This is a genomic window from Micrococcus sp. R8502A1 (assembly GCF_006704135.1).
Classification (GTDB): Bacteria; Actinomycetota; Actinomycetes; order Actinomycetales; family Micrococcaceae; genus Micrococcus; species Micrococcus luteus.
This window is the reverse complement of the sequence record NZ_VIGS01000003.1, coordinates 1-57,671: the sequence shown is the minus strand read 5'-3', so window position 1 is coordinate 57,671 and position 57,671 is coordinate 1. Positions and strand designations below refer to the sequence as shown.

Genomic DNA, 57,671 nt, shown 5'->3' with positions numbered 1-57,671 from the left:
ACCCAGTGGGGGTTGGGGATGAAGCGCATGTCCGCCACGAAGTTCGCGTCCGCCGGGACGCCGTACTTGAACCCGAAGCTCATGATGGTCAGGCGCAGCGTGACGGGGCCGGACTCCGAGAACAGCTCGGTGATCTCCGTGGCCAGGCCGTGCACGTTCAGCTCGGTGGTGTCCACCACGACGTCGGCACGCGCCTTGAGCGGCTCGACGACGTCCCGCTCCGCGCGGATGCCGTCCAGCAGCCGGGCGTTGCCCTGCATCGGGTGGGGGCGGCGGCCGGCCTCGAAGCGTTGCAGGAGGACGTGGTCCTCCGCATCGAGGAACACGGTGCGATACTCCACTCCGCTGTTGGCCAGGTGCTGCAGGGCGGCGTACAGCTCCTCGAAGTAGGAGCGCGAGCGCACGTCCACCACGATCGCCAGGCGCGGGAACGCCTCCGGCGAGCGGGCGATGAGCTCGGCCAGCGTGCCGAACAGGGCCGGCGGCATGTTCTCCACCACGGCCCAGCCGTGGTCCTCGAGCGCGTGCGCGGCGGTGGTCCGTCCGGCGCCGGACATGCCGGCGATCACGAGCACCTCCGACGTCGGCGGCTTCTCCGGCTGGAGGGTCTCCTCGGTCATGGCTCCACTGTAGCCGCGGGCGTGTCGGCCGTGAGCGCCGTGTGGACGGCCTCGGCCAGCCGCGGCCCGATGCCGGCGACCTCGGTCAGCCGGTCCACGCCGGCGGCCCGGATCTCGGCGACGGAGCCGAAATGGTTCAGCAGCGCGGTGCGCTTGGCCGGGCCCAGACCCGGGATCCCGTCCAGGGCGGAGACGGTCATCGCCTTGGACCGCCGGCTGCGGTGGCCGGCGATCGCGAACCGGTGCGACTCGTCGCGGATGCGCTGGAGCAGGTACAGGCCCTCCGAGGTGCGCGGCAGGACCACCGGGAACTCGTCGCCCGGCAGCCACACCTCCTCGAGCCGCTTGGCCAGCCCGACCACGGGCAGGTCGTCCAGGCCGAGCTCCTCGAGGACCGCCGCGGCCGCGGCCACCTGGGGCGGGCCGCCGTCGACCACCACGAGCGAGGGCGGGTACGCGAAGCGGCGCCCCGACTCCTGATCGTCCCCCTCGACCTGACCGGAGAGCGGGGCGCCCTCCGCGCGCTCCTTGGCCAGGCGGGCGAAGCGGCGCCGCAGGACGTCGCGCAGGGACGCCGTGTCGTCCCGGGCGGCCTCCCCCGTGACGTTGAAGCGGCGGTAGTCCTTCTTCTTCGGCAGCCCGTCCTCCATGACGACCATCGAGCCGACCACGTTGGTGCCCTGGGAGTGGGAGATGTCGTAGCACTCGATGCGCAGCAGAGGCTCGGTGATCTCCAGGGCCTCCTGCAGCTCCCGCAGGGCGGCGGAGCGGGTGGTGAGGTCCCCGGACCGCCGCGACTTGTGCAGCTTGAGGGCCATCGCCGCGTTCTCCCGGACGGTCTCCATGAGGTCCGCCTTCGAGCCCCGCCGGGGCACGCGCACGGCGACCCGTGACCCGCGCAGGCCCGAGAGCCACTCGGTGAGCTGTGCGGCGTCGTCGGGCTCGACCGGGACGAGGATCTCGTGCGGGATGCGCTCCGGCCCCTCGAGGTCGCCGTAGACCTGCTGGAGCAGGTGCGCGACCATCTCCGGCTCGGCGACGTCCTCCACGCGCTCCATGACCCAGCCGCGCTGGCCGCGGATGCGTCCCTGCCGGACGTGGAACACCTGCACCGCGACCTCCAGCTCGTCCGCGTGCAGGGCGAAGATGTCCGCCTCCGTGTTCTCCGGCAGCACCACGGCGTTGCGCTCGAACACGCGGCGCAGCGCGGCGATGTCGTCCCGCAGCCGGGCCGCGTCCTCGTAGCGCAGCTCCTCGACGGCGCGGGCCATGGCCTTCTCCAGCTCGCGGATGAACCGGTTCGCGTCCCCGGCCATGAAGTCGCAGAAGTCCTGGGCCAGCGCGCGATGGTCCGCCGGGCTGATCCGGCCCACGCAGGGCGCCGAGCACTTGCCGATGTAGCCGAGCAGGCACGGCCGGTCCTGGGCGCGGGCCCGCTTGAACACGCCCGCCGAGCACGTGCGGACCGGGAAGACGCGCAGCATCAGGTCCACGGTCTCGCGGATCGCCTTGGCCGGGTGGAACGGGCCGAAGTACTTCACGCCGGGCTTCCGGTCGCCGCGCATCACCTGGACGCGCGGGAACTGCTCGTTCATGGTCACGGCCAGGTACGGGTACGACTTGTCGTCCCGGTACATGATGTTGAACCGGGGGCGGTACTCCTTGATCCACGTGTACTCGAGCTGGAGCGCCTCCAGCTCGGAGCCGACGACGGTCCACTCGACCGCGGCCGCCGTGAACACCATGGTCCGGGTCTTGGTGGCCAGCCGAGCCGGGTCCTGGAAATAGGAGCTCAGGCGGGCGCGCAGGTTCTTCGCCTTGCCGACGTAGACGACGCGTCCGTCCGCGTCGCGGAAGCGGTAGACGCCGGGGGACGTGGAGATCTCGCCCGGAGCCGGGCGGTAGAAGGCCGGATCAGCCACGGGCACCCGGGGCGGCGTTGTACGCGTCCACGCGCTCCTGCCCCGAGAGCGCGCCGATGGCGTCCATGATCGCCGCCGTCGCGTCGCGGCGCTGCGGCAGGGTGTGTCGACGCCCGGGGTGGCCGAAGTCCAGGGGCGCGCCCACGCGCACGGAGAACCGGTGGGGACGGAAGCCGTTCGTGTCCGGCGGCTGGAGGTGCTGCGTGCCGACGAGGCCCACGGGCACCACGGGTGCGCCGGTGGCCAGGGCCAGCCAGGCCGCACCGGTGCGGCCGCGGTAGAGGCGGCCGTCGCGGCTGCGGGTGCCCTCCGGGTAGATGCCGACGCCCTGGCCGGACTCGAGCAGGCCCACGAGGGACTCGAGCGCGGCCACGGAGGCGGCCTGCTCGCCCCGGCGGACGGGGACGGAGCCCACGGACTCGAAGAACCGCCGCCGGACGCGGCCCCGCAGGCCCGTGCCCGTGAAGTACTCCTCCTTGGCGAAGAAGTGGACCGGGCGGGGGGCGAGGGCCTGGAGGATCACCGAGTCGACGAAGGACAGGTGGTTGGAGGCCATGACGAAGGGGCCCCGCGCAGGGACGTGCTCCATGCCGACGACCTCGGGGCGGCAGGTGAGCCGCAGGAGCGCGGCGGCGCTCCTGCGCACGGGCTCCGACGTCGCCATGGCTCTCCTTCGTCCGCGTCCTGCGTGGGCGGGGTCCATGCTACGCGAGCAGCTCCGCGAGGAACCGGCCCGTGTGGCTCTCCGCGACGTGTGCGACCTCCTCCGGCGTGCCCGTGGCCACGATCGTGCCGCCCCCGGAGCCGCCCTCGGGGCCGAGGTCGATCACGTGGTCCGCGCTCTTGATCACGTCGAGGTTGTGCTCGATGGTGAGCACCGTGTTGCCCTTGTCCACGAGGGACTGGAGCACGTGCAGGAGCTTGCGGATGTCGTCGAAGTGCAGCCCCGTGGTCGGCTCGTCCAGCACGTAGATGGTGCGGCCGTTGGAGCGCTTCTGGAGCTCGGCCGCCAGCTTCACGCGCTGGGCCTCGCCGCCCGAGAGCGTGGTGGCGGGCTGGCCCAGGCGGACGTAGCCCAGACCGACGTCGACGAGCGTGTCCAGGTACCGCGAGATGCGGGTGTACGCGCTGAAGAAGTCCGCGGCCTCCTCGATCGGCATGTCGAGGACCTCGGCGATGTTCTTGCCCTTGTAGGTGACCTCGAGCGTCTCCCGGTTGTACCGGGCCCCGTGGCACACCTCGCACGGCACGTAGACGTCCGGCAGGAAGTTCATCTCGATCTTGAGCGTGCCGTCGCCCGCGCACGCCTCGCAGCGCCCGCCCTTGATGTTGAAGGAGAACCGGCCCTGCTGGTAGCCCCGGACCTTCGCCTCGGGGGTCTCCGCGAAGAGCTTGCGGATCGCGTCGAACACGCCCGTGTAGGTGGCGGGGTTGGAGCGTGGCGTGCGCCCGATGGGGCTCTGGTCCACGTGGACCACCTTGTCCAGGTGCTCGAGTCCCTCCACGGACCGGTGCCGGCCGGGCACGAGCTTGGCGCCGTTGAGCCGGTTGGCCAGGACCTTGTAGAGGATCTCGTTGATCAGCGTGGACTTGCCGGAGCCGGACACGCCCGTCACGGCCGTGAGGACCCCGAGCGGGACCTCCACCGAGACGTCCTTCAGGTTGTTCTCCTGGGCGCCGCGGACCGTCAGCACGCGCCCCTTCTCCGGGACGCGACGCCGCTCCGGCACCGCGATGGAGCGGCGGCCGGAGAGGTAGTCGCCGGTGACGGACCGCGTGTTCGCCTTGAGGTCCGCCAGGGAGCCCGAGTGCACGACCTCGCCGCCGTGCTCGCCCGCGCGAGGGCCGATGTCCACGATCCAGTCCGCCTCGGCGATCGTGTCCTCGTCGTGCTCGACGACGATGAGGGTGTTGCCGAGGTCCCGCAGGCGCAGGAGGGTCTCGATGAGGCGGCGGTTGTCCCGCTGGTGCAGGCCGATGGACGGCTCGTCGAGGACGTAGAGGACGCCGACCAGCCCGGAGCCGATCTGCGTGGCCAGGCGGATGCGCTGGGCCTCGCCGCCGGAGAGGGTGCCGGCCGGCCGCTCGAGGTTGAGGTACTCGAGGCCGACGTCCAGCAGGAACGCCAGCCGGGCCAGGATCTCCTTGAGCACCTGGTCCGCGATCTGCCGCTCCCGGTCCGTCAGCCGCAGCCCCGAGAAGAACTCCATGGCCTCGCGCATGGGCAGGCGGGTGGCGTCCGCGATGGACAGGCCGCCCACGAGCACGTTCAGGACCGTGGGGTTGAGGCGGGCCCCGTGGCACGCCGGGCACGGGATCTCCCGCATGAACGACTCGTAGCGCTCGCGGGCGCCGTCCGACTCGGTCTCCCCGTGCTTGCGCATCACGTAGGGGATGACGCCCTCGAAGCCCGTGGTGTAGCGGCGCTCGCGGCCGAACCGGTTGCGGAACGTCACCTCCACCTTGAAGTCCTTGCCGTGCAGGACGGCGTCGCGCTCCGCCTCCGTCAGGTCCTTCCACGGGGTGTCCAGGGAGAAGCCCATCTCCTTGCCCAGCCCGCCGAGCACGCGCAGCCAGTAGTCCGAGGTGGACTTGCCGAGCGACCACGGCACGACGGCGCCCTCGCGCAGGGACAGCTCGTCGTTGGCGACGACGAGGTCCGGGTCCACCTGCAGGCGGGAGCCGATGCCGGTGCACTCGGGGCACGCGCCGAACGGGTTGTTGAAGGAGAACGAGCGCGGCTCGATCTCGTCCACGGTCTGCTCGTGCCCGTTGGGGCAGGAGAGCTTCTCGGAGAACGAGCGGTACCGGGGGTTGCCCTCGGCGTCCCGCCCGCCGAACTCCGCGGTGTTCTTCTTGGCCTTCTCGGCGACCGGCTCCACGTCCACGAACTCGGCGACGACGAGGCCGTCCGCCAGCTTCAGGGCGGTCTCCACCGAGTCGGTGAGGCGCTGGCGGATGCCCTCCTTCATGGCGAGGCGGTCCACGACGACGGCGATGGTGTGCTTGACCTGCTTCTTCAGCACGGGCGGGTCCGAGAGCTGGACGGTCTCCCCGTCCACGACGGCGCGGGCGAAGCCCTGCGTGGACAGGTCCTGGAACAGGTCCACGAACTCGCCCTTGCGGCCGCGGACCACGGGCGCGAGCACCTGGAAGCGGGTGCGCTCGGGCAGCTCCTCGAGCTGGTCCACGATCTGCTGCGGGGTCTGCCGGCTCACCGGCTCCCCGCACTGCGGGCAGTGCGGCACCCCGACGCGCGCCCAGAGCAGGCGCATGTAGTCGTAGATCTCGGTGATGGTCCCCACCGTGGAGCGCGGGTTGCGGTTGGTGGACTTCTGGTCGATGGACACGGCCGGGGACAGGCCCTCGATGAAGTCCACGTCCGGCTTGTCCACCCGGCCCAGGAACATGCGGGCGTAGGAGGAGAGCGACTCGACGTAGCGTCGCTGGCCCTCGGCGAAGATCGTGTCGAAGGCCAGGGAGGACTTGCCCGAGCCGGACAGACCCGTGAACACGACCATGGCGTCCCGCGGGAAGCTGACGTCCACGTCCTTCAGGTTGTGCTCGCGGGCGCCCTGGACGACGATGCGGTCCCGCTCGCCCGAGCGCGCGCCGCCGGGGCCGGAGGCGAGGCCGCCGAAGTGGGTCTCGACGGCGGAGGAGACGGTGGTGGAGACGGTGGTGGAGGAGTTCTTGGGCACGCGGCCAGCATAGGGGCGGCACGGACACGACATCGGGGTCTCGCCTGTGGGCGAACCCACCGCGGGCCGGGCCCGCCCTGGCGCCTCGCCGCCCCGTCCGTACAATGTTGCGCATGCCCGAGACCGCCCGGAACCGCCTCCTGCACGATCTGCCCGCCGTCACGGTGCGCACCTGCTCCGTGTCGGAGATGGACAACAACGTGTACCTGCTCACCTCCAAGACCACGGGGGCGCAGGTGCTGATCGACGCCGCCGACGACGCCGAGGCCATCCGCGACCTCATCGCCTCGGCCGCGGACGACACCCCGTGCGAGCCGCGCCTCGAGATGATCGTCACCACGCACCGGCACTGGGACCACGTGCGCGCACTGCCGGCGCTGGCGTCCCTGACCGGGGCCCGCACGGCGGCCGGCGAGGACGACGCCGACGCGATCGCCGAGGCCACGGGGGTCGCCCCCGACGTGCGCCTGCGCCACGGGGACACCGTGGGGGCCGACGGGCTCCGGCTCGAGGTGGTGGCCCTGCGCGGCCACACGCCCGGGTCCATCGCGCTGGTGTGCCGCCCCGAGGCGGACGAGCCGGCCGTGCTCTTCACCGGCGACTCCCTCTTCCCGGGCGGGGTGGGCAACACCGAGGGCGACGACGGCCGGTTCCGTCAGCTGTTCACGGACGTCACCGAGCGGATCTTCGACGCGTTCGACGACGACGTGGTGGTCCACCCCGGCCACGGCGCCTCCACGACCCTGGGCGCCGAGCGCCCCCACCTGCCGGAGTGGGCCGAGCGCGGCTGGTGACGGCCCGCCCGGGCACTCCCGGGCCCGGCGTCAGGCCGGCTTCTGCCCGACCATGAACAGGCGCCGGGCCGGGAAGATCGTCACCGGGCCGCCGTCGTCGGCCGTGACGCCGGGCACCGGCGGGTACGCCTCGCGCATGGCGGCGCGGTACCGGTCCACGAACGCCTCGAGCAGCCCGGCGCCCTCGGCGGCGCCCTCCTCGGCGTCCCAGCGGGCCAGGGCCTGCAGGCTCGGTCGCAGGGCCGCGCCGGAGGTCCACCGGAACACCGGGTCCTCGCCCGTCAGCACCTGCTGGTACTCCGTCTCCCAGACCACCGGGGACCACCCCGCCTCGAGGAACAGCCGCGTGTACTCCTCGGGCGGCGCCACGGTGCGGGTCGTCGCCACCCCGTGCAGCGGCTCGGAGAAGGCCGGGTCCTCCGCCAGCGCCACGATCGCCGCGTGGGAGGGCTGCTCGTAGGGCCGCGGGATCTGCGCCGCGAACCACGCCCCCGGCGTGAGGTCCCCGAGCCAGCGCCGGATCAGGCGACGGTGCGTCGGGATCCACTGGAGCATCGCGTTGGACACCACGACGTCCGTCGCCCTCGACGGGCGCCACTGCGAGGCGTCGACCGCCTCGAAGCGCAGGTTGGCGGGGGCACCCGTGCGGGCCGCCTGCTCCCGGGCCCGCTCGAGCATCGCGGGCGAGTCGTCCAGACCGATCACCTCGGCGTCCGGCCAGCGCTCGGCCAGCGTCCGGGTCAGGGTCCCCGGGCCGCAGCCCAGGTCCACCACGACGCGCGGGGCCTCGGCGCGCACGCGCCCCACCAGGTCGTAGAAGGGGCGGGCGCGGTGTTCGGCGAAGCCCTCGTACTGCGCGGGATCCCAGGTGAACCCCCCGCCCTGTCGGCCGGTCACGTCCCCCACGACGGCGTCGGTGTCCGGGTGCGGGCTCTCGGGCGCGATCTGACTCATGGCGGCACCGTATCGCGCGGAGCGGCCGATACCCTGGGGGCGATGACTTCTGCCGCCACGAACCCGCCCTCGCTGACCGACCGCATCGACGCGCTCCCGCCGGCCCCGGACGCCGACGACGTCTTCGGGGCCTTCGCGGCCTGGACCGAGGACCGCGGGATCTCGCTCTACCCCGCCCAGGAGGAGGCCGCCCTCGAGCTCGTCCAGGGCCGGCACGTGATCCTGGCGACGCCCACCGGCTCCGGCAAGTCCCTGGTGGCGCTGGCCGCGCACGCCGACGCGCTCGCCCACGACGCCGTCTCCTACTACACGGCGCCGATCAAGGCGCTCGTCTCGGAGAAGTTCTTCGCGCTGGTGGACGTGTTCGGCGCGGAGAACGTCGGCATGGTCACGGGCGACTCCACCGTCAACGGTGACGCGCCCATCATCTGCTGCACCGCCGAGATCCTCGCCAACCGCGCGCTGCGCGAGGGCTCGGGCATGGAGATCGGCACCGTGGTGATGGACGAGTTCCACTACTACGCGGACCCCTCCCGCGGCTGGGCCTGGCAGGTGCCCCTCCTCGAGCTGCCGCAGGCCCGGTTCCTGCTGATGTCGGCCACCCTCGGCGACACGACCCGCCTCGAGGCGGACCTGACCGAGCGCACCGGGCGCGAGGTCGCCGTCGTCGCCCACGCGGAGCGCCCCATCCCGCTGACGTTCGAGTGGTCCGAGGTGCCGCTGCAGGAGAAGGTCGAGGAGTTCGTGAGCACCCACCAGGCACCGGTGTACATCGTGCACTTCTCGCAGCTGGACGCCGTGGAGACGGCCCAGGGTCTGTCCTCGATCTCGGTGACGTCCAGGGAGGAGAAGGAGGCGATCGCCGCGCGGATCGCCGGCTTCCGCTTCTCCGCGGGCTTCGGGCACACCCTGAACCGCCTCGTCCGGGCGGGCATCGGCGTGCACCACGCGGGCATGCTGCCCAAGTACCGCCGCCTCGTGGAGAAGCTGGCCCAGGACGGGCTGCTCAAGGTCATCTGCGGCACGGACACGCTGGGCGTCGGGATCAACGTGCCGATCCGCACCGTGCTGCTCACCGCGCTCTCCAAGTTCGACGGCGAGAAGACCCGCCTGCTCCAGGCCCGCGAGTTCCACCAGATCGCCGGCCGGGCGGGCCGGGCCGGCTTCGACACCTCCGGCACCGTGGTGGTCCAGGCCCCCGAGCACGTGATCGAGAACAAGGCGGCCGAGCGCAAGGCCGCGGCGAAGTTCGCGAACGTCAAGGACGAGGCCGAGCGGGCCAAGCGCATGAAGCAGTCCGTGAAGTCCGGCAAGCGCAAGACCCCGCCGGCCGGCTTCGTCTCGTGGGGGCCGGCGACGTTCGAGCGCCTCGTCTCCGCCGAGCCGGAGCCGCTGGTCTCCCGCATGCGGATCACGCACTCCATGCTGCTGAACATCCTCGACCGGCCCGGCGACCCGGTCATCGCGGTCCGGCGCCTGCTGCGCGGCACCCACGAGACCCCGGCCCGCCAGGCGGTGCTCATGCGCCGCGCGCTCGGGATCTTCCAGGAGCTGTTGGCCACGGGCGTCGTCGAGCGTCTGCCCGAGCCGGACGCCGAGGGCCGCACCGTGGACCTCACGGTGGACCTGCAGCCGGACTTCGCGCTCAACCAGCCGCTCTCCCCCTTCGCCCTCGCCGCGCTCGACCTGCTGGACCCGGCCGATCCCGACCACGCGCTCGACGTCGTCTCCGTGATCGAGGCGACCCTCGACCCGCCGCGCCAGGTGCTCTCCGCCCAGGTCAAGCACGCCAAGGGCGAGGCCGTGGCCGCCATGAAGGCCGAGGGCATGGACTACAACGACCGCATGCGGGCCCTCGACGAGATCACCCACCCGCGGCCGCTGGCCGAGCTCCTCGAGCAGCAGTTCGAGCTCTACCGGCAGGACGCCCCGTGGCTCGCGGAGTTCGAGCTGACCCCCAAGTCCGTGGTGCGCGACATGTTCGAGCGGGCCATGGGCTTCGGCGACTACGTGCGGTTCTACGGGATCGCCCGGTCCGAGGGCGTGCTGCTGCGCTACCTCACGGACGCGGTCAAGGCACTGCGCCACACCGTCCCCGAGGCGGCCCGCACCGAGGAGCTCCAGGTGCTGCTGGACTGGCTCGACGAGATGGTGAAGCAGACCGACTCGTCCCTCCTGGAGGAGTGGGAGGACCTGGTGGCCGGGGACATCGACGAGCTGCGCCGGGACATGGAGGCGCTCGAGCCGCCGGCCCCGCCTCGCCTGACGGACAACGAGCCCGTGTTCCGGGTGATGGTCCGCAACGCGATGTTCCAGCGGGTGCGCCTGTTCGGCGACGAGCGGGACGAGGCGCTCGCGCGCCTGTCCGGCGAGCTGTCCGCCGACGACTGGGCCGACGCCCTCGACGCCTACTTCGACGACCACGAGGACATCGACGACGGCCCCGCCGCGCGCGGCCCCGAGCTGTTCCGCGTGGCCGCGGCCCCCGACGTCGCCGCCCCGCTGGAGCTGGCCGGCCCGCGCTGGTGGGCGGTGCGGCAGGTCCTGAAGGACCCGGACGGGGACCTGGACCACGGGATCAACGCCGTGGTCGACCTGGACGCCTCCGACGAGGCGGGCCATCCCGTGATCCGGGTGGTCTCCGTGGGCGCGCCCGAGTCCGGGTGGGGCCTGTGAGCGCCGGGGACGCTCGGGCGGCAGGACGGCCCGTGGCGGGCGACCCGCGCGGCTTCGCTCCCCTCGAGCCGGCCCGCCACCGCGTGGGCGAGCGCACCGAGCTCTACGACGGCACCGTCACGGTGGACCACTGGTTCTCGGTGCCGATCGACCACGCGCTGGGCCTCGCCGAGGCCGAGGCGCAGGACGCGGCGGGCACCGGCGTCGGGCCGCACGGGCGCGGCACGCTGACCGTCTTCGCCCGCGAGATCCGGGCGAAGGACGACCCCGAGGGCGAGCGCCCCTGGGCCCTGTACCTCCAGGGTGGCCCCGGCAGTGCCGGGCCCCGCCCGGCGCGCCTGAGCGGCTGGCTCGGCGCGCTGGCCGAGAGCCACCGCGTGCTGCTGCTGGACCAGCGCGGCACGGGGCGTTCGACCCCGGCCACTGTGGCGACCCTGACCGCCCCGGGCGCCTTCGCCACGGACGAGGCGCGCGCCGAGCACCTGGTGCACCTGCGGGCGCCCTCGATCGTGCGGGACGCCGAGATGCTGCGCCTCGCCCTCGGCGCCGGGCCGTGGACCACACTGGGCCAGAGCTTCGGCGGGTTCTGCACGCTGAGCTATCTCTCCTTCCACCCGGAGGGCCTGCAGCGCAGCCTGGTGACCGGCGGCCTCGCCCCGCTCACCGGCCACGCCGACCGGGTCTACCGGGCCACCTACGCCCGGATGCGCGCCCGCACCGAGGAGTTCTTCGACCGGCACCCGGCCGACCGCGACGCGTGGTCGGAGGCCGTGGGGCTGATCCGCGCCGCCGAGGCCGCGGGCGCCCCGATCCCCCTGCCCGGCGGCGGGCCGCTCACCGTGGGACGGGCCCAGGGTCTGGGCATGCTGCTGGGCGGCAACACCCGCGTGGACCGCCTGCACTGGGTCCTCGCCGAGGCCGTGGACCGCACCGGACCCGCGCCGCGCCTGTCCGAGACGTTCCTGGCCGCCGTCGCCGACCAGGACGACCGCCTCGTCAACCCGCTCTACACCGTGCTGCACGAGGCGATCTACGCGCAGCCGGCGGACCTGGCCGGCGGCCGGGCGGACACCGGCTGGTCGGCGTCCCGGATGCTCGCCGAGCACCCGGACTTCGACCCGGAGGCGACCACGGTCCCGCTGCCCACGGGCGAACACGTCATGCCCTGGTCCGTCGAGGTCGACCCCCGGCTGCGGCCCCTGGCCGGCACGGCGCGGCTGCTCGCCGAGCGCACGCAGTGGGGCCCGCTCTACGACGTGGCTGCCCTGGCGCAGAACACCGTCCCCGTGGCCGCCGCGGTCTACGCCGACGACGTGTACGTGGACCGGGACCTCTCGCTCGAGACCGCGCGGCGCGTCCGCGGCCTGCAGGTGTGGGAGACCGACGCCTTCCACCACGACGGCATCGCCGACGACGGGCCGGCGATCCTCGACCGGCTCCTGGCGATGACCGCGGCGGACGGCGCCGGGACGACGACGGCCCCCGACCCGGTCGACTGACCGGCCCGGGGGCCCGGGCGCCGGCGGAGCACTCCCCCGGTGCCGTGATCGGCTCAGACGGTGGGCCCGTCCTGTCGCACGATCTGCTCGGAGACCCCGCGCGCGTCGTCGTCACGGGGATCGGCGAGCCGGGTCTCGTGGGCCGTGCGGATGATGGCCGACCACGCGTCCTTGTGCTCGAGCAGCTGGTCGCGCCAGCGCTGGTCCAGGGCCTCGGCCCGGGCCGTCCAGCGGTCCATCAGGGCGGCGGCGCGCTCGCGCTCGGCCGGGTCGGCGTCCTCGGCCAGCTTCGAGTACCGATACGAGTACTTCTCGGCGTTCTGCAGCGCCCGCAGGGCCTGGCCCTTCGGCGAGGCCAGGGAGATCGCCACGGTGATCGCCAGGATCACGACGACGACCACGAGGGACAGCGTCGTGGGGATCTCGACGACGGGCACGTTCTCGCCGCCGTTGATGAACGGCAGGTTGTTCTCGTGCAGGGCGTGCAGGATCAGCTTCACGCCGATGAACGCCAGCAGCGCGGAGAGCCCGTAGGCCAGGTAGACGAGGCGGTCGAGCAGGCCGTCGATCAGGAAGTACAGCTGGCGCAGGCCCATGAGCGAGAACGCCGTGGCGGTGAAGACGATGTACGCCTCCTGGGTCACGCCGAAGATCGCGGGGATGGAGTCGAAGGCGAAGAGGATGTCCGTGGCGCCGATCGCGATCATCACGAGGAGCATCGGCGTCATGAGGCGCTTGCCGTCCACCGTCGTGAAGAGGCGGTCGCCGTCGAACTGCTCGGAGGCGGGCAGGAACCGCTTGACGAGGCGGACCATCACGTTGTCCGCCTCGTCCTGGGCGCCCTCGGCGTCGCCGGACATCTCGCCCTTGAGCTGGCCGCCGGCGATGATCAGCAGGAACAGGCCGAAGAGGTAGAACACGTCCGACCACGCGGCGATGACGGCGGCGCCCAGCAGGATGAACAAGGTGCGCGAGATCAGCGCGAACGTGATGCCGAACAGCAGCACCTTCTGCTGGTAGTCGCGGGGCACGCGGAAGCTGGCCATGATGACCAGGAAGACGAACAGGTTGTCGACGCTGAGCGCCTTCTCCAGCAGGTAGCCGGTGTAGTACTCGACCGCGTGCTGGGTGTCGCCGAAGGCGAAGAACACGAGGCCGAAGATGAGCGCGAGGCCGACGTAGACGCCGGACCAGATCGCGGCCTCCCGGATCGTCGGCGTGTGCGCCTTGCGGACATGGGCGAAGTAGTCGAATGCGAGGAGGCCGACGATCAGCGCGATCGTCAGGCCCCAGGTCAGGCCGTTGATTTCCACGGGTCACCTCTCGGCGTCAAGGGTCGGGACGGTGCCGCAAGTCTCTCCGCCCGCCGCGACCGCGGCCCGGGCCCCTGTGTCCGGCCGACGGCGCGCTCTCGGCGGCCGCGGCGTGCTGACGTCCACAGTGTTCGGGATACTCCCCTACGTCGCCGGTCAGTCTACCCGGTCGCACGACGACGCCCCGACCCGCGGCGGGCGGAGCGGGGCGTCGTCGGGCCCGCTGGCGCAGGCCCATGAGGGCGAAGATATTGGCGGTCAGGACGATGAACCAGTTCTGGGTGAGGCCGAAGATCGCCGGGATGGAGTCCACCGCGAACATCACGTCCGTCAGGCCGATCGTGATGAACACGACCACCATGGGGGTGAACATGCGCCGGCCGTCCACGGTGGTGCGCAGTCGGTTGCCGTCGTAGTCCGGCGCCACGTTGAGGCGGCGGGTCAGGCGGGCCACGACGCCCGGCTCGGACTCCTCGTCCCCGCCGTCGTCCTTGAGCTGCTGCCAGGCGGTCCAGAGCAGGAAGGCGCCGAAGATGTAGAACTCCCACGTCAGGTGCTCGATGGCGACGGCGCCGACCGCGATGAACACCGCGCGGGCGATCAGCGCGATGATGATGCCCACCATCAGCACCTCCTGCTGGTAGCGGCGGGGCACCTGGAACTTGGCCATGATGATGAGGAACACGAACAGGTTGTCCACGCTGAGGCTGTACTCGGTGACCCAGCCGGCGAGGAACTCGGTGCCGTGCTGCGCATCGCCCAGGGCGAAGAGCAGCCCCGCGAAGAGCAGCCCCGCGAAGAGCAGCCCCGCGAAGACCAGCGCCAGCGCCACGTAGAACCCGATCCACAGGCCGGCCTCCTTCATGGAGGGCTCGTGGGGGCCGCGCCAGTCTAGACGGGTGCGGTCCCGCGCGCGGATGCGGGTGGGCCCGGTCTCAGGCTGCGCCGGGGGCGGTCAAGCCGAGGGCGAGCCAGACGACGACGGCGCCGGCGGCGGCCAGGCCCCAGCTGGCGAGGGAGCCGATGAGGAACTCCTCCGCGCGCGAGCCGGCTCCGCGGTCCGCCGAGATCTCCGGGAAGCGCACGATGCCCTTGGCCGCCATCAGGGCCGCGATCACCGGATAGGCCTGCGCGAGCCCCAGGACGACCATGAGCAGTCGCTCCATGGGCCCGATGTAGCGACCGCCGCGCAGGCCGTCGGCCGCGGGGTCCGTGGGCGCGGCGGACGGCACGGTCGTGGGCTCCGCCGCGGGGTCCTCCGCCTCCTCGTCGCCCCCGTCGGCGGACCGGCCCGCCAGGGCGAGGACCGCGCGGGTGACCCGGTTGCCGGTCTCGGTCAGCGCCACCGCCACCGCCGGCAGCGTGAGGGCCGGTGGCGCGGAGCGCAGGCCCGCGGGCGCCAGGGTCGACTCGAGCACGGCCACCAGGCCGACCGTGGCCACCACCGCGACCACCCCGAGCGGCCGGTCCGGGTGCAGCCACGTCCAGCCCATCAGCAGGCCGAGGGACACCAGGCCGCCGCCCACCGCGACGGCCACGCCGGTCGGCGCCAGCACGGCCACCAGCACCGCGGCGAGGACGGCGGCCACGGCCGCGCCGGCCCGGGCGAGCCACCGCCGCCGGGGGGCGGGCCAGGCGCCGGGCAGGACGGCGTCGAGCAGGTCGTGCAGCCCCAGGGCGAGCAGTGCGAGGGCGGTCACGGCGCGACCTCCGTCGCCGCGGCGGCGAGCTCGGCGTCCAGCTCGAGCAGCCGGCCGATCCCGGACCGCGCGACGGTCTGCGACACCGCGGACTGCGTGATCCGCTCCGCCCGTGCGGCCTCCGCCTGGGTCGCCCCGCCCAGCAGGGCTGCGGCGATCCGGCGTTCGCGGGCCTTGAGCCGGCCGAGGACGTGGTCGCGCAGCAGGGCGAGCCCGTCCACGGCGGCGGTGAGGGACGGGTCCGCGGCACGGAAGGCGGTCGCGGCGCCGGCGGCCCGCTCGTGCGCGTGCTCGACGGCCTCGCGGGCCCGATACCAGGCCGTGCCGTCCTCGATGCCGTCTCCGCCGGCGTCCAGGGCCCGCCGCTGCCCCAGGCCGATCCCGAAGCGCAGGTCGAGGCCCGGGGGCAGGGCGAGCGTGACGCGGACGGTCAGCCGGAGCGCGTCCGGCCAGGTGCGGTGCAGCGCCTGGAACTCGTCGCCGACGCTGGCCCAGGCGGGGCGCAGCGGCGGGACGTCCTGTTCCGCGGCCGCGAAGGCGGCCAGGATCTGCTCCTGCGCGCGCTCCCGGTCCGGGAGGGCGCGGGAGCCGACGATGTCCGCGATCACGGCCGCGACCGGGGGTGCTGCGCTCATGGCGTCACACTATCACTGATATGACGACATTCATCAGTGTTTTCATAACACCCTGGGTCGGCATCATGCCGGGTGGTCACTGCTCCCGCTTCATCTGCCGCAGCTCCTTCTTGAGCTCGCCGACCTCGTCGCGCAGGCGGGCGGCGAGCTCGAACTGCAGGTCCGCCGCCGCCTGGTGCATCTGCTTCGACATCTGCTCGATCAGATCGGCCAGGTCCTTGGCGGGCAGCGACGCCGGGTCCACCGCCGGAGCCTCGGTGCCCTCCCCTGTGGTCGCGTCCCGGTCCAGCGAGCTGAGGCCTCGGTGGCCCATGCCGAAGTCGAACCCGGACTTCACGCCGCCCATGCCCTTGAGGAAGTCGGCGGTGTCCGCGTCCTCCCGGGCCAGCTGGTCCGTGATGTCCGCGATGCGCTTGCGCAGCGGCTGGGGGTCGATCCCGTGCTCCTCGTTGTACGCGATCTGCACGGCCCGGCGCCGCTCGGTCTCGTCGATCGCCCGCCGCATGGAGTCCGTGACGTTGTCGGCGTACATGTGGACCTCGCCGGAGACGTTGCGGGCGGCGCGGCCGATGGTCTGGATGAGGGAGGTGGTGGAGCGCAGGAACCCCTCCTTGTCCGCGTCCAGGATCGCCACGAGCGAGACCTCGGGCAGGTCCAGGCCCTCGCGCAGCAGGTTGATGCCCACCAGCACGTCGAAGGTGCCCTTGCGCAGCTCCCGCAGCAGCTCCACGCGGCGCAGCGTGTCCACATCCGAGTGGAGGTACTCGACCTTCACCCCCGCCTCGAGCAGGTAGTCCGTGAGGTCCTCGGCCATGCGCTTAGTCAGCGTGGTCACCAGGACGCGCTCGTCCTTGGCCGTGCGCACGCGGATCTGCTCGAGCAGGTCGTCGATCTGCCCCTCGGTCGGCTTGACCACCACCTGCGGGTCCACCAGCCCGGTGGGCCGGATGATCTGCTCGACGTAGCCGTCCGCCTGGCCGAGCTCGTAGGCGCCCGGCGTCGCGGAGAGGTACACGGTCTGCCCGATCCGCTCGAGGAACTCGTCCCACTTCAGCGGGCGGTTGTCCATGGCCGAGGGCAGGCGGAAGCCGTGCTCCACGAGGGTGCGCTTGCGGGACATGTCCCCCTCGTACATCGCGCCGATCTGCGGGATGGTCACGTGGGACTCGTCCACCACGAGCAGGAAGTCGTCCGGGAAGTAGTCCAGCAGGCAGTGCGGGGCGGAGCCGGCGGGACGGCCGTCGATGTGGCGCGAGTAGTTCTCGATGCCGTTGCAGTAGCCCATCTGCTGCATCATCTCGAGGTCGTACGTGGTGCGCATGCGCAGCCGCTGCGCCTCGAGCAGCTTGTCCTGGGACTCCAGCTCCTGCAGCCGCTCCCGCAGCTCGTCCTCGATGGTGGTGATCGCCCGGCCCATGCGCTCGTCGCCGGCCACGTAGTGCGAGGCCGGGAAGATGTACATCTCCTCCTCCTCGCGCACCACCTGGCCGGTGAGCGGGTGCAGGGTCTGGATGGACTCGATCTCGTCCCCGAAGAACTCGATGCGCACCGCGAGCTCCTCGTACATGGGGATGATCTCCACGGTGTCCCCCCGCACCCGGAAGGTGCCGCGGTGGAAGTCGACGTCGTTGCGCACGTACTGCATCTGCACGAACCGCCGCAGGAGCACGTCCCGGTCCATCTCCGCACCGCGGCGCAGGGTGACCATCTGCTCGATGTACTCCTCGGGCGTGCCGAGGCCGTAGATGCAGGAGACGGTGGCCACCACGATCACGTCCCGCCGGGTCAGCAGCGCGTTCGTGGCCGAGTGGCGCAGCCGCTCGACCTCCTCGTTGATGGAGGAGTCCTTCTCGATGAAGGTGTCCGTCTGCGGGACGTACGCCTCGGGCTGGTAGTAGTCGTAGTAGGAGACGAAGTACTCGACCGCGTTGTTGGGCAGCAGCTCCCGGAACTCGTTGGCCAGCTGCGCCGCGAGCGTCTTGTTCTGCACCATCACCAGCGTGGGCCGCTGGAGGCGCTCGACGAGCCACGCCGTCGTCGCCGACTTGCCCGTGCCGGTGGCGCCCATCAGGACGACGTCCTTCTCCCCCGCCTCCACGCGCTCGGCGAGCTCGGCGATGGCCTTCGGCTGGTCACCGGAGGGCTGGTAGGGGGAGATGACCTCGAACGGGGCGACGACGCGGTTGATCTTCTGGGCCAGGCTCATGGCAGAACCCTACGTCGCGCCCCGGACACCCCGGCGGTCAGTCCGCCGAGGGCTCAGCCGCGCCGGGGGCGAGGAACCGGTCCCACACCTGGTTCGCCACGGACGCGAGCCGCTCGAGGTCGGCGTCGTTGACGATGACCACGTCCGCGACGGCGCGCCGCTGCTCGTCCGTGGCCTGGGCCGCGATCCGCGCCTCGGCGTCCGCGCGGCTCATGCCGCGGTCCTCCACCATCCGGCGCAGGCGCTCCTCGAGCGGGGCCTCCACCACGATCACGAGGTCGAACGCGTCCGCCTGCCCGGTCTCCACCAGCAGCGGCACGTCCTGGACCACGACGGCGTCCGGCCCGGCCTCGGCGACGATGCGCCGGGCCGCAGCCCGGATCCGGGGGTGCACGATGCGGTTCAGGCGCTGTCGGGCGCCCTCGTCCCCGAAGACGATGCGGGCCATCTCGACGCGGTCGAGCTCACCGTCCGCGGTGATGACGCGGTCCCCGAACTCGTCCTGGACGGCGGCCAGCCCGTCGGTGCCCTTCTCGAGGACCAGCCGGGCGAGGGCGTCCGAGTCCACCAGGAGCGCGCCACGCTCCTGCAGGACACGGGCCACCGCGGACTTGCCGGCGGCGATCCCGCCGGTCAGGCCCACATGGACGCGCGGCCGTTCGGCCACCGGGTCGGTCTCGGTCATACGCGCTCTCCTCGGGCGGCCTCGAGCTGAGGCTGGATCTTGGCCTCCCAGTATGCCCGGACGGCCTCCTGCAGGTCCTCGAGCGAGCCGTCGTTCTCGATCACGGTGTCCGCGATCTCGGCCCGCTCCTCGTCCGCCGCCTCCTCGTCGATGAAGGCCCAGGCCCGCTCGCGGGTCATGTCGTGGGACTCCATGAGCCGGGCGACGCGCACCTCGGCGGGAGCGGAGACGGCCAGCACCTGGTCGAAGTCCTGTCCGGAGCCGGTCTCGGCCAGCAGGGCCAGGTCGACCACCAGCACGGAGTCCTCGCCGATCTCGCGGGCCCGGCGGTTCGCCTCGTCGCGCACCGCCGGGGAGACGATCTCGTACATGCGCGTCCGGGCGGTCGAGCTCTCGGTGGTGAGCCGGTTGAGGGTGCGCGCGTCCAGGGTGCCGTCCGCGCGGACGATGTCCTCGCCGAAGACCGAGCGGAGCTCCTCGAGCACGGGGTTGCCGGGCACGAGGATCTCCCCCATCAGGTCGTCGAACTCCACGACGACGGCGCCCAGCCGCTCGAGCTCCGCGCCGACCTCGGTGCGGCCCGCGGCGATGCCGCCGGTCAGGCCGACGGTGACGAGGGCCTTGGCCGCGTCGATGCGCTGCTGGTGCCACGTCTTCGGGGTGTGCGTGTCGTTCTCCGGCTCGGTGCCGACCTCGAACTCGGGGCGGATCACGAAGTCCGAGACGTCCACGCCGTCCTCGGTGGCGCGGCGGCGGTACTCCTCGACCGGCAGCACCTGCTTCCACTGGCGGGTCCGCATGGGCCGCGCGGCACCCGCGTCCTCGCGCAGGGCCTGCAGCAGCAGTGCGGCCTGCGTGACGGTGATGAGCAGGATGGGCAGGCCGATCACGATGATGACCTCCTGCAGCGCCGCCAGGCCGTTCTCGCCCGCGGTGAGGATGATGGCCGCGCAGACCGCGCCGATGGACACGGCCCAGAACACGGACTGGCGGCGGGGCGCGGCATCCTCGTGGCCATTGGCCATCGCGTCCATCACGAGCGCGCCCGAGTCGATCGAGGTGATGAAGAACAGCGTGATGACCACGAGCGCCACGACCGCGGCCACCGTGTAGAGCGGCGTGCCCTGCAGGTGCTGGAACAGGGCGGCCTGGACGTTGCCGTCGGTGACGATCGTCTGCGTGAGGTCACCGCCCTGGCCCGGCGCCGGCGCGGTGGCGCGGTCCGACTGGAACGCGGAGTAGCCGTAGATGCCCATCCAGATGATGACGAACGCCGTGGGCAGGCCGAGGCCGGCCATGATGAAGGAGCGGATGGTGCGGCCGCGTGAGATGCGGGCGAAGAACATCCCCACGAAGGGCGCCCACGTCACGGTCCAGGCCCAGTAGAAAACGGTCCAGTCACCGGACCACTGGCCCGAGTTGTACGTGTCGTTGTAGGTGGAGAGCACGGGCAGCATGGAGGCGTACTCGCCGATCGCCTGCACGGTGCCGCGGATGACGTCCATGCTGGAGACGGCCCACATCAGGACGTACACGAGCAGGGCGATCGCCAGCAGGATGTTGGCGTAGGACAGCCGCTTGACGCCCTTGTCCATGCCGACCAGCACGGAGGCCGTGCCCACGGCGGTGACGACGGCCAGGATGAGCGCCTGGACCCAGCCGGCCACGGGGGTGCCCAGCACGTAGTTCATGCCCGCGTTGATCTGCAGGGCGCCCAGGCCCACGGACACGCCGAGGCCGAACACGGTGGAGACCACGGCGATGATGTCGATCGTCTTGCCGATGGGGCCGTGGATGCGATCGCCGAGGAGGGGCTGGAAGGCGGAGGACACGCGCGGGGGCAGCTTGCGCTTGTACGTGAAGTAGCCGAAGCACAGGCCCGGGACGAGCAGGATCGCCCACATGTGGATGCCGAAGTGGAAGTTCGCGATCGCCATGGCCTCCGAGGCCGCGCGGTCGGAGAACGGCTCCGTCCCCGCCATGGGCGGGTTGGCGTAGTGGTTCATCGGCTCCGCGATGCCCCAGAACATCAGCACCGCGCCGACGCCGGCGGCGAACATCATGCCGAACCAGGTCAGGCCGGAGTACTCCGGCACCGCGTCGTCGTCGCCGAGCTTGACCCGGCCGTACCGGGTCACGGCGAGGATGAACAGGAACGCCACCAGCAGGGTCAGGCTGAGGGTGTAGATCCAGCCGACGTCGTAGCGCAGCCAGCTCGAGACCACGCCGAAGGCCGCCTGGACCGGGCCAGGGAACAGGCCCATCGCGGCGGTGAAGAGCACGACCGCGGCGGCCGAGCCGAAGAAGATCGCCGGACTCGTGCGGAGCCCCAACGTGTCGTGCAGGCGAGTGAGCGGGGAAGTCATGAGTCTCCCGGGACAGGGTCGTGGGAGGCCCGCGGCGGCACGCGTGCTCGCTCACCGGTGGGCCGGTGCCGGGTGGCACGGTCTTCCACTGTACCGAAGCTCACGTCCGGGCTCGACGGCGTGCCCGTCCTCGGCCAGCCCCTAGGGTGGGGTCATGCCCGATCCCGCCCCCGCCCCGACCGCGCGCTGCACGGTCCTGCCGGCGTCCGCCCGCGACCCCGACGGCTGGCTGGAACGGGAGGTGGAGATCCGCCGCAGCCGCTTCCTCACCTACCTCGGGCGCGTCGAGGACGAGGCGCAGGCGCGCGAGATGGTCGCCGTCCTGCGGCGCCGGCACCACGACGCGCGGCACGTGTGCAGCGCGTTCGTCCTCGGCCCCGCCCGGGACCGGATGCGCTCCAGCGACGACGGCGAGCCCGCCGGCACGGCCGGCGTCCCCATGCTCGAGGCCGTCCTCCAGCGCGAGACCGCGCCGGGCCGGACCGACCTGACGGACGTGTGCGCCGTCGTCGTGCGCTGGTTCGGGGGGATCAAGCTGGGCGCCGGGGGCCTGGTGCGCGCCTACTCGGACTCGGTGTCCGGGGCACTCGACGCCGCCCCGCTGCGCACCCGCTCCCGGCTGGCCCTGCTCGCGGTGGAGGCGCCCCACACCGACGCCGGCCGGTGGGAGAACGAGCTGCGCGCGGCGGGCGTGTCCGTGCTGGAGGCGAGCTACGGCGCCGCGGGGGTCCGCCTGACGGTCGGCGTGCCGGACACCGAGGAGGACCGCGCGGTGTTCGCGGCGCGGCTCGCGGACGTCACGGCCGGCGCGGGCCATGCGGAACGGATGGGAGAGGACTGGGTGGACCATGAGTGAACCGCTGCCCCGGGGGGTCACCCCCGATGTCGCCCGCGGCGGGCTGCCGGACGACCTCACCGCGGGCGTGGACTTCGCGGCGCTGGACCGGTGGCCGCTGCCGCCCGAGCCCGACCGTCAGGCCCACGACGCGGCGGACCTGCTCCTGCTCGACACCCTGGCCGGATGGATCGCGAGCGGGCACGTCCCCGGCCCGGTGGCCGTGCTGGAGGACCGGCACGGCGCCCTGACCCTGCCCCTGCTCACGGCCGGTCACGACGTGCGGGTCCACCAGGACGACGCCTCCGCCGAGCGCTCGCTGGACGCGAACCTCGCCGCGTGGCGCGCCTCCGGTCGCCTCGGCGGGGAGACGGGCGAGCTCGAGCGGACGGCCACCCCCGAGGAGGCGGCCCGGGGAGCCCGGACGGTCCTGTTGCCACTGCCGCGCTCCATCGACGAGCTCGACCGGCTGTCCCGGATCGTGGCGGCCGCCGCCGACCCCGGCGTGGTCCTGCTGGCCGGCGGCCGCGACAAGCACATGAGTCCGCGCATGAACGCGGTGCTCGGCGCGGCGTTCGAGGACGTCGTCGCCGGACGGGGACGCCGCAAGGCGCGCGTGCTCACGGCCCGGGGCCCACGTCCCGGCGTGACCCCCCGGCCGCCGGAGGAGGCCGACCGCGACGTCCCCGGCGTGGGGCGCCTGCACCTGGTGGCCCACGCCGGCACCTTCGGCGGAGCCGCCGCCGACCCGGGCACCCGTCTGCTGCTCACCTCGCTCGCCGACGACCCGCGCCCGCCGGGGCGCGCCGTGGACCTGGGGTGCGGCAACGGGCTGCTCTCGGTCGGGGCGGCGCGGCTGTGGCCGCACGTCACCGTGCTGGCCACCGACCAGTCCGCCGTGGCGGTCGCCTCGACGCTCGCCACGGCCCGCGCGAACCGCGTGGCGGACCGCGTCCGGGCCGTGCGCGACGACGCCCTGACCACGTGGCCGGACGGGACGGAGGAGTGCGTGCTCCTGAATCCCCCGTTCCACGACGGCAACGCCGTGGACCCCTCCGTGGCGCACCGGCTGGTGGCGGCCGCGGCGCGGGTGCTGGAGCCGGGCGGCCGGCTGTGGTGTGTCTGGAACTCGCACCTGCGGTATCGGCCGATGTTGGAGGAGCTCGTCGGGCCGTCTCGGCAGACGGCGCGCGACCGCACGTTCACCGTGACGGTCTCCGAGCGCCGCTGAGCGCGGCCGTCGGGTCCCGTCCGCTCCCCCACGGCCAGCCCCCCGGGACGCGACGACGCCCCGCCCCTCCGGAGGGAGGGACGGGGCGTCGGGTGCTCGGCGCGGGCCGTCAGGGACGGTCACGCACCGCGGCGATCAGTTGCCGGTGAGCTTCTCGCGCAGGGCGGCGAGGGCCTCGTCGGAGGCCAGGGTGCCGCCGTCCGAGGACGGCGCCTCGGAGGAGTAGGACGAGCCGCCCAGGCTCGCACCGGCGTCGGCGCCGGCGGTGGCCTCCTCCTGGAGGGAGCGGCGCACCTGCTCCTTGTGGGCCTCCCAGCGGGCCTGAGCGTCGCCGTACTGCTGCTCCCAGGCGGCGCGCTCGGCCTCGAAGCCCTCCATCCACTCGTTGGTCTCGACGTCGAAGCCCTCGGGGTACTTGTAGTTGCCCTCCTCGTCGTACTCCGCGGCCATGCCGTAGAGCGCCGGGTCGAACTCGGTGCCCTCGGGGTCCACGCCCTCGTTGGCCTGCTTGAGGGACAGGGAGATGCGGCGACGCTCGAGGTCGATGTCGATGACCTTGACGAACAGCTCGTCGTTGACCGACACGACCTGCTCGGCGGTGTCGATGTGGCGCGAGGCCAGCTCCGAGATGTGCACGAGGCCCTCGATGCCGTCCTCCACGCGGACGAACGCGCCGAACGGCACGAGCTTGGTGACCTTGCCCGGCACGACCTGGCCGAGGGCGTGGGTGCGGGCGAAGAGCTGCCACGGGTCCTCCTGGGTCGCCTTCAGCGACAGGGAGACACGCTCGCGGTCCATGTCCACCTCGAGGACCTCGACGGTGACCTCCTGGCCCACCTCGACGACCTCGGACGGGTGGTCGATGTGCTTCCAGGACAGCTCGGAGACGTGCACGAGGCCGTCCACGCCGCCCAGGTCCACGAAGGCGCCGAAGTTGACGATGGAGGACACGGTGCCGTTGCGGACCTGGCCCTTCTCCAGCTTGTGGAGGAAGTTGGAGCGGACCTCGGACTGGGTCTGCTCGAGCCAGGCGCGGCGGGACAGGACCACGTTGTTGCGGTTCTTGTCCAGCTCGATGATCTTCGCCTCGAGCTTCTGGCCGATGTAGGGGGCCAGGTCGCGCACGCGGCGCATCTCCACGAGGGAGGCCGGGAGGAAGCCGCGCAGGCCGATGTCGAGGATGAGGCCGCCCTTGACCACCTCGATGACGGTGCCCTCGACGACGCCGTCCTCCTCCTTGATCTTCTCGATGTCGCCCCAGGCGCGCTCGTACTGGGCGCGCTTCTTCGAGAGGATCAGGCGACCCTCCTTGTCCTCCTTGGTGAGGACCAGGGCCTCGACGGTGTCGCCCACGGCCACGACCTCGTCCGGGTCCACGTCGTGCTTGATGGACAGCTCGCGGGACGGGATGACGCCCTCGGTCTTGTAGCCGATGTCGAGCAGGACCTCGTCGCGGTCCACCTTGACGACGGTGCCCTCGACGAGGTCGCCATCGTTGAAGTACTTGATGGTCGCGTCGATGGCGGCGAGCAGGTCCTCGGCAGAGCCGATGTCGTTGATGGCGACCTGCGGGGCGTTGGAAGTGGTGGTCATGTAGGAGGGACTCCGTTGGGATCGGGGGTCACGTCGGGATCGATGCCGCCGGTGGGCGGCATCCGGGCACCAGAGGGGCCCACCCGGCGTGGGTCGTGATGGACATGTATCAAATGCGCACGAATGTGCTCGTCCAGCGTATCAGAAGCCGACGAGGGTGTGCAGGGGTCGGCTGGGTCGCACAAGCCCGTCGAACGCCTCCGCCGCGCCGGCCCGCAGCTCCGCCACGACACCGGCCTCCGCCAGCACCGCGGCGCCGGCCCCGCGGGAGTGCCCGCCGAGCCAGAGCGCGGAGAACCGGGCAGCGTCGAGCCGGAGTCCCGCGCCCAGGCCCACGGCGTCGGCCGCGGGGCCCAACCGCTCGGCGGCGCCGCGCCCCTGGCGGACGGTGAGCCGCCACGTCCCGTCGATCGCGCCGAACGCGTCCTCGACGGCGACGACGACCTCCCCGTCGCCCGCCCAGCCACGGGCCGCCATGGCGGCGGGCAGGTTCAGGACCCGCAGGTACAGGTCGTCGGAGCCGCGGTGCCGACTCACCCGCCGCTCGTCGACGAAGAGCGCCTCGAGCCAACCGGGCTCGGGCGCGCGGCCCCACTCGATCCGCTCGACCAGGTCCAGCCGGGCCAGGTGGTGGACGAGCCCGCGCCGCGCGTCGGCGGTCGCCGCGAGGAACGCGGTGACGGTGATCGTGGGCGGCTCCTTCTCCCAGCCCTCGAACCGATACAGCGCGACGCCCTGGACCCGCCCGTCGTCGTCGCGGTGGACCGCCGCGTACAGCCCCGAGCCGCGCCCCTCGTTCCGACTCGCCTCGCGGTCCTCCCAGCGCGGCACGCTGAACGAGATCCGCTGGACCGAGCCCGGGGTGGCCGGCAACACCCGCCCGTACAGCTCGTCCACGAGGCCGGGGATCTCCCGCGGCTCCTCGACCGTGACCCGCCCACCGGCCGGGGCGCCCGTGAACGCGGGGGCGCCCGAGACGTCGATCCGCACGGCGTGCCACCGGGTGGCGGCCCCGAAGCCGAAGCGGCCGTAGATGGCGGCCTCGGTCGCGGTCAGGGCGGCCGCGCACAGGCCGGCGTCGCGGGCGTCCGCGAGGGACCTGAGCATCATGGCCCGCAGCACGCCGCGCCGGCGGGCGTCCGGCGAGACGGTCACGTCGGTGATCAGCCACGCGTCGGCGGTGCGGCCGGGCCACGTGGTCAGCGGCTGCACGAAGTCCTCGAAGGTGGCGGCGGGGCGGCGGGCCGCCGGGTCGTCCCCCGGCGCGTAGACGCCGAGCCGGCGCCGTCCGTCGGCCGCGTGGGCCTCGAGCTGCTGGCGGAGCGCGGCGCCCGTGGGCACCGTCTCGTAGAAGCCCCGTTCGACCGCGGCCGCGAAGTGCGATGCGGCGGGGTCCTCGGGGCCGAGGACCCCGAGGTCGCGCAGCGCGAGGCCGTACTCGCCGAGCCGGTCCTCGGCGGCGTCGGCCAGCCGCCGCAGCGACGGACCCTCCGGCGCGTCAGTGTGCGGCGTCATGCCAGCTCCTTCCCTGGCCGACGTGCACGTCGAGCGGCACGGAGAGCTCGGCGGCCCGGCCCATCCGCTCCTTCAGGAGCGCCGTGGCCTTCTCGAGCTCGGCGGCCGGGACCTCGAGGATGAGCTCGTCGTGGACCTGCAGCAGCAGGCGCGAGGCCAGCCCGTGCTCCTCGAGGCCGGCCTGCACGTCGAGCATCGCGCGCTTGATGATGTCCGCGGCCGAGCCCTGGATGGGGGCGTTGAGCGCGGCGCGCTCGGCCATGTCCCGCAGCTGACGGTTGTCCGAGCTGAGGTCCGGCAGGTAGCGGCGGCGCCCCTCGATCGTCGAGGTGTACCCGTCCTGTCGGGCCTGCGCGACGACGTCGCGCAGGTAGTCGCGCACGCCGCCGAAGCGGTCGAAGTAGCCCTTCATGAGGCCGCGCGCCTCATCCACCGAGATCTTCAGCTGCTTGGACAGCCCGAAGGAGGACAGCCCGTAGGCCAGGCCGTAGCTCATCGCCTTCACCTTGGCGCGCTGCTCGGCGGTGACGTCGTCCGGGTCCACCCCGAACACCTGCGAGCCGACGAACGAGTGCAGGTCCTCGCCCTCGCGGAAGGCCTGGATCAGCCCCTCGTCCTCGGACAGGTGCGCCATGATGCGCATCTCGATCTGGGAGTAGTCGGCCGAGAGCAGCACGGCCTGCTCCCCGGCCACCTCGTCCGCCACGAACACCTCACGGATGCGGCGGCCCGCCTCGGTGCGCACCGGGATGTTCTGGAGGTTCGGGTGCAGCGAGGACAGTCGGCCCGTGGCGGCGGCGGTCTGCGAGTAGGTGGTGTGGATGCGGCCGTCCGGGGCGACGGTCTCGAGCAGCCCCTCCACGGTCTGCCGGAGCTTCGTGGCGTCACGGTGGGCCATCAGGTTCTCGAGGAACGGGTGCCGGGTCTGCTCGAGCAGGTCCTGCAGCGAGTCCACGTCCGTGGAGTAGCCGGTCTTCGTCTTGCGCGTGCGCGGCATGTTGAGCCGCTCGAACAGCACCTCCTGCAGCTGCTTGGGCGAGCCGAGGTTGACCTGCATCCCGCCGGTCTCCTCCGCGACGGACGCCCACGCGGACTCCTTGGCGGCGTCGGCGGCGTCGGTGAAGTCCTCGCGCAGGCCGGTCAGGGCGTCGACGTCGACGGCGATGCCGGTCAGCTCCATCCGGGCGAGCAGCCGCGAGAGCGGGATCTCGAGCTCCTGCAGCAGCCGCTGGGCCCCGCGGTCGAGCACCTGGGGCGTGAACTGGGTGGAGAGACGGCGCACCACCCAGGCGGCCCGCACGGCGTCCGCGGCGCGGGCCGCGCGTTCGGCGGCGGCCTGACCCCCGTCGAGGTCGAACGTCCCCTGCGCCCGCTGCTGAGCGGGCTCGCGCGGGGCGGTGAGGGGGGTGTGCAGATGCGCCTCCGCCAGCGCCTCGAGCGAGGTGTCCCGCCGGTCCGGCTGGATCAGGTAGGCCGAGAGCAGCACGTCGTCCACCACGCCGTCCAGGGCCGCGTCCGGGCCGAGCCCGTCGCCCTCGGTGGGCGCGGCCAGCGCCTTGAGGGTGCGCTTGAGGTCGTGCACGGCCTTGGCCAGCCCGCCCTCGCCGAGGGCCTCGCGCACGGCGGCGACCAGCGCCGGGTCCGGGGCGTCGCCGTCGAGGGTGACGTGCAGGCCCGCGTGCTCGCCCACAAGCGCGACGCCGACGGGCGTGCCGAACGTGCCGGGCACGGGCACCTTGCGGCGGGGCAGCAGGGCCGGGCCCTCGACGTCCACGTGGACGCCGAGCAGGTTGCCGGCCTCTGCGGCGAGGAAGGCGCGCACGTCCTCGGCCGTCGTCGCCTCGGTGAACTCCGGGGCGGCCTCGACCTCGGGGGGCGGCGCGTCCTCGCCCACCCGCTCGCCGAACACCTCGAACACGCGCTCCCGGATGCGGTTGAACTGCAGCGCGTCGAACAGCTCCTCCACGGGCTCGCGCTCGGGCATCTCGAGCCGCATCGCCTCGAGCCCGATCGGCAGGTCGAGGTCGCGCACGAGGGCGTTGAGGCGGCGGTTGCGGCGCACGTCCTCGAGATGCTCGCGCAGCGCCTCCCCCTTCTTGCCCGTGATCTCATGCGCGTGCGCCAGCACGCCGTCCAGGTCCCCGTACTGCTTCAGCCATTTCGCGGCGAACCCGGGGCCGACGCCGGGCACGCCGGGCAGGTTGTCCGCGGCCTCGCCGACGAGGGCCGCGAGCTCGGGGTACTGGGCGGGGGCGACCCCGTACTTGGCCATGACGGCGTCCGCGTCCATCGGCGGGATGTCGGAGACGCCCTTCTTGGGGTAGAGCACGGTGGTGCGCTCGGAGATGAGCTGGAACGCGTCCCGGTCACCGGAGACGACGACGGCCTCCCACCCCGCCTCCTCGGCGCGCGCGGACAGCGTGGCCACGATGTCGTCGGCCTCGTAGCCCTCCAGCGTGAGCGTGGGGATGCCCAGTGCCTCCATGACCTTCACGGTCAGCTCGATCTGGCCCGCGAACTCCGCGGGCGTCTCGGAGCGGCCGGCCTTGTACTCCCCGTACTCCTCGGAGCGGAACGTGGGCCCGGAGAGGTCGAACGCCACGGCCACGTGCGTGGGCCGCTGCTGCCGGATCATGGTCAGGAGCATGGCGGTGAAGCCGTACACGGCGTTCGTGTGCTGGCCCGTGTCCGTGGCGAAGTTCTCGGCGGGCAGCGCGTAGAACGCGCGGAACGCCATCGAGTGCCCGTCCAGGACCAGCAGCCGCTGCGGGGCCTCTGGGGTCGGATCTGCCGCCATGGGTGCTCACGTCTCCTCTCGGCGCGCGGCGCGGGGCGCGCCGGTCGCGTGTGCCAGCCTAGTGCTCATGAGTGAGCACACCGAGACCACCCCCGCCGCCTCCGAGCGCGTGTACCGCCCCGGCGTCACCCCCGAGCTGAGCCCCGCCGAGCTGGAGGCGGCCTGCGCCGAGGCCGGTCTGACGCCCGAGCTTGTCACCGCCCTCGGCGGCGCGGCGATCAGCCCCCTGGCCCAGAAGATGGGTCTGCGCTTCCTCGAGCTCACGGCCGAGCGAGCCGTCGCCACCCTGCCCGTCGCGGGCAACGAGCAGCCCGTCGGGCTGCTGCACGGCGGCGCCCACCTCGTGCTCGCCGAGTCCCTGGGCTCGATGGCCGCGAAGATCCACGCCGGGCCGGACCGCAACGTCGTCGGGGTCGAGATCAGCGCCACGCACCACCGGGCCGTCCGCTCGGGCCTCGTGACCGGCACCGCGACCGCCGTCCACCTGGGCGGCACCCTCGTCACCCATGAGGTGGTGATGACGGACGAGCAGGGCCGGCGGCTCTCGACCGCCCGCATCACCAACCTGGTCCTGGCGCCGCGCCCCTGAGGCGGCACGGCCCGCCCCGGGAGACGGGACGGGCCGGGCCGACGTCGCGTGCGGGCGGTCTCAGACCTCGTCCGGCGCGTGTGGAGCGGGCTCGCCGTGCTCGCGCCCCGGGGTGTCCTCGGCGAGCTCGTCGTAGTGCCCGGGGTTCATGGGCACCCCCGTGAGGTAGGCCGAACGGGCCAGGGCCATCGTCGCCACCGACGCCGACCCGAGCTGCAGGACCACGATCAGCACGACCTTGACCACGTTGGCCACCGAGGGCATGTGGAGCAGGGCCCCGACCACGAGCAGGATCATGCCGACGCCGCCGGCCGTGCCGGTGGCGGAGATCCGCGTGTAGGGGTCCGGGAAGCGCACGAGGCCCAGGGCGGCGCCGAGGAAGACGAGCGCGCCCAGCACGATCATGAGCGAGCCGATGACGTTCATCGCGGTGTCCATGGGATGGCCTCCTCAGCGTCGCCCGCGCGTCAGCGCGCGGGCCAGGGACATGCCGGTCAGGAACCCGGTGATCGCGGCGATGAGCACCAGGTCGAACGTGAAGGCGTTGGCCGCCCGGACGCCGAACAGCGTGACCATGCCGGTGACGCTGAACGTGAGCAGGTCGCCGGAGACGGCCCGGTCGGCGTCCAGGGGCCCCACGAGGATCCGGTAGGCGGAGACGACGGCGGCGACGAGCAGCAGGGCGATGCCCACGTCGATCCCGAGCAGGGACCAGTCGTAGTGCAGGTCGGTCAGGCTCACGCGGCCACCCCCGTCCGACGCAGCGCATGGAGCATGCGCCGCTCCATGTCGTGGATGTCCGCGCGCAGGCCGTCCGCGTCGTCAAAGTACAGGCCGTGCACGTAGAGCAGCCGGCGCGCCTCCGGATCGCCCGGCTCGTCGCCGACGGCGCCCGCCCGGCGGGTGCCGAGGGTGAGGGTGCCCGGGGTGAGGGTGATGAGCGAGGACAGGACGGTGACCTCCAGGTCCGTGCGGCAGCTGGTGCGCACCCGGGCGATGCCCGAGCGGGCGTCGTCGCCGGGGGTGATCAGGTCGTGCAAGACCGCGCCCGAGGACGTGACGAGGGCCCACAGGTACCAGAGCACGAATCCGGCCAGGCGCAGCGGCCACGACCACACGCTGGCCGTGCCGTCGCGGAAGTCCTGCGTGCCGTCGTCGTACTGGTGTGCCTGGCTCATCGGCCGATCACCGCCTCCACATACGCATGCGTGTCCGTCAGCCCCTGGGCGGCCGTGTCCGAGACCAGCCACAGGCCCTGCGCGCCCAGGCCGAGCGCGAGGGACAGGGCCGCGGTGAGGACCGTCGGCAGGGCCAGCGAGAAGGGGATCCGGGAGCGGGTGAGGTCCTCGTCCCGGCTGAAGACCACGGGCAGCACACCCGTGGGGGTGTGGACGGCCGCGGGGCCGTCGGGGGTGCCGGCCGGGGCGGCCGCGCCGTCCGCGTGGGCCTCCACGATCGGCAGGGCGGCCGTCTCGAGGCGCTCCCGGTGGTGGCGGGGCATCTCGGGCTCGCCCCAGAACCAGCCGTTCCAGATGCGCAGCAGCCCCCACAGGCTCAGCAGCGACGCGACGAGCACGACGGCCACGACGGCGGTCTGGCCCGCCTCCACGCCGGCGACCACGAGCATGAGCTTGCCCGCGAACCCGGAGAACGGCGGGATCCCCACCAGGGAGAGCAGGCCCGCGAAGTACGCGGCGGCGATCAGCGGCTCACGCCGGGCCAGACCCTGCAGATCCGCCAGCCAGCCGGAGCCGTACCGGACCTCGACGGCGCCCGTCGCGGTGAACAGGGAGGTCATGACGACCATGTGGTGGATCATGTAGAAGATGCCGGCGGCCAGGCCGAGCTGCGTGGACAGGCCGACGCCGACCAGGATGCCGCCGATGCCGCTGACCATCTGCCACGAGAGGATCGCACGGGTGCTCTGCTCCCCGAGGGAGGCGACCGCGCCGATCACGAGCGTGAGCGAGCACAGGATCAGGATGGCCCACAGGTACCGAGGCTCGCCGTCGTAGAGCACGGAGTAGATGCGGTAGATCGCATAGACGCCCACCTTGGTGTGCAGGGCGGAGAAGATCGCGGTGACCGCCGGCGACGTCGAGGGGTACGCCTTGGACAGCCAGCCGTGCAGGGGCACCACGGACGCCTTGATGGACAGGGCGAACAGCACCATGAACCCGGCGACGGCGACCCGTTCGTCCCGTGCCGCCGCGCCGGCCAGCACGGCGAGGTTGACGCTGCCCGTGATGCCGTAGATGAAGCCGACGCCGACCACGAGGATCGTGGAGGTGAACAGGTTCAGCGTGACGTAGAGGCGGGCGCCGTCCACGCGGCGCAGGGGCTCGCGCCGGTTGGCGGAGAGGACGAACAGGCCGTAGGACGGCAGCAGCATGACCTCGATGAACACGAAGAGGTTGAACAGGTCCGCCGTCAGCAGGGCGCCGTTCACCCCGGCCGTGAGGACGAGCAGCAGCGGCGCGAAGTAGACGGAGTTCGTCACGCGGGAGCCGTAGGCGAACAGGGCGCCCACCCACGAGAGCCCGGCGGTGAGGGTGAGCATCAGGCCGGTGAACGTGTCGGCGGCGAACGCGATGGCGATGCCGTCCGGCCAGCCGCCCACGCCCCCGGCCACCACGGTGCCGTCCAGGCTCAGCAGGATGAGCCCGGCGCCGCTGAGCGAGCTCAGCCCGAGCAGCCAGAGCAGGGCCCGGCGGTGCAGCCCCGGACGCTCCCCCGCGATCACGAGCAGGCCGCCGGCCAGCAGGGGGACGGCCACGAACAGCGGCAGGGCCAGGCCCAGGACGTCGAGGCTCATCCGCGCTCCTCCCGGTCGTCATGGCGGTGGCTGCCGTGCAGCACGGGCTGGGGCTGCGTGGCGAGGTGGCGCACGGCGGCGCCCAGCTCGGCGCGCGGGAAGCGGGCGTCCGCGGCGGCGAGCTCGTGCGGGTCGGCGTCCTCGGAGGGGTCGGCCACCTGGTCGTCGGACCGGCCCGTCACGGCGAGCACGAGCAGCAGCACGGTGACGGCGAAGGAGATGACGATCGCCGTCAGCACGAACGCCTGGGGCAGCGGGTCGGCCTGCGCGGCCACGTCCCCGTTCCCGATGAACGGCAGGGCGCGCCGGTCGGTGCCGCCGGCGGCGAGGATGGCGAGGTTGCCGGCGTGGCCCAGCAGCACCATGCCGAGGATCACGCGCAGCAGCTCGCGCTTGGAGAACAGGTAGACCGCGCCGAACATCAGCAGGCCCACGGTGATCGCGACGGTCATCGGGTCGCCTCCTCTCGCGTCGTGGCCGCGCCGGGTGCGGCCTTCTCGGGTGCGTCGCCGTCGTCGGGCGCCTCTTCGACCGTGTCCGGGCCCAGGAGGGTGAACGCGGCGACCACGAGGCCGAGCACGCACAGGTACACGCCCATGTCGAAGACCAGGGTGGTGGACAGTCCGTAGCCGAGGATCTTCACCCCGGAGGCGGCCAGGAAGCCCTCGCCCGTGAGGTAGCCGGTCAGACCGGCGGCGGTGCCCAGGGCCACGCCGCTGCCGATGAGCGTGAGGTAGGGCCACCGCAGGCGCCGGTCGCGGTCGGTGTCGGCCGACAGGTACATGAGGGCGTAGCCCGCACCGGCCACGAGGGCCGCGATGAAGCCGCCGCCCGGCTCGTAGTGGCCGCGCAGCAGCAGCAGGGCGGACATCGCGATGATCACGGGCCCGAGACCGCGGCCGAAGGTGCGCGCGTAGACGAGGTTCTCGTGCACGTGCGCGAGCGGGGAGCGCTCGTCGACGATGCTGCGCAGCGCCCGGACGGGGGCGCGGTTCATCAGCAGCGCCGCGACGGTCAGTCCGGTCACGCCGAGCACCGTCATCTCGCCCAGGGTGTCGAGCGCGCGGAAGTCCACGAGGATCACGTTGACGACGTTCACGCCGCCGGCCTGCTCGTAGGTCTCGGTGAGGTAGTAGCGCGCGATCTCGGACATGTCGCGCCGACCGGTGAAGGCCAGGACGCCGACGGTGGAGGCGACGCCGGCGATCGTCGCGGCCACGAGGGCGCCGGCGCGGCGCGGTGCGGGGTCGCGCCGGAAGCGGCGCGGCAGGCGGCGCAGCAGCAGCACCATCACGCACACGGTGAGGACCTCGACGAGCATCTGGGTCAGGGCCACGTCCACGGCGCCGAGGGTGAAGAACCACAGCGTCACGCCGAAGCCGACGGTGCCCACGACCACCATCGCGGCGATGCGGGTGCGGGCGCGCAGGGTCGCGGCGACGCCCACGGCCACGAGGACGACGAGCGCCCAGTCGTGCCAGCGCGCGGTCTGACCGACCACGTCCGGCAGCTCGTCCACGAGCAGGACCCCGACGACCGCGAGGACGCCGAGCATGACGGACGGGATGAGCAGGTGCGCCCGGGGCGCCATGCCGCCGGAGTGACGCCCGACGACCTCGCCCAGCCGCACCAGGCCGAAGCGGATGTCGTCCACGATGTCCAGGGCCGAGAAGGGCAGACCCGTGCGCGCGGCGACCCGCTCCACGGGGCGGCGCAGCAGCACCAGGACGAGGCCCGTGGCGATCACGGCGGCGGAGAGGAGCAGCGCCGGGGTCACACCGTGCCACAGGGCCAGGTGCGCGTGCGCCTGCGCGCCTGCCACGGCCTGGGCGGCGGCGGAGACGGGGGCGTCCAGCGCCTGCGGGGCGAGGCCGAGCACGACGCCGGCCACGGCCGCCAGCACGGGCATGGTCCAGAAGGCCGGGCCCGCCTCGTGGACCTCCTCGCCGCGGGCGGACTCCCACGGCTGGGCGGTGCCGGCCGGGCTCGCGCCCCACGTGCCGAGCGCGCCGAGGACCAGACGGCCCGAGTAGGCGACGGTGAAGACGGAGGCCAGCGCGATCGCGCCCGTGACCACCGGGGCGGCCCAGGCCGGGCCCGGGGTGCCGAGGGCGGCGTCGAGCAGGCCCTCCTTCGAGACGAAGCCGAGCAGGGGCGGCACCCCGGCCATGGAGACGGCGGCGAGCGTCAGGGCCGTGCCCGTGACCGGCATGCGCACGTGCCTGCCCGCGAGCATGCGCAGGTCCCGGGTGCCGGCCTCGTGGTCCACGATGCCGATCAGCATGAACAGGGCGCACTTGAACAGCGCGTGCGCGACCGTGTGCACGACCGCGGCCGTCAGCGCCGCCGTCGTGCCGATGCCGATGGCGGCGGTCAGCAGGCCGAGCTGGCTCATGGTCGAGTAGGCGAGCAGGCCCTTCAGGTCGTGCTGACGCAGGGCCGTGACCGCGCCGAACAGCGCCGTGATAAGCCCGCATGCGATCAGCAGCGTGGACCACACGGCGTGGCCGGACAGCACGGGGCTGAACACGAGCAGCAGGAACACGCCGGCCTTCACCATCGCCGCGGCGTGCAGGTACGCGGAGACCGGGGAGATGGCGACCATGGAGTCCGGCAGCCAGGCCTGGAACGGGAACTGCGCGGACTTCGTGAAGGCGGCCAGGGCCAGCAGGACGGCCAGCACGGTGCTGGTGGCGGGGTCCTGCCAGATGTCCGAGGCCAGGACGCCGCTGAGCGAGGCCGTCCCGGCGGTGACCATCATGATGGCGACGGCGGCCAGCAGCGCGAGGCCGCCGCCCACGGTCACGAGCAGGGTCCGGATCGCGGGGTCCCGGGCGTGGTCCCCCGAGCGCCCGATGAGGAAGAAGGAGGTGAAGGAGGTGAACTCCCACGCGACGAAGAGGACCACGATGTTGTCGGCGAGCACCAGCAGCAGCATCGACGCCGCGAACGCGGTCATCAGCAGGTAGAAGGAGCCGGGGCGGCTCTCCGCGCGGTCCCGGCTGAGGTACCGGCTGGAGTAGGCGAGGATCGCGGCGCCGATGACGAGGACGATCATGGCGAACACCAGAGCCAGGCCGTTCAGCCGGAGGTCGAGGTCCACCCCGACCGCGGGGATCCACGGATGGTGCTCCGTCCGGACGTCGCCCGTCCACGCCGCGATCAGCACGCCGGCCGCGGCGAGCAGGGGTGCGGCCAGGACCCAGCCCGCGTCCCTGCCCAGCGCGCGGGAGGCCGGGACGGCCGCCACCACCGAGAGGAGGGTCAGCAGGAGGCTGGTCAGGAGCACAGGACACCACTCAGCTCGGGTCGATCGATCACGGACACGGCGCCCACGGCGGGTGGCCGCGCGCCGACGGTGCCCGAAGTGGGACTCGAACCCACACGCCTCTCGGCACCGCATTTTGAGTGCGGCGTGTCTACCGATTCCACCATTCGGGCAGTGCCGCCCGGAGGCGGGACTCGATCACCCTATCAGCGCCCCGACCCGGCGTCCTCGGCCTTCCGGCGACGGTCCCCGCCGCCGCGCCCGCGCCGCGCCCATCGCGCACGGTAGCCTGGTGGACCACCAGCGGCGCCGCACCGACGCCGTCCCGGCCCGCACGAAGGAGCTGCCGTGTCCACGCTGACGCCTCCCGAGGAGACCGGCCTGCGGGCCGTCGTCGCCGAGGACGAGACCCTGATCCGCCTCGACCTGGTGGAGGTGCTCACCGGGGCGGGCTACCGGGTGGTCGCCGAGGCCGGCGACGGCCGCGCCGCCGTCGAGGCCGTGCGCGAGCACCGCCCGGACATCGTGGTGATGGACGTGAAGATGCCCGTGATGGACGGCATCGCGGCCGCGGGCGAGATCGCCGGGGAACGGCTCGCCCCCGTGGTGATGCTGACCGCCTTCAGCCAGCGCGAGCTGGTGGAGCGCGCCCGGACCGCCGGGGCCATGGCCTACGTGGTCAAGCCCTTCACCGAGGCCGACCTGGTCCCCGCCATCGAACTGGCCGTGGCCCGCTTCGACGAGCTGCGCAGCCTCGAGGCCGAGGTGCGGGACCTGGGCGACCGCCTGGAGACCCGCAAGATCGTGGACCGGGCCAAGGCGCTGCTCCAGGAGCGGATGCGCCTGACCGAGGCCGAGTCCTTCCGCTGGATCCAGAAGACCTCCATGGACCGGCGCCTGACCATGCGGGAGGTCGCGCAGGCCGTCATCGACCAGGTCGGCTGAGCGGCGCCCGCGCGCTCGTCAGAGCGGGGAGCGGGCCGGCCAGAAGCCGACCGGCTCGCGCGTCTGCGGCGAGGCGGCGGACGAGCCGCCCGCGGCGTCGTCGCCCACGCGGTGCACGCGCAGCGTGTTCGTGGAGCCCACGGCCCCGGGAGGGGACCCGGCGGCGATGACCACGAGGTCGCCGTGCTGGGCGATGCCCTCCGATGTGAGCGACTGCTCCACCTGGAGGGTCATCTTGTCCGTGGAGTCCTGGAACGGGACCATCTTCGGGTAGACGCCCCACGTCAGGCACAGGATGTTGTGCGTGTGCTCGTGGTGGGTGAACGCGTAGATCGGCTGACGCGGCCGCAGGCGGCTGAGCCGACGGGCCGAGTCGCCGGACTCGGTGAACGTGGCGAGGAACGGGATCTCGAGCTGGTTCGCGACCTCGACGGCGGCCCGGGTGATCGCGCCGCCGCGCGTGCGGGGACGCGAGCCGAGCGGGTGGATGAGCTCCAGGCCGTGGGTCTCGGTGGACTCGATGATCCGGGCCATCGTCTGGACCGTCTCGACCGGATATGCGCCCACCGAGGTCTCGCCCGAGAGCATGACGGCGTCCGCGCCGTCGAGCACGGCGTTGGCGCAGTCCGAGGCCTCGGCGCGCGTCGGGCGCGGGCTGTCGATCATCGACTCGAGCACCTGCGTGGCCACGATGACCGGCTTCGCCCAGCGGCGGGCGAGGTCCACTGCGCGCTTCTGCACCACGGGCACGTCCTCGAGCGGCAGCTCCACGCCGAGGTCGCCGCGGGCCACCATGATGGCGTCGAACGCGTCCACGATGGCCTCGAGGTTCTCCACCGCCTGGGGCTTCTCGATCTTGGCGATGACCGGGACCCGGCGCTCCTCCTCGTCCATGATCTCGTGCACCCGGTCCACGTCCGCGGCGTCCCGCACGAAGGACAGCGCCACCATGTCCACGCCGGTGCGCAGCGCCCAGCGCAGGTCCCGCTCGTCCTTCTCGGACAGGGCCGGCACGTTCACCGCCACGCCGGGCAGGTTGATCCCCTTGTTGTCCGAGACCATGCCCGGCACCTCGACCTCGGCCACCACGTCCGTGTCCGTGACCTCGACGGCGCGCAGGCGCACCTTGCCGTCGTCCACCAGGAGCACGTCACCGGGGGCGACGTCCCCGGGCAGACCCTTGTGGGTGGTGCCGACCAGCTCGCGGGTCCCGGGCACGTCCCGGGTGGTGATGGTGATCCGATCGCCCCTCTCGAGCAGATGCGGGCCGTCGGTGAAGCGGCCCAGGCGGATCTTGGGGCCCTGGAGGTCGGCGAAGATCGCGACGGGGCGGCTCTCCTCCACGCTGAGGCGGCGCACTCGCTCGTAGGACGTCTCGTGGACCGCGTGGTCGCCGTGGCTCATGTTGAGGCGGACGACATCCGCCCCCGCACGGATGATGGCGCGGGTGGTCTCGTCGGAGTCGGTGGCGGGCCCGAAGGTGGCGATGATCTTCGCGTGTCGCATGGGTCCACTCTAGGCGCGGGCGCGCTCCCTGGCCGAGGGGCTAGCCCCGCCGTTCACCTCAGGACGAAGCCGTGGTCGGAGGGCCGGACCGGCGCCGGGAGCATGGTGTCCCCCGAGAGGAACCGGTCCACCTCGGCCGCGACGGCGCGGCCCTCGGCGATCGCCCACACCACGAGCGAGGCGCCGCGCGAGACGTCGCCGCACGCGAACACGCCCGGGGCCTGCGTGGCGTACGTCTCGTCGCGGACCACGAGGCCGCGCTCGAGGGACACGGCGGAGCGGTCCACGAGCTCGTCCAGGTCCGCTCCCGTGAAGCCGAGGGCCAGCAGTACGAGGTCAGCCGGGATCTCGTGCTCGGTGCCGGCCCGCGGGCCGCGGGTGCCGTCGGCCCGGATCTCGGTCTCGGCCACCTTGAGGGCGCGCACCCGGCCCTCCGCGTCGCCGAGGAACTCGACGGTGGAGGCCAGGTAGATGCGCTCGCCGCCTTCGGCGTGCGCGGAGGCGACCTCGAACAGGGTGGGCACGGTGGGCCAGGGCTGGTGCTCGGGGCGCTGCTCCGGCGGCCGCCTGCCGATCGCCAGCGTGGTGACCGAGGCGGCCCCCTGGCGGTGGGCGGTGCCGATGCAGTCCGCGCCCGTGTCGCCGCCGCCGAGGATCACGACGTGCCGGCCCTGGGCACTGATCGGCTCGAGCTCGCCGCCGGCGACCCGCCGGTTGACGGGCACGAGGTAGTCCATGGCCAGGTGGATGCCGTCCAGGCCGCGGCCCGGCAGGGGCAGCTCCCGGCCGACGGGGGCGCCGGTGGCCAGCACCACGGCGTCGTAGCGGCGCTGCAGCGCCTCCCAGCTCATGTCCGTGCCGATCCGCACGCCGGTGCGGAACCGGGTGCCCTCCTCGGTCATCTGGGCGATGCGGCGGTCGATCAGATGCTTCTCCAGCTTGAAGTCCGGGATGCCGAACCGCAGCAGCCCGCCGAGCGCCTCGTCCTTCTCGTAGACCACCACGGTGTAGCCGGAGCGGGTCAGCTGCTGGGCGGCGGCCAGGCCCGCCGGGCCCGAGCCGACGACGGCGACGGTCAGCCCGTTCTGCCGCTGCGGCGGGTGCGGGGTGAGGGAGGGCGCGTCGAAGAGGTGGTCCGCGATCGACAGCTCCACCTGCTTGATGGACACGGCCGGCTGGTTGATGCCGAGCACGCACGAGGCCTCGCACGGGGCGGGGCAGATCCGGCCGGTGAACTCGGGGAAGTTGTTCGTGGCCTCGAGGCGGGCGCCGGCCTCGTCCCAGTCGTCCCGGTACACGAGGTCGTTGAACTCGGGGATGAGGTTGCCCAGGGGGCAGCCTGCGTGGCAGAAGGGCACGCCGCAGTCCATGCAGCGGGAGGCCTCCGTGCGCACGATCGCCTCGTCCTGGCGCACGTGGACGTCCTTGAAGTCCATGATGCGGACGGGGACGGGGCGCGAGGGGCGCGGGACGCGCTCGCGATGCTTCAGGAATCCGCGCGGGTCAGCCACGGGTCACCTCCAGGATTCGGGCCCAGGCGGCGTCGCCGTCGGGGTCGGTGCCGGCGTCCCGGCTCTCAGTTCGGATCTCCTGCACGGCCGCGTAGCGGCGCGGCAGGACGGTGGTGAAGCGCTCCCAGAGCGCCTCGGCGGCCTCGGCGGGGCCGTCCAGCTCGGCGAGCAGGCGCGCGGCCAGGTCCGAGCCGGTGGCGGCCCGGTGCTCCTCGAGCAGCTCGCGGATGAGCGCGCGGTCCGCGCCCTGGGGGCGGCGGAGCAGCAGCTCGTCCTCCTTGACGGCGAGCGGGTTGAGCTGGGCGGGGTCCAGGTCCAGGAAGAACCCGACGCCGCCGGACATGCCGGCCGCGAGGTTGCGGCCGGTGTTCCCCAGCACGAGGGCGGTGCCGCCCGTCATGTACTCGAGGCCGTGGTCGCCGATGCCCTCGACGACGGCGACCGCCCCCGAGTTGCGGACCAGGAACCGCTCCCCCACGCGGCCGTTGAGGAACAGCCGCCCCGAGGTGGCGCCGTAGCCCACCACGTTGCCGGCGATCATGTTCTCCTCGGCCGCGAAGGGGGCCTCGGGGGCGGGTCGCAGGGCCACCGTGCCGCCGGAGAGGCCCTTGCCCACGTAGTCGTTGGCGTCCCCGGACAGGGTGATGCTCACGCCGGCCGGCAGGAAGGCGCCGAGGGACTGCCCGGCCTCGCCGGTCAGCTCGATGCGGATGGTGTCCCGGGGCAGCTCGTCGTCGAGCCGGGCCGCGGTGACGCGGTGGCCCAGCAGGGTGCCCACGGAGCGGTCGGTGTTCACGAGGCGGTCCGTGACGGTCACGGGCGTCTCGGTGACCACGGCGTCCGCCACCTGGTCCAGCCAGCGCTGGTCCGCCTGGTCCTGGAGCCGGTGGTCCTGCTCCGTGAGCCGGCGGCGCGGGGCCTCCTCGGGCACCCCGGCGTCCGAGAGCACGCCGGACAGGTCCAGGCCCTCGGTCTTGAAGTGCCCGATCGCCGCGTCCTTGTGCAGCAGGTCCTGGCGGCCGATCGCCTCGTCCAGGGAGCGCAGGCCGAGCTCGGCGAGCAGCTCGCGCACCTCCTGGGCGATGTACTCGAAGAACGTCACCACGAACTCCGGCCGGCCGGTGAAGCGGGCGCGCAGCTCGGGGTTCTGCGTGGCCACGCCCACGGGGCAGGTGTCCAGGTGACACACGCGCATCATGATGCAGCCCGAGACCACGAGCGGCGCCGTCGCGAAGCCGAACTCCTCGGCGCCGAGCAGGGCCGCGATCACCACGTCCCGGCCGGTCTTGAGCTGGCCGTCCACCTGCACGGTCACGCGGTCGCGCAGCCCGTTGAGCCGCAGCGTCTGCTGGACCTCGCTCAGCCCCAGCTCCCACGGGGTGCCGGCGTGCTTGAGCGAGTTCAGCGGGGAGGCCCCGGTGCCGCCGTCGTGCCCCGAGATGAGCACGACATCGGCCTTCGCCTTGGTCACGCCGGCCGCCACCGTGCCCACGCCGGTCTCGGAGACCAGCTTGACGTGCACGCGGGCCTGCGGGTTGGCTCGCTTGAGGTCGTGGATCAGCTGGGCGAGGTCCTCGATCGAGTAGATGTCGTGGTGCGGCGGCGGGGAGACGAGGGAGACGCCCGGCGTCGAGTGCCGCGTGCGCGCCACCCACGGGTAGACCTTGGCGCCCATGAGCTGGCCGCCCTCGCCGGGCTTGGCGCCCTGGGCCATCTTGATCTGCAGGTCCGTGGCGGTGGACAGGTACAGGCTCGTGACGCCGAACCGGCCCGAGGCGATCTGCTTGACGCGCGAGTTGCGCTCCGGGTCGAGCAGGCGCTCGGGGTCCTCGCCGCCCTCGCCCGAGTTCGAGCGCGCGCCGAGGCGGTTCATGGCCACCGCGAGCGTCTCGTGGGCCTCCTGGGAGATCGAGCCGTAGGACATGGCGCCGGTGGAGAACCGCTTCACGATCGACTCGACGGACTCGACCTCGGAGACCGGCACGCGCTCGCGCCCCTTCGTGGCGAGCCCGAGCAGGCCGCGCAGGGTCATCAGGTCCGCGGACTGCTCGTCCACGCGCCGCGTGTAGTCCTTGAAGATGTCGTAGCGCCGCTCGCGGGTGGCGTGCTGCAGGCGGAACACGGTCTCGGGGTTGAACAGGTGCGGCGGCCCCTCTCGGCGCCACTTGTACTCGCCGCCCACGGGCAGGCCCGAGGTGCCGCGCGGGCCCACGGTGGAGGCGGAGGAGCCGTCCACGGGGAACGCCGTGGCGTGGCGGGCCGCGGACTCGGCCGCGATCACGTCCAGCCCCACCCCGTCCATCGGCGAGCGGGTGCCCGTGAAGTAGCGGTCCACGAAGGACCGGGAGAGGCCGAGCGCCTCGAACGTCTGGGCGCCGCAGTACGAGGCCACCGTGGAGATGCCCATCTTGGACATGATCTTCTGCACGCCCTTACCGAGCCCGTGGATGAGGTTCCGGGTGGCCTCCTGCTCGGTGACGCCGGTGAGCGTGCCGGTGCGCACGAGCTCCTCGGCCGTCTCCATGGACAGGTACGGGTTGACGGCGGAGGCGCCGTAGCCGATCAGCACGGCCACGTGGTGGACCTCGCGCACGTCGCCGGCCTCCACGAGCAGGGAGGTGCGGGTGCGCGAGGCGCTCGCCAGCAGGTGGTGGTGCACGGCCGAGGTGAGCAGCAGGGACGGGATGGGCGCCCACTGCGCGTTGGCGTCCCGGTCCGAGAGGACCACGTACTGCACGCCGCGCTGGACGGCCGCGGAGACCTGCTCGCAGATCTCCTTGAGGCGGGAGCGCATCTCCTCGGCGCCGCCGGCCACGAGGTAGAGCCCCTTGACCTTGAGGGCGCGGCGCGTGCCGTCCTCGGCGCGCACCGCGGCGATGCGGGCGAGCTGCTCGTTGTCCAGCACCGGGAAGGGGATCTCGACGGCGTCCGTCGTCACCTTGCCCGCGGCGAGCAGGCTCGCCTGGGGTCCGATGCACGTGCGCATCGAGGTGACCTGCTCCTCGCGGATGGAGTCCAGCGGCGGGTTGGTCACCTGCGCGAAGTTCTGCGTGAAGTAGTCGAAGAGCAGGCGCGGGCGCGGGGAGAGCGCCGCGATCGGGGTGTCCGTGCCCATCGCCCCGAGGGGCTCGGCGCCGTGCCGCGCCATGGGCTCGATGATCGTGCGCACCTCCTCGTCCGTGTAGCCGAACAGGCGCTGGCGCAGGCGGACGGAGTCGCCGTGGTAGCGGACGGGCTCGCGCTCGGGCAGGTCCTCGATCCGCCGCAGCGAGTCGGCCACCCAGTCCTTCCACGGGGCGGAGGCGGCGATCTCGGCCTTGACCTCCTCGTCCTCGATGATGCGGCCCTGCTCGGTGTCCAGCAGGAACATCCGCCCGGGCTTGACCCGGCCCTTACGGACCACGGTGGCCGGGTCGATGTCCAGGACGCCGACCTCGGACGCGAGCACCACGAGCCCGTCCCGGGTCTCCCAGTAGCGGGCGGGGCGCAGGCCGTTGCGGTCCAGCACCGAGCCGAGCTGCACGCCGTCGGTGAAGGCGATCGCGGCGGGGCCGTCCCACGGCTCCATGAGCATCGAGTGGTACTGGTAGAACGCGCGCCGGTCCTCGTCCATGGTGGTGTGGTTCTCCCACGCCTCCGGGACCATCATCATGATCGCGTGCGAGAGCGGGCGGCCGGCCAGGTGGATCAGCTCGGCCACCTCGTCGAACGAGGCCGAGTCCGAGCCGGAGGCGCTCACGATGGGGAACATCTCCTCGGGCACCTCGCCGAGCAGCGGGTGGCGCAGCTCGCCCTGGCGGGCCCGCATCCAGTTGCGGTTGCCCTTGACGGTGTTGATCTCGCCGTTGTGCGCGATCGTGCGGAAGGGCTGGGCCAGCGGCCACGAGGGGAACGTGTTCGTGGAGAAGCGGGAGTGGACCACGGCCAGGCGGGTCACGTACCGCTCGTCCGAGAGGTCCGGGTAGAACGGCTCGACCTGCGCCGTCGAGAGCATGCCCTTGTAGACGAGGGTGCGCGAGGACAGGGAGGGGAAGTAGACGCCGCTGCGCTGGGCGCGGCGGCGCAGGCGCCAGGCGCGGGCGTCCAGCGAATGGCCGGGGGCCTCGACGTCCTCGCCGGCGGGGACGGCCAGGAAGAGCTGCTCGAAGACCGGCATGACAGCGCGCGAGCCCGGGCCGAGCACGGACTCGTCGGTGGGGACGGGACGCCAGCCGAGCAGGTCGAGGCCCTCGACGACGGCGGCCTCGGCGATCGCCTCCTGCGCGGCGGCGCGGGCGGCCTCGTCCTGGGGCAGGAAGGCGGTGCCGACGGCGTACTCCCCCGCCGCGGGCAGCTCGAAGGAGACGGTGGCGCGCAGCAGGGCGTCGGGGACCTGGGTGATGATGCCCGCGCCGTCGCCGGTGCCCTCGTCCGCTCCCACGGCGCCGCGGTGCTCGAGCGCCCGCAGGGCGGTCAGCGCGTCCTGGACGATCTTGTGGGTGGCCGGGCCGCGCAGGGTGGCCACGGCGGCGAGGCCGCACGCGTCCTTCTCCTGCTCCGGGTCGTAGAGACCCGCCGCCTCCGGCTGGGCGGCGAACGCGCGGAACGGGTCGGCGTGCAGGGTCTTCGATGGGTGCTGCATGGCGCGTCCTTCTCCTGTGGCCGGCCGGAGGGCCGGGGTGAGGAGGAGACGACGCTGGCCCCTGCGATGGTGAGCGGACCCTGCCTCGGGGATCGCCCGGCGGGTCGCGTTGCGCACGAGTGTAGCGAGGAAGGCGACCTGCGCCACATTCTCAGACGCGGATGTCCGAATGCTGGACGCTCAGCGGTCCTCGCGGACCCCCGCGGCCGTGGATCCGGCGCCGTCGTCGGGGCCCTGCCCCGCGACCGCCGCGTCGACGGGCGCGCCCGCGCCGGCCTCGAGGGCGGGGCCGCGGCCGGGCAGCCACACGGAGTCGTCCGAGCGCGGGCCGGCGGCGGCCGGGCCGTGCTTGACCAGGATGACGGCGAGCATCACGAGCGCCAGCAGGAGCATCACGATCGAGGTCCACACGTTCAGGCGCTGGGTCACGCCGAAGAGCGTGACCAGCTCCGCGTCGTCGATGCGCAGCATCTCGATCCACACGCGACCGGCCGTGTACCAGGCGACGTAGGCCCAGACCATGGCGCCGTGCCGCAGCCGCCACCGCCGGTCCACCAGCAGCAGGACGGCGACGCCCAGCAGGTTCCAGAGCGACTCGTAGAGGAACGTGGGGTGGAACAGGGTGTCCGCGGGCACGCCCGCGGGGAAGTTCGGGTGGTCGGCGTCCACGCGCAGGCCCCACGGGGCCGTCGTCGGGCCGCCGAAGAGCTCCTGGTTGAACCAGTTGCCCCACCGGCCCACGGCCTGGGCCAGCAGGATGCCCGGGGCGACGACGTCGGCGAACGCGCTCAGCCGCACCCCGTAGCGCCGGCACGCGATCCACGCGCCCACCGCCCCGAGGGCGATCGCGCCCCAGATGCCCAGGCCGCCGTTCCACACGTACAGGATCTGGATCGGGTCGCCCGTGCCGTCGAAGCCGGGGCCGAAGTACCGGTCCGGCGAGGAGAACACGTGGTAGAGCCGCCCGCCGACGAAGCCGAACGGGATGGCCCACAGGGCCACGTCCAGGACGCGCCCCTCGGGGCCGCCCCGGGCCTTCCAGCGGCGCTCGGCCAGCCACAGCGCCAGGACGATGCCCAGGATGATGCTCAGCGCGTACGCGTGGATCTTCACCGGGCCGATCTCGAAGCCGTCCCAGGTGGGGGCGGGGAACGCGGCCAGGGGTGCGAGGGCGGCGGGGGACGCCAGGGAGGCCAGGGCGGTCATGCTCAGCCCTCCCGGACGGCGCCGGCGGCCAGCTCGCGGGCGAGGGCGCCGACGGCCTGCGGGCCGCCCTCGCCGAGGGCGCGGACCAGGGCGGTGCCCACGATGGCGCCGTCGGCGTACGCGCCGATCTCTCGCACGTGGGCCGCCTGGGAGACGCCCAGCCCGACGCACACGTGCTCGGCACCGGCCTCCTTGGCGCGGCGCACCACGGTCTCGGCCGCGGTGGACACCGCGTCGCGGGCGCCGGTGACGCCCATGACCGACACGGCGTACACGAAGCCGCGGGAGGACTCGACGGTGAGGCGCACCCGCTCGTCCGTGGACGAGGGCGCGGTGAGGAACACGCGGTCCAGGCCGTGGCGGTCCGCGGCCTCCATCCAGGCACCGGCCTCCTCGGGCACGAGGTCAGGGGTGACGAGACCGGCGCCCCCGGCCTCGGCGAGACGGCGCGCGAACTCGTCGACGCCCATGCGGTCCACCAGGTTCCAGTACGTCATCACCAGCACGGCGGCGTCCACGCGCTGCGTGACGCGCCGGATGATCTCGAACACGTCCGCCACGCGGAAGCCGGCCCGCAGCGAGGCCTGGGTGGCGGCCTGGATCACGGGGCCGTCCATCACCGGGTCGGTGTAGGGCAGGCCGAGCTCGATCACGTCCGCGCCGTTCTCGGCGGCGACGACGACGGCCTCCACGCACTCGTCGACGCTCGGGTAGCCCGCGGGCAGGTAGGCGACGAGGCCGGTGCGGCCGGCCGCCTTCGCGGCATCCAGGGCCGCGGCGGTCTTGGAGTGTACGGTCATGCCGGTCACTGCTCCTCTCCGGGGGTCATCTCCTCGAGCGGGTCCTTCTCCTCCGTGGCCGTGCCGAGGCCGAACCAGGCCGCCGCGGTGGCGACGTCCTTGTCCCCGCGGCCGGAGAGGTTCACGATGATGATCCGCTCCTCCCCCTCCGGGGCGTCCGGCCCCACGAGGCCCTCGTCCGCCCAGCGGCGGGCCAGGCGCAGCGCGCCGGCCAGGGCGTGGGCCGACTCGATGGCGGGCGTGATGCCCTCGGTGCGCGTGAGCCGGAGGAAGGCGTCCATGCACTCGGTGTCCGAGACCGGCTCGTAGACGGCGCGGCCCGTGTCGTGCAGGAAGGCGTGCTCCGGGCCGACGGCCGGGTAGTCCAGGCCGGCAGAGATCGAGTGGGAGTCGATCGTCTGCCCGTCCTCGTCCTGCATCAGGTACGTGCGGGCGCCGTGCAGCACGCCGGTGCGTCCGAGCGTGATGGACGCGGCGTGGCGGCCGGTCTCGAGGCCCTCGCCGCCGGCCTCGAAGCCGTAGAGCTCCACCTCAGGGTCGTCGAGGAAGCCGTGGAACAGGCCCATCGCGTTGGACCCGCCGCCCACGCACGCCGCGACGGCGTCGGGCAGGCGGCCGGCCTGGGCCAGGATCTGCTCGCGGGCCTCTTCGCCGATCACGGAGTGGAAGTAGCGCACCATGGCGGGGAACGGGTGCGGGCCCGTGACCGTGCCCATCAGGTAATGCGTGGTGTCCACGGAGGCGACCCAGTCCCGCAGGGCCTCGTTGATCGCGTCCTTCAGGGTGCGGGCGCCGATCGCCACGGGGACCACCTCGGCGCCGAGCATCTGCATGCGCGCCACGTTCAGGGCCTGGCGGCGGGTGTCCTCCTCCCCCATGTACACGGTGCACTCCATGCCGAACAGCGCGGCCGCCGTCGCGGTGGCCACGCCGTGCTGGCCGGCGCCGGTCTCCGCGATCAGGCGCGTCTTGCCCATGCGGCGGGCGAGCAGCGCCTGGCCGATCACGTTGTTGATCTTGTGCGAGCCGGTGTGGTTGAGGTCCTCGCGCTTGAGGAAGATGCGCACGCCGGGGGTGTCCGCGGCGAACCGCGGCACCTCGCTCAACAGAGAGGGCCGGTTCACGTAGTCCCGGAAAAGGGTCCGCAGCTCGGCCTCGAAGGCGGGGTCCTGCCGCGCCTCCTCGTAGGTGCGGGTGAGCTCCTGCAGCGCGGCCATGAGGGACTCGGGCATCCACTGCCCGCCGTAGTCGCCGAAGTAGGGCCCGGCCTGACCCTGATAGGGCCCCTCGAACTCGATCGCGGGCTCGGTGCTCGGACGGTCGGCGCTCATGACGACCACGCTCCTCGGGTCTGGTTCGGTCAGCGGACGGTGAGGGACGCGGCGCGGAACGCGCGCAGCGCCTCCTCGGGGGCGCCGTGGCGCACGAGGGCCTCGCCCACGAGCACGACGTCGGCGCCCGCGGCGGCGTAGGCCTTGATCTGCTCCTCGGACTCGACGCCCGACTCGGCGACCCGGACGACGTCCTCGGGCAGCCCGTCGGCCAGCGCGGCGTAGCGGGCCGGGTCGACGTCGAGGGTCTTGAGGTTGCGCACATTGACGCCGAGGATGCGGGCGCCGGCGGCGACGCCGCGCTCGATCTCCTCGGGCGTGTGGGCCTCCACGAGGGCGTGCATGCCCAGGGACTCGGTGAGCTGCAGGAAGCCGGCCAGCTCGGCGTCGTCGAGGGCGGCCACGATCAGCAGGACCAGGTCGGCCCCGTGGGCGCGGGCCTCGTGGATCTGGTACTCGGTGACGGTGAAGTCCTTGCGCAGGACCGGCAGATCGACGGCGGCACGCACGGCGTCCAGGTCGGCCAGGCTGCCGTCGAAGCGGCGGGCCTCGGTGAGCACGGAGACGGCGCTGGCGCCGCCGCGCTCGTACGCCCGGGCCAGGGTGGCCGGCTCGGGGATCTCGGCGAGCGCGCCCTTGGAGGGGCTCGCCCGCTTCACCTCGGAGATCACCCGGATCCCCGCCGGGTCGGTGCGTCCGCCGTGCAGGGCCGCGTGGGCGTCGCGCGGCGCGGGGGCGGCGGCCACCAGCTCGGCCAGGCGCGCCTCGGGCACGGCACGGCGACGAGGCTCGAGGTCCTCGCGGACGCCGTCGATGATCTCCTGGAGGACGGACACGCGGATCAGTGACCGTGCTGGCCGCGACCCGCGCCGGCCTTGCCGGCGACGATGCCCACGACGACCCCCACGGCCATCAGGGCCAGGCCGATCCACACGACGACGCTCCAGTCGGCGAGCAGGCCGACGCAGCCGGCCACGAAGCCGACGAGCACGAGCGCCACCATGGCCCACGCGCCGGGCGAGTTGCCGTGGCCCGGCAGCTCGAGGTGGGTCGGGTCGTTGAGCACCCGGCCATCCTCGGTGACGACGACGTCCTCGACGGCGCCGCGGCGGGCGGCGCGACGGGTGGTGGGCTCGGTGTGCGCGGTGTTCGCGGTGTGGCTCATGGCTGTCCCTCACTGGTGCGTGGTGTACATGACGACTGTCCCTCATTGTGCCATGCGGGCACGGGGCCGGGCCCGCGTGACCCGGGACGACCCGGGCGGTGCGGGGCGGTCCGAGAGACGGGCACTCACGTGGGGTCGTTGCCGCGGGACAGCTCGTCCCACGCGTCCATCTGGTCCACGCGCCGGCGCTGGGCCGCCTCGCGGGCGGACTGCGCGGGCTGCTCCCCGGCGGCGGCCGGGCCGGGCTCGGAGGCCGCAGGCGCCTTCTCGTAGCGCCGGGACGAACGCCAGCCACGGCCCGCCAGTGCCGCCACGACGCCGCACAGCGCCGCGAGGACGCCGCCGGCCGCCGCGACCCACGGCCACGCCGTCACGGCGTAGTCCTGCGCGAGCGCAGTGGTCCCGGTCGCGTCGGCGACCGCGGCGGCCGCCGTCGTCGCCGGGTCCAGGGCGGCGGTGACCGAGGTCGAGGCGATCACGACCCCGGCCAGCGCCATGAGCACGCCGACGATCACGGCGCCGAGGCGCCGGGCGGTGGTCAGGGCGAGGGCACCGGCCATCACGACCAGGGCCATGGCGGTGGTGACGGGCGCGGCGGCGCCGCCCGACGTCGTCGCCTCGGAGGCGATCCCGCCGGACAGGCCCGTGGCGGTCACCCAGGTGCGGCCCGCCGTGAGCAGGACGAGCGCGCCGGCGGCCAGCGCGGCGAGGACCACGGTGCGGCGGCGCATCACGCCTGCCCCAGCTCGCCCGCGGTCAGCACGGACCGCAGCGGCGCCGTCGCCTTGGTGACGGTCTCGGCGGTCTCGGCGTCGGGATCGGAGTCCGCGACGATGCCGGCGCCGGCCTGCACGTGCGCCTGGCCGCGGTGCAGCGTGGCCGAGCGGATGTTGATCGCCATGTCCATGTTGCCCGCCAGGTCGAAGTAGCCGACGACGCCGCCGTAGGGCCCGCGCTCGGTCGGCTCCCACTCGTCCAGCAGCTGCAGGGCGCGGGGCTTCGGGGCGCCGGACAGCGTGCCGGCGGGGAAGGCGGCGCGGAGGACGTCGAGCGCGTCGACGTCGTCGCGCATGCGGCCCTCCACGTGGGAGACCAGGTGGAGGATGTGGCTGAACGCCTCGAGCTCCATGAACTGGGTGATCTCGACGGTGCCGGGGCGGCACACGCGCGAGAGGTCGTTGCGGGAGAGGTCCACGAGCATGAGGTGTTCGGCCCGCTCCTTCTCGTCCTCCAGCAGGTCCTTGCCGAGGAGGCGGTCGTCCTCCTCGGTGGCCCCGCGCCGCCGTGAGCCGGCGATCGGATGGGTGACCACGCGGCGGTCCCGCACGGTGACGAGCGCCTCGGGCGAGGAGCCCACGATCTCGTACGGCTCCCCGTCCGGGGTCTCGAAGGAGAAGAGGTACATGTAGGGGCTCGGGTTCACCGTGCGCAGGACGCGGTACACGTCCAGACCGGTCGCGTCCGTGGTGACCGAGAAGCGGCGGGAGACGACGGCCTGGAACACCTCGCCGTCGCGGATCGCCCGCTGGGCCTTCCCGACGGCCTCCCGGAAGCCTTCGGCGCCCCACCGGTCCTCGGCCTGGGCGGCGACCTCGTCCGCGTCCGCCTCGAGCCAGCGGCGCGGGACGTCGCTGACCGGGTCCGCGGCCGGGGCGGCCAGGCGCTCGACCATGGCGTCCAGACGGGCGAGCGCGTCGTCGTAGGCGCGGTCCGCGCCGGTGGCCAGGCCGTTGCCGTTCACCGCGTTGGCGATCAGCGTCACGGTGCCGTCCAGGGCATCGTGCACGGCCAGGTCGGTGACGAGGTTCATCGCGAGGTCGGGCAGGCCGAGGTGGTCCTCGGGCGGGTGCGGCAGGCGCTCCCACGCTCGGACCGTGTTCCACCCCAGGAAGCCGGCCATGCCGGAGACGAGGTGCGGCAGAGCGCCTCCGACCTCGGCGCGCACGTCCGTGCGCAGCAGGCGCAGGCACGCGGCGAGCACGTCCAGGGCGCGGCCCTGCGTGGGCAGCCCCTCGGGTGGGGTGCCCTGCCAGTGTGCCTCGCCGTCCCGCGAGGTCAGGGTGACGGCGGAGCCGGCCCCGATGAAGCTGTACCGGGACCATGCCGCGCCCGGGGTGGCGGACTCCATCAGGAAGGTGCCGGGGCGGGAGCCGGCCAGGCGCCGGTGGATCGCCAGCGGTGTGAGGCCGTCCGCCAGCACCGTGCGGACCACGGGGATCACGCGGGCGGTGTCCGCCAGGCGCAGGAACTGCGCACGGGAGGGAGTGGTGGCGGCGGTCATCGGGCGGCCTCCTCGGGGTCGACGGCGGCCGGCGGCATGACGAGCTCGCGGCCGGTGAAGCAGGTGCGGGTGCCCGTGTGGCAGGCGGGGCCGGTCTGGTCCACGGTGAGCAGCAGGGTGTCGCCGTCGCAGTCCGCGTGGACCGCGCGCACCCGCTGCAGGTGGCCCGAGGTCTCCCCCTTGCGCCACAGCGCGCCGCGCGAGCGGGACCAGTAGGTGGCCCAGCCGGTCTCGAGCGTCGCGCGCAGGGACTCCGCGTTCATCCACGCCATCATGAGCACCTCGCCGGTGCCCTCCTGCTGGGCGATGGCGGGCACCAGGCCCCGGTCGTCGAAGGTCACGGAGGCCACGAGGTCGTCGGGCGGGGAGAGGCTCATGGAGGTCCAGTCTAGGGAGCCGGAGATGGGCGTGGCCGACGGGGTCAGCGGACGGTGTGCCCCGCCTGCCGCAGGGCTTCCTTGACGCGGGCGAGCATGTCGTCCGGGCCGAAGTGGAACAGGGAGGCGGCGAGCACCGCGTCCGCACCGGCCGCGACGGCGGGCGGGAAGTGCTCGGGCTCGCCGGCGCCGCCGGAGGCGATCAGCGGCACGCGCGTCACGGCGCGCACGTCCCGGATCATCTCCAGGTCGAAGCCCTCGCGGGTGCCGTCCGCGTCGATCGAGTTGAGCAGGATCTCCCCCACCCCGCGCTCGGAGGCCTCCCGGCACCAGGCGACGGCGTCGATGCCGGTGCCCTGGCGGCCGCCGTGGGTGGTGACCTCATAGCCGGAGGCGCAGCCCGGGTCCTCCGTGCGCCGGGCGTCGAGGGAGAGCACGAGGACCTGGGACCCGAAGCGGCGGGTGATCTCCGTGATCACCTCGGGCCGGGCCACGGCCGCCGTGTTGACGGAGACCTTGTCCGCCCCCGTGCGCAGCAGGCGGTCCACGTCCTCGACGGTGCGCACGCCGCCGCCCACGGTCAGCGGGATGAAGACCTCCTCGGCCGTGCGGGTCACGACGTCGTAGGTCGTGGCGCGGTCCGAGGTGGAGGCGGTGACGTCGAGGAACGTGATCTCGTCGGCGCCGGCGGCGTTGTAGCGGCGGGCGAGCTCGACCGGGTCGCCCGCGTCGCGCAGGTTCTCGAAGTTCACGCCCTTGACCACGCGCCCGGCGTCCACGTCCAGGCAGGGGATGACACGCACGGCGAGGCTCACGTCGGCTCCTTCGTCTCGGGGGGCTCGGGCGGGACGGCGCGGGCCGTCAGAGGCGGATCGCGTGGATCGCGGAGATCAGGATGCCGCGGGCGCCCAGGGCGTACAGCTCGTCCATGACGCGGTTGGCGTCCGGCTTGCGGACCATGGAGCGCACGGCGACCATCGTCTCGTCCCGCAGCGGGGAGACCGTCGGTGACTCCAGCCCCGGGGTGACCGCGGTGGCCGCCTCCAGCAGGTCACGGCGGATGTCGTAGTCGATCATGACCCACCGGCGGGCCACGAGCACGCCCTTGAGGCGGCGCAGCAGCACGTCGAGGCCCTCGGGGCGCTCCCCCGCGCGGCCGATCAGCACGGCCTCCGAGTCGAGGATGGGCTCGCCGAAGACCTCCATGCCGGCGGCGCGCAGGGTGCTGCCGGTCTCCACGACGTCGGCGATCGCGTCCGCCACGCCGAGCTTGACGGAGGACTCCACGGCGCCGTCGAGGTGCACCACCGTGGCGTCCAGGCCGGTGCGGGCCAGGTAGTCGGAGAGCAGGCCGTCGTAGCTCGTGGCGATGCGCTTGCCGGCGAGCTGCTCGGCGGAGGTGAAGGAGCCGACGGGGGCGGCGAGACGGAACACGGAGCGGCCGAAGCCGAGCCCCATGATCTCCTCGGCGGTGTCCCCCACCTGCGCGTCGCAGAACAGGTCGCGGCCGGTCAGGCCGACGTCGAGGGTGCCCTGGCCGACGTAGACGGCGATGTCCCGGGGACGCAGGTAGAAGAACTCGACGTTGTTCTCGGGGTCCACGAGGACGAGCTCGCGGGAGTCCCGGCGTTGCCGGTAGCCGGCCTCCTGCAGGATCTCACGGGCGGACTCGGACAGGGCGCCCTTGTTGGGCACGGCGATGCGCAGCACGCGTCGGTCTCCTCGGGGTGCGGTGGGGCGGGCGGGGAACGGGGCCGGCGGCCTCAGAGGTGGCGGTAGACGTCCTCGAGGCTGATGCCGCGGGCGATCATCATGGTCTGCACGTGGTACAGCAGCTGCGAGATCTCCTCGGCGGCGGCCTCATCCGACTCGTACTCGGCCGCCATCCAGACCTCGGCCGCCTCCTCGACGACCTTCTTGCCGATCGCATGGACGCCGGCGTCGATCTGGGCCACGGTGCCGGAGCCCTCGGGGCGCTCCTGCACCTTGCGCGTCAGTTCCGCGTACAGCTCGTCGAAGGTCTTCACGGGACCACCCTAGCGACCCTGCCCCTCCAGCCCAGACCGGAGTCGGTCATTGTGACGGACGGGACGGCGGGGTCTTCGCCACGCGCTGCACCTACGGGCCCACGTGGGACGTGCCGGCCGCTCAGCGTCCTCCCCCTCCCATGTCTGCACGTTCCTTCACTCCCATCGGGGCACGCGCGCGAGGCGGCCGTGGACGTGGGGATGACGGGCTGAACGTGCCCGTCCGGTCCGCACGCATGGCCCGGGCGACCTCCGACAGGTGGGCACGACACGCTCGTTTCTGACCCCAGCGACGACACCGCTCCTTGCACACCTGAGACACCACCAGGTCGATCACTGCCCCGAACCCCGCCCGGGCCCACCGCACCAGATCTCTTCCGCGACGCACACATCCATCTCGTCGACTGTCCACGCGTCCGGGCCTCGGGTCCAGGCCCTGGAGGTCACCGGCGGGCGGCTCGGCCGCGCCCACGTCGCCGACGGGGAACAGGAATGATGCGGCGAGAGGATCTGGGGGTAGCCGTCGTGGCCCTCCTCCCCTTCCCGGACGAGGAGCAGAGCCCCGCGCTCGGACCCGCGAACTGGAGCATGACCCACCACGATGAAGGCGACCCATCCCGTCCCGCACACCGAGTGAGCGCCCGGTTGCAGCGAGCGCAGAAGATCCTCTCCCGCTGGCGGGTGGCCACGGGCAATGCGGTGGAAGGCAGGGAATGGGAGCGGGATCCCGGTGATGCGCAGCTCGTGGAGATGGCTCGGCTGCCCAGCAGTGCCGAGCTGCCCAGCGCTGGAGCCTGGCTTCCGGGGCTGGAGATCCTCATGGGCCTTCGTCGCAGACCTGGTGCCGGGCCCCCTCAACCACCGGCTCGCCACGTGCTCGTTCTATCGGGAGAAGGCTTCGGCGCCCGTCCCCTCGGCGCGTCGCCATGCTCGCCCTGACGTGAGCCGACGTTCGTGGGTGCGGGGCGTCGGCCGACTCCCACGGGGGTGGCCTCACACGCACCCGACGGTCTGTCCCACCACGTCTCAGACCCTCCGACACTTCTGTCCAACAGCTCGGTTTGGGACCGTTTCTGACGTGATGCTCTCGTGGGCGGACGGGGCGTGTAAAGGGGTATACCCGGCTGGACATCCTGGCGGGCAGGTGCCCGATGTCGGCGGCGAGGCCACACCCCACCTTGCCCTGCGACCGGTTACCGGTGGTAATGTGCCGCCATTATTCATTCGACCCCTTATGGAGCCCCTGAATACATGAGCGACGGCCCAGCCGCCTGCCCTGGTGACAGTCCGAGCGTCACCCCCACCCCACCCCGCAGCTGGCGGGGTCGCCTGCACCTCGTGGGGAGGTGACTCAGGCATGGATCCAGTCCTGACACTGATCCTCGGATCCCTCATCATCCTGGCGATCATCGCCGCCAACGGCTTCTTCGTGGCCCAGGAATTCGCGTACATGTCTGTAGACCGCGTCCGCCTGCAGACCGCCGCCAAGGCCGGCGACCGCGCCGCCGCCCGCGCACTGCAGGTCACTCGCCGCACCTCCTTCATGCTCTCCGGCGCGCAGCTGGGGATCACGGTCACAGGCCTCATGGTGGGCTACGTGGCAGAGCCGATGGTGGGTGCGGCCCTGACCGAGTTGCTCGGCGGCACCGCACTGCCTTCTGAAGTGGTCATCGCCATCTCCACGCTGGGCGTACTGGTGGTGGCCACCCTGGTGCAGATGATCATCGGCGAGCTGTACCCCAAGAATTTGGCCATCGCCAACCCCGAGCCCCTGGCCCGCGCTCTGGCCCGGCCCACACAGATCTACCTCGGCCTGTTCGGCTGGCTCATCTGGGTCTTCGACAAGGCGGCCGAGGTGCTGCTCAAGCTCCTGCGCATCGAGCCAGTGCACGACGTCGACAGCACCGCCTCCGCCGAGGACCTGGACCGCATTGCCCTGGACTCCAGAGCTTCCGGATCCTTGCCCGCGGAGGTCTCCGTCCTGATCGACCGGGTGCTGGACTTCCCAGACCAGGACGTGCAGCACGCGATAATGCCCCGCTCGCGTGTGGACGAGGTTCAGCCCCAGACCTCCCTGGCTCAGGTGCGCGACCTGATGGCCACCGGCCACACCCGCTACCCGGTGATCTCGAACGAACACGAACCGCTCGGGGTAGTCCACCTCACCGACCTGCTCGGTGAGACCCGGATAGCCCCGGACACCCCCGTGTCCGCCCTGATGCGCCCTGCACTGGTGCTGCCCACGATGATGTCCCTGCCCGACGCAGCCCGGGAGCTCGACGGCTCAGGGCAGCAGATGGCGTGCATCGTGGACGAGTTCGGCGGCTTCGTCGGCGTGCTCACAGTGGAAGACCTCGCGGAGGAGCTCGTGGGCGAGCTCACGGACGAGCACGACCTGCACCCCCAGGAGGAGATCACCGCCACAGGCCTGCACTCCTGGGTCCTGAGCGCAGAGGCCCACCTGGACGAGCTCGAGCGCCTCGTCGGGCACCCCCTGCCCGTGACCGAGGCCGAGTCCGCCGCCGGTCTGACCATCGACGCTCTGGGCCGTCTGCCCCGGGTAGGCGAGGTCATCACGATCGACCTGCCCGAGGACCCACGAGACTTCGGGGCTGAGGAGGTCTACGACCGCCACCTGCAGGTCGAGGTCCTCTCCATCCAACGCAGGGTCCCAGCTCGACTGCGGATCCACCTCATCGAGGTGCCCCGCTCTGACACCGCCGGCAGCCATGCCGCCCACGAGGCCCAGCCCGACGCCACCACGGACGAGGAGCGATGATGCACGGTCCACTGATCGTCATGCTCGTGACCACAGCGCTGATCGTGCTCAGCGCCATCTTCGTCATCATGGAGTTCTCCCTGCTGGGCGCCCGCCGGCACCGACTGGAGTCCGAGGCAGGACGCAGCCGCGCCGCACGGGCCGCTCTCAAGGGAGTCGACGAGCTGACCCTCATGCTCGCCGCAGCCCAGTTGGGCATCACCTTGTGCACCTTCGCCCTGGGGGCGATCACCAAGCCGGCCGTCGACGTATGGCTCGGCCCCGTCCTGGAGGACTGGGGCATCCCCGCAGCGGCAGCCGGAACCGCCTCCTTCGTCCTGTCCTTGCTGGCCGTGACCTTCCTTCACCTGGTCATCGGGGAGATGGCCCCCAAGTCCTGGGCCATTGCCCACCCCGAGGCCGCAGCCAAAGCCGTGGCCGTGCCCGCACGCGCCTTCGTCTGGACCGTTCGTCCCCTGCTGCTGCTGGCCAACCGGCTGGCCAACCGCCTGGTGACCCTCAGCGGCGTCACCCCCGTGGACCAGGCCGCCGTGGGCGGCTACGACGCAGCGGCCATTCGTCAGCTGGTGGAGCACTCCGCCGCCGCCGGCACCCTGGACCGGCAGAACCATGAAGCCTTGGCCGGTGCCCTGGACCTTCAGACCCTCACTCTCGGGGACCTCCTCCCCCAGGGTCAACGCCCGGTCAAGGTCGCCCCCGATGCCGACGTCGAGGCGGTCCAGAATGCCGCTGCGCGCTCAGGGCACCTGCGTATCCTGGTCCAGCCGGACCACACCCCCGAGAGCGTTCCGGGCGTCGTCCACGTGCGGGACACCCTCACGATGGAGTCTTCTGCGCCGATCCAGCCGCTCATCCAGGAGGCTCTGACGCTGCCTTCCACCACACCGTTGCACGAAGCACTTGCCTCCATGCGCCGCAACAGCCGTCAGCTGGCCGCAGTGACCCAGGACAACCGGTTCACTGGGGTCGTCACCCTCACCGACGTCTTGCGCGGAGTGTTGCCCCGCGCGGCTTGAGTCCACACCTCGGCAACACCACCGCGGGGGCCGCTGAAACGGCCCCCGCGGTGGTGTGGACAAAGAATCAGAATCGGCACAGTGGCCTCGCCCCCCCCATTCCGGCCTCAATGGGCTCAGTCATGCTCCGACTCACGGGCGTGTAACGGCTAAATCGGTCGTTTGTGGCGGCTGCTCGGTGTGCCGCCCGGTGTCATGTGTGGCTTGCGCCGCTATATGGCGGGGTTCTGTCGGAGCTCAGTGGCGGCCTCCAAGCACGCGGGCAAGAGGGCGCTGCGAGTGAGGCTCACGTTCCGCAAGCCGATCCTTCACCGGGACAGCGGCCGACGGCAGGCCGGAGGAATAGGCGTCGCGATAGGGTGCACCCCGCGCAACAGAACCGTTGCGAAAGG

General features: G+C 72.8%; 43 protein-coding genes, 1 tRNA gene and 1 pseudogene (1 of these 45 running past the window's edge). 9 read left to right on the top strand and 36 right to left on the bottom strand.

Translation table 11 applies throughout. The features are described from left to right. The 4 genes in view from rapZ to uvrA are tightly spaced (at most 40 nt apart) and all read right to left on the bottom strand, a layout consistent with a single transcriptional unit that may run on beyond the window. Positions 1-620, bottom strand: the 5' portion of a protein-coding gene (rapZ, locus tag FLM69_RS01320) for an RNase adapter RapZ (RefSeq protein WP_141842757.1). The gene continues 277 nt to the left of window position 1, outside the view; the window shows 620 of its 897 coding nt (coding positions 1-620); its start codon is at positions 618-620; its stop codon lies beyond the left edge, outside the window. Then, positions 617-2,542, bottom strand: coding sequence for an excinuclease ABC subunit UvrC (gene uvrC, locus FLM69_RS01315; RefSeq protein ID WP_181743462.1), 1,926 nt, complete (start codon positions 2,540-2,542; stop codon positions 617-619). The genes rapZ and uvrC overlap by 4 nt, the downstream gene beginning before the upstream one ends. Beyond that, entirely contained in the window at positions 2,535-3,206 is a 672-nt protein-coding gene (locus FLM69_RS01310; protein WP_036315306.1) for a 1-acyl-sn-glycerol-3-phosphate acyltransferase, read from the bottom strand. Before FLM69_RS01310 ends, uvrC begins: the two co-directional genes overlap by 8 nt. Positions 3,207-3,246: 40 nt before the next feature. Beyond that, entirely contained in the window at positions 3,247-6,243 is a 2,997-nt protein-coding gene (gene uvrA, locus FLM69_RS01305; protein WP_141842753.1) for an excinuclease ABC subunit UvrA, read from the bottom strand. Between the two features lie 113 nt (positions 6,244-6,356). Here uvrA and FLM69_RS01300 point away from each other — a divergent pair, with 113 nt between their 5' ends. Next, on the top strand, positions 6,357-7,037 hold the full coding sequence (locus FLM69_RS01300; RefSeq protein WP_141842751.1) for an MBL fold metallo-hydrolase: 681 nt from the start codon (positions 6,357-6,359) through the stop codon (positions 7,035-7,037). A gap of 30 nt (positions 7,038-7,067) precedes the next feature. Here the strand turns inward: FLM69_RS01300 and FLM69_RS01295 are convergent, their stop codons facing one another. After that, complete coding sequence (locus FLM69_RS01295; protein ID WP_141842749.1) at positions 7,068-7,991, bottom strand: methyltransferase domain-containing protein; 924 nt, start codon at positions 7,989-7,991, stop codon at positions 7,068-7,070. 42 nt (positions 7,992-8,033) lie between these two features. Here FLM69_RS01295 and FLM69_RS01290 point away from each other — a divergent pair, with 42 nt between their 5' ends. Further along, on the top strand, positions 8,034-10,667 hold the full coding sequence (locus tag FLM69_RS01290; protein ID WP_141842748.1) for an RNA helicase: 2,634 nt from the start codon (positions 8,034-8,036) through the stop codon (positions 10,665-10,667). Between the two features lie 32 nt (positions 10,668-10,699). Then, on the top strand, positions 10,700-12,166 hold the full coding sequence (locus tag FLM69_RS01285) for an alpha/beta fold hydrolase (protein ID WP_036315316.1): 1,467 nt from the start codon (positions 10,700-10,702) through the stop codon (positions 12,164-12,166). 53 nt (positions 12,167-12,219) lie between these two features. On the opposite strand, the gene FLM69_RS01280 is transcribed toward FLM69_RS01285, so the two are convergent. The 7 genes and pseudogenes from FLM69_RS01280 to coaE (FLM69_RS01250) form a co-directional block, all read right to left on the bottom strand. After that, positions 12,220-13,479 (bottom strand): TerC family protein, encoded by a 1,260-nt coding sequence (locus FLM69_RS01280; RefSeq protein WP_041102710.1) that lies wholly within the window; start codon positions 13,477-13,479, stop codon positions 12,220-12,222. A 16-nt stretch (positions 13,480-13,495) separates the two neighbouring features. Next, positions 13,496-14,365, bottom strand: a pseudogene (locus FLM69_RS01275) (TerC/Alx family metal homeostasis membrane protein); the annotation flags it as partial. A 49-nt stretch (positions 14,366-14,414) separates the two neighbouring features. Continuing rightward, on the bottom strand, positions 14,415-15,179 hold the full coding sequence (locus tag FLM69_RS01270) for a hypothetical protein (RefSeq protein ID WP_061867947.1): 765 nt from the start codon (positions 15,177-15,179) through the stop codon (positions 14,415-14,417). Continuing rightward, a complete protein-coding gene (locus tag FLM69_RS01265) occupies positions 15,176-15,814 on the bottom strand; it encodes a SatD family protein (protein ID WP_044658956.1) in 639 nt (212 codons plus the stop codon). Before FLM69_RS01265 ends, FLM69_RS01270 begins: the two co-directional genes overlap by 4 nt. 76 nt (positions 15,815-15,890) lie before the next feature. After that, the gene (gene uvrB / locus FLM69_RS01260; RefSeq protein WP_100058001.1) at positions 15,891-18,020 is read right to left on the bottom strand and encodes an excinuclease ABC subunit UvrB; all 2,130 of its coding nucleotides are present in this window, start codon (positions 18,018-18,020) and stop codon (positions 15,891-15,893) included. A 37-nt stretch (positions 18,021-18,057) separates the two neighbouring features. Continuing rightward, positions 18,058-18,705 (bottom strand): dephospho-CoA kinase, encoded by a 648-nt coding sequence (gene coaE, locus FLM69_RS01255; protein ID WP_036315330.1) that lies wholly within the window; start codon positions 18,703-18,705, stop codon positions 18,058-18,060. After that, on the bottom strand, positions 18,702-21,071 hold the full coding sequence (coaE, locus tag FLM69_RS01250) for a dephospho-CoA kinase (protein WP_041102705.1): 2,370 nt from the start codon (positions 21,069-21,071) through the stop codon (positions 18,702-18,704). Before coaE (FLM69_RS01250) ends, coaE (FLM69_RS01255) begins: the two co-directional genes overlap by 4 nt. Positions 21,072-21,225: 154 nt before the next feature. Between coaE (FLM69_RS01250) and FLM69_RS01245 the strand changes: the two genes are divergently transcribed. Continuing rightward, positions 21,226-21,927 (top strand): YigZ family protein, encoded by a 702-nt coding sequence (locus FLM69_RS01245; RefSeq protein ID WP_061867946.1) that lies wholly within the window; start codon positions 21,226-21,228, stop codon positions 21,925-21,927. Continuing rightward, positions 21,920-23,137: a class I SAM-dependent methyltransferase gene (locus FLM69_RS11665; RefSeq protein WP_270618442.1), complete on the top strand. Its 1,218-nt coding sequence runs from the start codon at positions 21,920-21,922 to the stop codon at positions 23,135-23,137. The genes FLM69_RS01245 and FLM69_RS11665 overlap by 8 nt, the downstream gene beginning before the upstream one ends. Before the next feature lie 135 nt (positions 23,138-23,272). Here the strand turns inward: FLM69_RS11665 and rpsA are convergent, their stop codons facing one another. The 3 genes from rpsA to polA form a co-directional block, all read right to left on the bottom strand. Then, entirely contained in the window at positions 23,273-24,730 is a 1,458-nt protein-coding gene (gene rpsA / locus FLM69_RS01235; RefSeq protein WP_061867945.1) for a 30S ribosomal protein S1, read from the bottom strand. A gap of 141 nt (positions 24,731-24,871) precedes the next feature. Continuing rightward, positions 24,872-26,245: a GNAT family N-acetyltransferase gene (locus FLM69_RS01230; RefSeq protein WP_061867944.1), complete on the bottom strand. Its 1,374-nt coding sequence runs from the start codon at positions 26,243-26,245 to the stop codon at positions 24,872-24,874. Continuing rightward, positions 26,229-29,042, bottom strand: a complete 2,814-nt coding sequence (gene polA, locus FLM69_RS01225; RefSeq protein ID WP_036382757.1) for a DNA polymerase I — start codon at positions 29,040-29,042, stop codon at positions 26,229-26,231. Before polA ends, FLM69_RS01230 begins: the two co-directional genes overlap by 17 nt. Positions 29,043-29,109: 67 nt before the next feature. Here polA and FLM69_RS01220 point away from each other — a divergent pair, with 67 nt between their 5' ends. Next, on the top strand, positions 29,110-29,631 hold the full coding sequence (locus tag FLM69_RS01220) for a PaaI family thioesterase (protein ID WP_036382804.1): 522 nt from the start codon (positions 29,110-29,112) through the stop codon (positions 29,629-29,631). 60 nt (positions 29,632-29,691) lie between these two features. Here FLM69_RS01220 and mnhG read toward each other — a convergent pair whose 3' ends face one another. The 7 genes from mnhG to FLM69_RS01185 all read right to left on the bottom strand — a co-directional run bounded on the left by mnhG (position 29,692) and on the right by FLM69_RS01185 (position 35,887). Then, entirely contained in the window at positions 29,692-30,069 is a 378-nt protein-coding gene (gene mnhG, locus FLM69_RS01215; RefSeq protein WP_036382758.1) for a monovalent cation/H(+) antiporter subunit G, read from the bottom strand. 12 nt (positions 30,070-30,081) lie between these two features. Next, complete coding sequence (locus tag FLM69_RS01210) at positions 30,082-30,372, bottom strand: monovalent cation/H+ antiporter complex subunit F (RefSeq protein WP_080695973.1); 291 nt, start codon at positions 30,370-30,372, stop codon at positions 30,082-30,084. After that, positions 30,369-30,809, bottom strand: coding sequence for a Na+/H+ antiporter subunit E (locus FLM69_RS01205; protein WP_080695974.1), 441 nt, complete (start codon positions 30,807-30,809; stop codon positions 30,369-30,371). Before FLM69_RS01205 ends, FLM69_RS01210 begins: the two co-directional genes overlap by 4 nt. Next, positions 30,806-32,446, bottom strand: coding sequence for a monovalent cation/H+ antiporter subunit D family protein (locus FLM69_RS01200; RefSeq protein WP_061867943.1), 1,641 nt, complete (start codon positions 32,444-32,446; stop codon positions 30,806-30,808). Before FLM69_RS01200 ends, FLM69_RS01205 begins: the two co-directional genes overlap by 4 nt. Next, positions 32,443-32,898, bottom strand: a complete 456-nt coding sequence (locus FLM69_RS01195) for a sodium:proton antiporter (protein WP_036382760.1) — start codon at positions 32,896-32,898, stop codon at positions 32,443-32,445. The genes FLM69_RS01200 and FLM69_RS01195 overlap by 4 nt, the downstream gene beginning before the upstream one ends. Next, positions 32,895-35,735, bottom strand: a complete 2,841-nt coding sequence (locus tag FLM69_RS01190) for a DUF4040 family protein (protein WP_141842746.1) — start codon at positions 35,733-35,735, stop codon at positions 32,895-32,897. Before FLM69_RS01190 ends, FLM69_RS01195 begins: the two co-directional genes overlap by 4 nt. 70 nt (positions 35,736-35,805) lie before the next feature. Next, positions 35,806-35,887: transfer RNA gene (locus FLM69_RS01185), tRNA-Leu, on the bottom strand. A 175-nt stretch (positions 35,888-36,062) separates the two neighbouring features. On the opposite strand from FLM69_RS01185, the gene FLM69_RS01180 reads away from it, so the two are divergent. After that, the gene (locus tag FLM69_RS01180) at positions 36,063-36,659 is read left to right on the top strand and encodes an ANTAR domain-containing response regulator (RefSeq protein ID WP_010078752.1); all 597 of its coding nucleotides are present in this window, start codon (positions 36,063-36,065) and stop codon (positions 36,657-36,659) included. 18 nt (positions 36,660-36,677) lie between these two features. Here FLM69_RS01180 and pyk read toward each other — a convergent pair whose 3' ends face one another. The 14 genes from pyk to FLM69_RS01110 form a co-directional block, all read right to left on the bottom strand. Further along, entirely contained in the window at positions 36,678-38,165 is a 1,488-nt protein-coding gene (gene pyk / locus FLM69_RS01175; RefSeq protein WP_061867941.1) for a pyruvate kinase, read from the bottom strand. Between the two features lie 53 nt (positions 38,166-38,218). Further along, positions 38,219-39,676, bottom strand: coding sequence for a glutamate synthase subunit beta (locus FLM69_RS01170; protein ID WP_061873151.1), 1,458 nt, complete (start codon positions 39,674-39,676; stop codon positions 38,219-38,221). Further along, positions 39,669-44,297: a glutamate synthase large subunit gene (gene gltB, locus FLM69_RS01165; protein WP_061867939.1), complete on the bottom strand. Its 4,629-nt coding sequence runs from the start codon at positions 44,295-44,297 to the stop codon at positions 39,669-39,671. Before gltB ends, FLM69_RS01170 begins: the two co-directional genes overlap by 8 nt. Positions 44,298-44,477: 180 nt before the next feature. Then, positions 44,478-45,503, bottom strand: a complete 1,026-nt coding sequence (gene lgt / locus FLM69_RS01160) for a prolipoprotein diacylglyceryl transferase (protein WP_036382770.1) — start codon at positions 45,501-45,503, stop codon at positions 44,478-44,480. Between the two features lie 2 nt (positions 45,504-45,505). Further along, on the bottom strand, positions 45,506-46,312 hold the full coding sequence (trpA, locus tag FLM69_RS01155) for a tryptophan synthase subunit alpha (protein WP_061867938.1): 807 nt from the start codon (positions 46,310-46,312) through the stop codon (positions 45,506-45,508). Next, entirely contained in the window at positions 46,309-47,634 is a 1,326-nt protein-coding gene (trpB, locus tag FLM69_RS01150; RefSeq protein WP_061873152.1) for a tryptophan synthase subunit beta, read from the bottom strand. The genes trpA and trpB overlap by 4 nt, the downstream gene beginning before the upstream one ends. 29 nt (positions 47,635-47,663) lie before the next feature. After that, complete coding sequence (gene trpC, locus FLM69_RS01145) at positions 47,664-48,470, bottom strand: indole-3-glycerol phosphate synthase TrpC (RefSeq protein WP_061867936.1); 807 nt, start codon at positions 48,468-48,470, stop codon at positions 47,664-47,666. A 5-nt stretch (positions 48,471-48,475) separates the two neighbouring features. After that, positions 48,476-48,799 carry an HGxxPAAW family protein gene (locus FLM69_RS01140; protein WP_061867935.1) on the bottom strand — a complete coding sequence of 108 codons (324 nt, stop codon included), beginning with the start codon at positions 48,797-48,799 and terminating at the stop codon, positions 48,476-48,478. A gap of 125 nt (positions 48,800-48,924) precedes the next feature. Further along, a complete protein-coding gene (locus tag FLM69_RS01135) occupies positions 48,925-49,530 on the bottom strand; it encodes a Trp biosynthesis-associated membrane protein (RefSeq protein WP_141842744.1) in 606 nt (201 codons plus the stop codon). Beyond that, positions 49,530-51,080, bottom strand: a complete 1,551-nt coding sequence (locus FLM69_RS01130; RefSeq protein WP_141842742.1) for an anthranilate synthase component I — start codon at positions 51,078-51,080, stop codon at positions 49,530-49,532. The genes FLM69_RS01135 and FLM69_RS01130 overlap by 1 nt, the downstream gene beginning before the upstream one ends. After that, the gene (gene hisI, locus FLM69_RS01125) at positions 51,077-51,457 is read right to left on the bottom strand and encodes a phosphoribosyl-AMP cyclohydrolase (protein ID WP_141842741.1); all 381 of its coding nucleotides are present in this window, start codon (positions 51,455-51,457) and stop codon (positions 51,077-51,079) included. Before hisI ends, FLM69_RS01130 begins: the two co-directional genes overlap by 4 nt. Before the next feature lie 44 nt (positions 51,458-51,501). Then, positions 51,502-52,272, bottom strand: coding sequence for an imidazole glycerol phosphate synthase subunit HisF (gene hisF, locus FLM69_RS01120; RefSeq protein WP_141842739.1), 771 nt, complete (start codon positions 52,270-52,272; stop codon positions 51,502-51,504). A gap of 46 nt (positions 52,273-52,318) precedes the next feature. Beyond that, the gene (gene hisG / locus FLM69_RS01115) at positions 52,319-53,167 is read right to left on the bottom strand and encodes an ATP phosphoribosyltransferase (RefSeq protein WP_141842737.1); all 849 of its coding nucleotides are present in this window, start codon (positions 53,165-53,167) and stop codon (positions 52,319-52,321) included. Between the two features lie 53 nt (positions 53,168-53,220). Beyond that, complete coding sequence (locus tag FLM69_RS01110) at positions 53,221-53,484, bottom strand: phosphoribosyl-ATP diphosphatase (protein WP_010078767.1); 264 nt, start codon at positions 53,482-53,484, stop codon at positions 53,221-53,223. 1,357 nt (positions 53,485-54,841) lie between these two features. On the opposite strand from FLM69_RS01110, the gene FLM69_RS01105 reads away from it, so the two are divergent. Together FLM69_RS01105 and FLM69_RS01100 are read left to right on the top strand one after the other, a co-directional pair. After that, complete coding sequence (locus tag FLM69_RS01105; RefSeq protein WP_141842735.1) at positions 54,842-56,263, top strand: hemolysin family protein; 1,422 nt, start codon at positions 54,842-54,844, stop codon at positions 56,261-56,263. A 20-nt stretch (positions 56,264-56,283) separates the two neighbouring features. After that, entirely contained in the window at positions 56,284-57,279 is a 996-nt protein-coding gene (locus FLM69_RS01100) for a CNNM domain-containing protein (RefSeq protein WP_370510494.1), read from the top strand. Positions 57,280-57,671: the final 392 nt, after the last annotated feature.

Bases quoted from the DNA above. Each gene is read 5' to 3' on its own strand.
- FLM69_RS01135 (WP_141842744.1), bottom strand. From the start codon at position 49,530: ATGCGCCGCCGCACCGTGGTCCTCGCCGCGCTGGCCGCCGGCGCGCTC.
- FLM69_RS01130 (WP_141842742.1), bottom strand. From the start codon at position 51,080: ATGACCGCCGCCACCACTCCCTCCCGTGCGCAGTTCCTGCGCCTGGCG.
- FLM69_RS01290 (WP_141842748.1), top strand. From the start codon at position 8,034: ATGACTTCTGCCGCCACGAACCCGCCCTCGCTGACCGACCGCATCGAC.
- FLM69_RS01245 (WP_061867946.1), top strand. From the start codon at position 21,226: ATGCCCGATCCCGCCCCCGCCCCGACCGCGCGCTGCACGGTCCTGCCG.
- FLM69_RS01105 (WP_141842735.1), top strand. From the start codon at position 54,842: ATGGATCCAGTCCTGACACTGATCCTCGGATCCCTCATCATCCTGGCG.
- coaE (WP_041102705.1), bottom strand. From the start codon at position 21,071: ATGACTTCCCCGCTCACTCGCCTGCACGACACGTTGGGGCTCCGCACG.
- FLM69_RS01310 (WP_036315306.1), bottom strand. From the start codon at position 3,206: ATGGCGACGTCGGAGCCCGTGCGCAGGAGCGCCGCCGCGCTCCTGCGG.
- FLM69_RS01140 (WP_061867935.1), bottom strand. From the start codon at position 48,799: ATGAGCCACACCGCGAACACCGCGCACACCGAGCCCACCACCCGTCGC.
- coaE (WP_036315330.1), bottom strand. From the start codon at position 18,705: ATGACCGAGACCGACCCGGTGGCCGAACGGCCGCGCGTCCATGTGGGC.
- FLM69_RS01220 (WP_036382804.1), top strand. From the start codon at position 29,110: ATGAGTGAGCACACCGAGACCACCCCCGCCGCCTCCGAGCGCGTGTAC.
- FLM69_RS01100 (WP_370510494.1), top strand. From the start codon at position 56,284: ATGCTCGTGACCACAGCGCTGATCGTGCTCAGCGCCATCTTCGTCATC.
- uvrB (WP_100058001.1), bottom strand. From the start codon at position 18,020: ATGAGCCTGGCCCAGAAGATCAACCGCGTCGTCGCCCCGTTCGAGGTC.
- FLM69_RS01295 (WP_141842749.1), bottom strand. From the start codon at position 7,991: ATGAGTCAGATCGCGCCCGAGAGCCCGCACCCGGACACCGACGCCGTC.
- FLM69_RS01230 (WP_061867944.1), bottom strand. From the start codon at position 26,245: ATGACGCCGCACACTGACGCGCCGGAGGGTCCGTCGCTGCGGCGGCTG.
- FLM69_RS11665 (WP_270618442.1), top strand. From the start codon at position 21,920: ATGAGTGAACCGCTGCCCCGGGGGGTCACCCCCGATGTCGCCCGCGGC.
- polA (WP_036382757.1), bottom strand. From the start codon at position 29,042: ATGGCGGCAGATCCGACCCCAGAGGCCCCGCAGCGGCTGCTGGTCCTG.
- mnhG (WP_036382758.1), bottom strand. From the start codon at position 30,069: ATGGACACCGCGATGAACGTCATCGGCTCGCTCATGATCGTGCTGGGC.
- rpsA (WP_061867945.1), bottom strand. From the start codon at position 24,730: ATGACCACCACTTCCAACGCCCCGCAGGTCGCCATCAACGACATCGGC.
- FLM69_RS01265 (WP_044658956.1), bottom strand. From the start codon at position 15,814: ATGAGCGCAGCACCCCCGGTCGCGGCCGTGATCGCGGACATCGTCGGC.
- lgt (WP_036382770.1), bottom strand. From the start codon at position 45,503: ATGACCGCCCTGGCCTCCCTGGCGTCCCCCGCCGCCCTCGCACCCCTG.
- FLM69_RS01205 (WP_080695974.1), bottom strand. From the start codon at position 30,809: ATGAGCCAGGCACACCAGTACGACGACGGCACGCAGGACTTCCGCGAC.
- hisI (WP_141842741.1), bottom strand. From the start codon at position 51,457: ATGAGCCTCTCCCCGCCCGACGACCTCGTGGCCTCCGTGACCTTCGAC.
- FLM69_RS01200 (WP_061867943.1), bottom strand. From the start codon at position 32,446: ATGAGCCTCGACGTCCTGGGCCTGGCCCTGCCGCTGTTCGTGGCCGTC.
- trpB (WP_061873152.1), bottom strand. From the start codon at position 47,634: ATGAGCGCCGACCGTCCGAGCACCGAGCCCGCGATCGAGTTCGAGGGG.
- FLM69_RS01300 (WP_141842751.1), top strand. From the start codon at position 6,357: ATGCCCGAGACCGCCCGGAACCGCCTCCTGCACGATCTGCCCGCCGTC.
- FLM69_RS01195 (WP_036382760.1), bottom strand. From the start codon at position 32,898: ATGACCGTCGCGATCACCGTGGGCCTGCTGATGTTCGGCGCGGTCTAC.
- pyk (WP_061867941.1), bottom strand. From the start codon at position 38,165: ATGCGACACGCGAAGATCATCGCCACCTTCGGGCCCGCCACCGACTCC.
- gltB (WP_061867939.1), bottom strand. From the start codon at position 44,297: ATGCAGCACCCATCGAAGACCCTGCACGCCGACCCGTTCCGCGCGTTC.